The organism is Enterobacter sp. DNB-S2, assembly GCF_019443845.1.
Lineage (GTDB): Bacteria > Pseudomonadota > Gammaproteobacteria > Enterobacterales > Enterobacteriaceae > Enterobacter > Enterobacter asburiae_B.
In genome coordinates this window covers 1547635-1605305 of the sequence record NZ_CP050520.1, presented here as the reverse complement: position 1 = coordinate 1605305, position 57671 = coordinate 1547635, and the positions used below count along the sequence as shown (strand labels likewise).

The following is a 57671-nucleotide window of genomic DNA, read 5'->3' as shown; positions in this document are numbered from 1 at the left end:
AGCGTCGGCTCTTTCGCCTCAGATACAAAGCGGAAGAGATTGAATTTGTCCCAGTCGGCGCGGTACTCATGCGGCACGTCAAAGTCCGCATAGGCCACAGCGTGCTCCGGGCACTCGATCTGAATGTAGCCTCCGGCGCGGAACGGGACATGCTCGCCTTCCGGCACCCGCAGCTTCAGCTCTTTTATAAAGGTGGCTTTGTTATCATTAGAGATAACCTCGCACTCCCATTTTTTGACGCCGAAGATCTCTTCCGGCAGCTCAATCTTCATGTTCTGACGTACCGCGACCTGGCAGGCCAGACGACAGCCCTCTTTTGCCTCACGCTTTGTGATATGCGCCAGTTCGGTTGGCAGAATATCGCCACCGCCCTCTTTTACCGTCACGCGGCACTGTCCGCAGGAACCGCCGCCGCCGCAGGCTGAGGAGACAAAAATGCCGTTACCGGAGAGCGTGTTGAGCAGCTTGTCTCCGGCCGGCGTGCGGATCTGATTCTGCGGCTCGTCGTTAATATCAATGACCACGTCGCCGGAATTCACCAGCTTCGCGCGCGCCGCCAGAATAAGCCCTGACAGCACCAGTACAATCAGCGTGAACATCACCACGCCAAGGATAATTTCCATCTGTTTGCCCTTATAGCTGCACACCGGAGAAGGACATAAAGCCCAGCGCCATCAGCCCGGTGGTGATAAAGGTGATCCCCAGGCCACGCAGACCCGCAGGCACGTTGGCATATTTCATTTTCTCGCGGATCCCCGCCATGGTGACAATCGCCAGCATCCAGCCGATGCCGGAACCAAAACCGTACACCACGGATTCGCTGAAGTTGTAATCACGCTGCACCATAAACGAGACGCCACCAAAGATGGCGCAGTTCACCGCGATCAGCGGCAGGAAGATCCCCAGCGCGTTGTAGAGCGACGGGAAATACTTATCGAGGATCATCTCGAGGATTTGCACCAGCGCCGCGATCACCCCGATAAAGGTGATGAAGTTCAGGAAGCTGAGATCAACCCCTTCCACCAGCGCGCCGTCCCGCAGCACAAAGTTGTACACCAGATTGTTGATCGGTACAGATAAGCCGAGCACCACGGTGACCGCGATACCGAGACCAAATGCCGTCGACACTTTTTTGGAAACCGCAAGGAACGTACACATGCCGAGGAAAAACGCGAGCGCCATGTTTTCAACAAACACTGCCCGCACAAACAAACTCAGGTAATGAGCCATCGTCGGTTACTCCTTTTCCTGCTGTTCTGGCTTCAGCGTACGAATCAGCCAGATCAACAAACCGATAATGAAAAATGCGCTAGGGGCCAGCAGGAACAGGCCGTTTGGCAGATACCAGCCGCCGTTCTGCACCGTGTCCAGCACCGTGATGCCAAACAGCTTGCCGCTGCCAATCAGCTCGCGCAGGAACCCCACGGTCAGCAGGATCACGCCGTAGCCCAGGCCGTTGCCGATGCCGTCCATAAAGCTCGCCAGCGGCGGCATTTTCATGGCGTAGGCTTCCGCACGCCCCATGACGATACAGTTGGTGATAATCAGCCCGACAAACACCGAGAGCTGTTTGGAGGTTTCATAGGCGAAGGCGCGCAGCAGCTGATCGACCACGATCACCAGCGAGGCGATGATCGCCATCTGTACGATGATCCTCACGCTGTTGGGGATATGGTGGCGGATCATCGAGATAAACATGCTGGAGAACGCCGTGACCAGCGTGACCGCCAGCGTCATCACAACCGCCGTTTCCAGCTTGGTCGTCACAGCCAGAGCCGAACAGACACCCAGCACCTGGAGCGTGATCGGGTTATTGGCTAACAGTGGGCCAACGAGCACCTTTTTAACTTCTTTCAGTTCACCGGTATCAGCCATTGTTCAGCGCTCCTTCACGTACGTTTTTCAGGAAAGGACCAAAGCCCAGCTCGCCCATCCAGAAATCAAAACTGTGCTGCACGCCTTTTGAGGTGAGCGTAGCGCCGGAAAGCCCGTCAACGGCGTAGTCGTCACCGGGACGTGCCGCCCCTTTCATCACCTTCAGCGCAGGCAGGCCGTTATCGTCGAGCACTTTTTTGCCGACAAACTGTGCCCGCCAGTTAGGGTTTTCAACTTCGCCACCCAGCCCCGGCGTTTCGCCCTGGTCGTAATACGTAATGCCTTTGACCGTGCGCCCATCGGTATCAAGGGCCACAAACGCGTACATCATTGACCACAGACCGTTACCGTAAACAGGCAGTACCACTTCCTGAATGCGTTTTTGGGGATCGCGAACCAGATAGATTTCGGCCAGGTTGCTGCGACGCTTAATCCCGGCGGGATCTTGCGATGCCTCCAGCGTCAGGCTCATCTGCGGATCTTTAAGCGCCAGCGCCTGGTTGAATTTTGCCGGGTCTTTATCCAGCAGTTCACCCGTTTTTAAATCCACCAGACGCGCCGAAATACGTTCAGCAAAGACGGCCGAAACGTCGTCCGCGCTCATTCCTTCCTGCATCAGCCCGGCGACGGCCAGGATGTTGCGCTGTTTATCCAGCGCACGTTGCTCCTGCTGCAGGGGTTTTAACCCCACGGCAGAGCCGGCCACGACAATAGAACAGACCAGACAGAGCACCAGCACCACCAGCAGCGTTTTGCTGATGCTGTCGTTATTTTTAACCTCAGCCACGCGCCTTCCTCCGCTTAATGTTGGCCCGCACCACCAGGTAATCGAAGAGCGGTGCAAACAGGTTGGCAAACAGAATGGCCAACATCATCCCTTCCGGATACGCCGGGTTGACCACGCGGATCAGAACGCACATCGCGCCAATGAGCACGCCATAGCTCCATTTACCTTTGTCTGTAAACGAGGCAGAGACGGGGTCCGTCGCCATGAACATCATGCCGAACGCGAAGCCACCCAGCACCAGATGCCAGTACCACGGCATGGAGAACATCGGATTGGTGGTCGAACCGATAACGTTGAACAGGGTGGCGGTCAGCACCATGCCGATCATCACGCCCGCAACGATCCGCCAGGAGGCCACGCGACCAAAAAGAATGATCGCGCCGCCAAGCAAAATCATCAGCGTAGAGACTTCTCCGATGGAGCCCGGAATGTTGCCAATAAAGGCATCAAACCAGGTGACTGGCTGACCCGTCGCGTTGTTAACCAGCGTTTCGCCGCCGTGTGCCGCCCACTGTGAAAGCGGCGTCGCGCCGGAAAAACCGTCTGCCGCCGTCCACACGAGGTCGCCCGAGATTTGCGCCGGATAAGCAAAGAACAGAAACGCGCGTCCCGCCAGCGCCGGGTTGAGGAAGTTCCGCCCGGTGCCGCCGAAGATCTCTTTGGCAATCACCACGCCGAAGCTGATGCCAAGCGCCGCCTGCCAGAGCGGTAGCGTCGGGGGAACAATCAGGGCAAACAGAATAGAGGTCACGAAGAAGCCTTCGTTGATCTCATGTTTACGGATGATGGCAAACAGCACTTCCCAGAAGCCGCCCACGACAAATACCGTGATGTAAATCGGCAGGAAGAACACCGCGCCCAGCGTCATCATGCTCAGCCAGCCCGCGTCTGCGGTGAAGCTTACCCCTAACGACTGGGCCAGACGGTAGTGCCAGTCGGACTGGATCACCTGCGCCAGCTGCTGTGCATCGTACATGTGGTGCAGTGCCGGAATGGTCTGGAGGCCGACGTTGTACATTCCCCAGAACATCGCGGGGAAGACCGCAAACCACACCAGGATCATCATGCGCTTCAGGTCGATAGCATCGCGAACATGCGCCGCCCCTTTCGTCACCAGGCCCGGCGTGTAGAAAATGGTCGTCGTTGCTTCATACAGCGGGTAGTACTTTTTGAGCTTTCCTTCGGTAAAGTGCGGCTCAATTTTTTCAAAGAGGTGTTTTAAGCCCATCGGTTATCCTTCCTGCTCAATGCGGGTTAACACCTCGCGCAATACCGGTCCATATTCATATTTGCCCGGACAGACATAGGTACAGAGCGCCAGATCTTCTTCGTCAAGCTCCAGACAGCCCAGCGCCTGCGCGCCGTCGGTATCACCGGCAAGGAGATCGCGCAGCAGCACGGTGGGCAGAATATCCAGCGGCATGACGCGCTCGTAGTTGCCAATCGGGACCATGGCGCGCTCGCCGCCGTGCGTGCTGGTTGAGAAGCTAAACAGCTTATTACGCAGGAAGTGGCCCAGCGTGGTTCGGGTGACGGAGTATTTTTCCGCGCCTGGCAGAACCCAGCCAAACAGCTCTTTCTCACGCCCTTCCTGCACAATGCTGACCTGCAAATGGAAGCGTCCCAGGTACGCGTGCGCATTGGCCGCATGGCGGCCGCTGAGGACCGAGCCGGAAATCAGGCGGTTTTCGCCCTCTTTCGTTTCCCCCACCAGCAGTTCGTTGATGTCAGCACCCAGCAGCGTCTTCACCAGGCGCGGATTTGCAGCCTGCGGTCCGCCGATGGCGATTATCCGTTCAGCGCAGAGTTCACCCGTAGTAAAGAGCTTACCGATGGCGATGACGTCCTGATAGTTAAGGTGCCAGACCTGTTTCGCCAGGCTGACTGGCTCAAGGAAATGGATGTGCGTCCCGACCAGCCCCGCCGGATGCGGGCCAGAAAATTCATTAAACGTGACCTGCCCCAGCGGATGCCCGCCAGGCTTGCCGCCGCCGGCCTGGCAAACGTGCACTTTTCCGGATGTGAGGCGGGTTAAAACGGTTAGACCAGCATCAAAAGCTTTTCGCTGCGCCAGGATAATCGGTTCCGGGTCCACGCTGAGCGGGTTGGTGTCGATGGCCGTGACGAAAATCGCGGCAGGCTCCGTGCCCGGAACAGGGGTTTTGCTGAAGGGACGCGTACGAAGCGCGGTCCATAAACCGGATGCCAGGAGCTGATCCTGAACGGCGTCACGGTTCAGCGACGCGAGTTCTGCGGTGTCGTAATGGGCAAACTCACGCTTTTCATCGCCCTCAATGCGGATAACCACCGACTGCAGAACGCGCCGTTCGCCACGGTTGATGGCCACAACGGTGCCGCTCGCGGGGGCTGTGAACATCACGCCGGGATTTTTTTTGTCCTCAAAGAGCGTCTGTCCTTTGATAACGCGATCGCCCTCCTGTACCAGCATTGAAGGACGCATACCCAGGTAGTCTTCGCCCAAAATGGCGACATGACGGACACTTGCGCCTGTCGAAACGTGCTGCGCTGGCACGCCTGCAATCGGCAGATCAAGTCCTTTTTTAATTTTAAACATGTGGTTAGCAGGTTTCCATGAACAACAATCCAGTGGGCGCGAAGTGTAGCATTTTCCCCTTCACGCGGGCAGGGAATCCGCCGTCGCGCGCGCCAAATTGCGAGCTAATGCGCAAAGTTCCTGGAGCCATCGCAATTTTGATGGTTTATAAAGTAAAACTAATTTGTAAACTCACCGCCCGGCTCTTGCGAAAATCTATAGCGGTGCTAATGTGAGCGCTCCTAACAGAATAATCTGATTTCGGGTCTCTTTTGCCGTCCTGGCAAGTTGGTCATGGTTTTATCAAGGAACTAGTAGTATGCGTAAAATCGCATTGTTCATTGCGATGCTTCTGATGCCGTGCATGTCGTTTGCCGGACTGCTCAGCAGTAATAGCTCAACGACGCCGGTCAGCAAGGAATATAAACAGCAGTTAATGGGATCGCCGGTTTATATTCAGATCTTCAAGGAAGAGCGCACTCTCGATCTGTTTGTCAAAATGGGCGAGACATATCAGCTGCTTGATAGTTACAAAATTTGTAACTACTCCGGCGGACTGGGGCCAAAACAGCGTCAGGGCGACTTCAAAAGTCCGGAAGGGTTCTACAACGTTCAGCGCAGCCAGCTCAAGCCTGACAGCCGCTTCTATAAAGCCATTAACATCGGCTTCCCGAATGCCTATGACCGTGCACACGGTTATGAAGGTAAATATCTGATGATCCACGGTGCCTGCGTGTCTATCGGCTGTTATGCGATGACCGACTCCGGCATTGATGAGATTTTCCAGTTCGTGACGGGCGCGCTGGTCTTTGGGCAGCCTAACGTACAGGTCAGCATCTATCCGTTCCGCATGACGGACGCCAACATGGCGCGTCACAAGTACTCATACTACGCGGATTTCTGGAAACAGCTGAAGCCGGGTTACGACTACTTTGAGCAGACCCACAAGCCACCCGTGGTCTCTATCGTCGATGGCCGTTACGTGGTCAGCAAACCGCTGAGCCACGAAGTCGTCCATCCACAGCTGGCGTCAAATTACACGGTCCCCGAGACAAAATAGCACCCACTCGCCTGGCATAATCTTTTGCCAGGTTTCGTTGCCCGTCAGCGGCTGCGTTGCGATAACAGTGACTACATCGTTCGGTGTGGTCTCCTTCTGAAAGTCTATCTCCACATCCTGATCGAGCAGCGTCGCAACGCCAAACGGCGCACGGCGGGTGATCCAGAACAGATTCGTCGAGCAGAACGCCATCACATAGCGGCCATCAGAGAGCAGCATGTTGAACACGCCTTTTTCACGCAGTTCAGATGCCAGCGTCGCGATGTATTTGAACACGGCAGTCATGTTGCCGGGCGTGCGGGGATAGCGCTCCGTCAGCTTGTGCAGCAGCCAGCAGAAGGCTTTTTCGCTGTCCGTCTCGCCGACCGGGCGGAAATTGCCCGTCTCCAGCGACTTATAGCCCGTGAGCTGCCCGTTGTGTGCATAGGTCCAGTTACGGCCCCACAGCTCGCGGGTAAACGGATGGGTATTTTCCAGCGCCACTTCGCCACGGTTGGCCTGACGGATGTGGGCGATTACCGAGCGGGACTTGATCGGGTAGTCCTGAACCAGTTTGGCAATCGGTGAGTTAAAGCTGGGCTGTGGATCTTTGAACGTGCGACATCCTTTGCCTTCGTAGAAGGTGATGCCCCAGCCGTCTTTATGCGGCCCGGTTCCTCCACCGCGCTGAACCAGCCCGGTGAAGCTAAAGCAGATATCGGTTGGCACATTGGCGCTCATCCCGAGCAGTTCGCACATACAACACCTCCACAACAGCGGGGGGCACCGGAGCCCCCCAGCGAAGTCTTACTTAACCATCTCTTTTTCGATCAGCTGGATCAGGATGTGGATCACTTTGATGTGAATTTCCTGAATACGGTCAGCATAACCGAAGTGCGGAACGCGAATTTCGACATCCGCCGTACCGTCCATCTTACCGCCATCTTTACCGGTCAGGGTGATGACCTTCATCCCTTTTTCACGCGCGGCGGCGATCGCTTTGATCACGTTACCGGAGTTACCAGAGGTAGAGATCCCTAGCAGCACGTCGCCTTCACGGCCTACCGCTTCAACGTAGCGGGAGAAGATGTGGTCGTAACCGAAGTCGTTGCCTACGCAGGAGATGTGGCTCACGTCTGAAATCGCAATCGCCGGGTAGCCCGGGCGGTTTTCGCGATAGCGTCCGGTCAGCTCTTCTGCGAAGTGCATAGCGTCACAGTGGGAGCCGCCGTTACCGCAGGAAAGCACTTTGCCACCGGCTTTGAAGCTGTCGGCCAGCAGGACCGCTGCGCGCTGAATAGCGTGAATATTGGCATCATCTTTCAGAAAGTTCGCCAGCGTTTCCGCCGCTTCGTTCAGTTCGTTACGAATAAGATCCTGGTACATGAGGATAATCCTTCAGTATTGATGAAATAACACAGTGGAGTGTACCGGATAGCGGGAAAAGCGAGAAGCTAAAGCCATGCGAATCGTCCGGCGTTTTGATTTTTTGTGCCGGCTAAAATGCGAACAATGTGAACCAGGTTGTAATTATTTTGTAAACACATTGCTAAAGGAAATAACATCAACTACAACCATATCATCACAAGTGGTCAGACCTCCTACAAGCAAGGGAGCTTTTCTTTATGATGATTTTGAGCATTCTCGCAACCGTTGTTCTGCTCGGTGTGTTGTTCTATCACCGCGTAAGTTTATTCCTGAGCAGCCTGATTCTTCTGGCCTGGACGGCTGCGCTTGGCGTCGCAGGTCTCTGGAATATCTGGCTTTTAGTCCCTCTTGCCATCATCCTTCTGCCGTTTAACCTGGCCCCGATGCGTAAATCAATGATCTCTGCGCCGGTGTTCAAGGGCTTTCGCAAAGTGATGCCGCCCATGTCGCGTACTGAAAAAGAAGCGATTGACGCGGGCACCACCTGGTGGGAAGGCGATCTGTTCCAGGGCAACCCGGACTGGAAAAAGCTGCATAACTATCCGCAGCCGCGTCTGACCGCTGAAGAGCAGGCCTTTATTGACGGCCCGGTGGAAGAAGCGTGCCGCATGGCAAACGACTTTGCCATCACCCACGAAATGGCCGACCTGCCGCCAGAGCTGTGGGCGTATCTGAAAGAACATCGCTTCTTCGCGATGATCATCAAGAAAGAGTACGGCGGTCTGGAGTTCTCCGCTTACGCTCAGGCTCGCGTTCTGCAAAAGCTGGCGGGCGTTTCCGGGATCCTGGCGATTACCGTTGGCGTGCCTAACTCCTTAGGCCCGGGCGAACTGCTGCAGCATTACGGTACGGAAGAGCAGAAAGATCACTACCTGCCGCGTCTGGCACGCGGTCAGGAAATCCCTTGCTTCGCGCTGACCAGCCCGGAAGCGGGTTCCGATGCAGGCGCGATCCCGGATACCGGCGTGGTCTGCATGGGTGAGTGGCAGGGCGAGCAGGTGCTGGGCATGCGCCTGACCTGGAACAAGCGTTATATCACCCTGGCGCCAATCGCCACCGTGCTGGGTCTGGCCTTTAAGCTCTCTGACCCGGAAAAACTGCTGGGCGGCGAAGAAGATCTGGGCATTACCTGTGCGCTGATCCCAACCTCTACCCCAGGCGTTGAAATTGGTCGCCGTCACTTCCCGCTGAACGTGCCGTTCCAGAACGGTCCGACCCGCGGTCAGGACATCTTTGTGCCGATTGACTACATCATCGGCGGTCCGAAAATGGCCGGTCAGGGCTGGCGCATGCTGGTGGAATGTCTGTCTGTGGGCCGCGGCATTACCCTGCCGTCGAACTCAACCGGCGGTCTGAAGTCGGTCGCGATGGGGATTGGCGCTTACGCCCACATCCGCCGTCAGTTCAAAATCTCCATCGGCAAGATGGAAGGTATCGAAGAGCCGCTGGCGCGTATCGCGGGCAACGCCTACGTAATGGATGCCGCGGCTTCTCTGATTACCTACGGCATTATGCTGGGCGAAAAACCGGCCGTGCTGTCCGCGATTGTGAAGTACCACTGTACCCACCGCGCGCAGCAGTCGATCATTGACGCGATGGATATCGCGGGCGGTAAAGGCATTATGCTCGGCGAAGGCAACTTCCTGGCGCGCGGCTATCAGGGCGCACCGATTGCCATCACCGTGGAAGGGGCAAACATCCTGACCCGCAGCATGATGATCTTCGGTCAGGGCGCAATCCGCTGCCATCCGTACGTGCTGGAAGAGATGGCTGCCGCGCAGAACAACGACGTGGATGCCTTCGATAAGCTGCTGTTCAAACATATCGGTCACGTGGGCAGCAACAAGGTGCGCAGCTTCTGGCTGGGCCTGACGCGCGGTCTTACCAGCGCGACGCCGACCGGCGATGCGACCAAACGTTACTACCAGCATCTGAACCGTCTGAGCGCCAACCTGGCTTTGCTGTCTGACGTCTCCATGGCGGTGCTGGGCGGCAGCCTGAAGCGTCGCGAGCGTATCTCTGCTCGTCTGGGGGATGTGCTGAGCCAGATCTTCCTGGCCTCTGCGGTCCTGAAGCGTTACGACGACGAAGGCCGTCAGGAAGCGGATCTGCCGCTGGTGCACTGGGGCGTTCAGGATGCGATGTATCAGGCTGAACAGGCGATTGACGACCTGCTGGCGAACTTCCCGAACCGCTTCGTGGCGGGAGCCCTGCGCGCGGTGATCTTCCCGACCGGACGTCACCACCTTGCGCCGTCCGACAAGCTGGACCACAAGGTAGCGAAGATCCTGCAGGTACCGAGCGCAACCCGCTCCCGTATCGGTCGTGGTCAGTATCTGACGCCGACGCCGCATAACCCGGTGGGTCTGCTGGAAGAGGCGCTGCTGGACGTGATGGCTGCCGATCCGATTCACCAGAAGATCTGTAAACAGCTGGGCAAAAACCTGCCGTTTACCCGTCTGGACGAACTGGCAAAACAGGCGCTGGCCGGCGGCATTATCAATAAAGATGAAGCCGCTCTGCTGGTGAAAGCCGAAGAGAGCCGTCTGCGCAGCATTAACGTGGATGATTTCGAGCCGGACGAGCTGGCGACGCAGCCGGTAAAGCTCCCGGAGAAGCACCGCAAACCTGAAGCGGCGTAACGCGTTTCGCTTATACAAACCCCGCCTCGCGCGGGGTTTTTTATTGCCACATTTTCTCGTAATGACGTGCTACAGTGTCAAAAAGCGGTCTTTTGAGGAGTCTGTATCGTGCCTGGTTTGAAGATTTCTATTTTGCAGCAACCTTTAGTGTGGATGGATGGCCCCGCCAACCTGCGCCACTTTGATCGTCAACTGGAAGAGATTACCGGGCGTGATGTGATTGTCCTGCCGGAAATGTTCACCACCGGATTCGCCATGGAAGCGGCACAACAGTCAATGCCTCAGGATGAGGTTGTCGCCTGGATGCATGCCAAAGCGCAGCAGACCAACGCGCTGATCGCCGGGAGCGCTGCCCTGCAAACGGATCGCGGGCCGGTGAACCGCTTCCTGCTGGTGGAGCCGGAAGGGAAAGTGCATTTTTACGATAAACGCCACCTGTTCCGCATGGCGGATGAGCATCATCACTATGAAGCGGGTCACGAGCGCGTGGTGTTCGAGTGGCGCGGCTGGCGTATTTTGCCGCTGGTCTGCTACGACCTGCGCTTCCCGGTGTGGTCGCGCAACCGCAACGATTACGACCTGGCGCTGTATGTTGCCAACTGGCCTGCACCGCGCTCCCTGCACTGGCAGTCGCTGCTGGTAGCGCGCGCGATTGAGAACCAGGCGTACGTGGTGGGCTGTAACCGCGTGGGAACCGACGGCAACGGGCATCACTACCGCGGCGACAGCCGGGTGGTGAATCCGCAGGGCGAGATCATTGCCACCGCCGAGCCGCATCAGGCGACGCGCATTGATGCCGAGCTGTCGTTGACGGCGCTGCAGGAGTATCGCGAGAAGTTTCCGGCCTGGCAGGATGCGGATCCGTTTAGCATTGGCTGAAATTTTCCCCTCACCCCGCCCCTCTCCCAACGGGAGAGGGAGGATAAAACATTAACTCACCAGCGCCTGCCCGTCTTTGCGGCTTTCCGTCGCGGCCACGTAGTGTCCTTCCGGCAGGCGATAAATCACCTGCGCCCCGCCGAAGTTGTAATCCTGAAGCGGATCTTCCACCACGATCTGATGACCCCGCTCGCGCAGCGCGGCGATGGTATTGCGATCGAAGGTCGATTCAACGATCACCTCCCTGCCCTGCACCACGCGCCAGCGCGGGGCATCGATTGCCGCCTGTGGGTTTTGCCCGTGCAGCATAATGCGCAGCGCCATCTGCATGTGCCCCTGCGCCTGCATCGACCCACCCATCACGCCGAAAGACATCAGCGGCTGGCCGCTGCCGTCCATCGCAAAGCCCGGAATGATGGTGTGGAACGGTCGCTTGCTGCCCGCCAGCGCGTTCGGGTGATTGGGATCCAGCACAAACCCGCAGCCCCGGTTTTGCAGGCTGATCCCCGTATCCGGCACCACAATGCCTGAACCAAAGCCCATGTAGTTGGACTGAATAAACGAAACCATCATCCCGCTGGCGTCGGCGGTGCTGATGTAGACCGTGCCGCTCTGCGTCGGGGAACCGTAAACGAAATCAGAGGCGTGCTCGTGATTGATAAGCGCCGCGCGCGACCTCAGATAATGGTCGCTCAGCAGCTCTTTCGCCGCGAACGCCATATGGTCTTCATCCGCCACGTAGCGGTCGAGATCCGCCAGCGCCAGCTTCATCGCCTCAATGGACAGGTGCAGGGACTGCACGGAATCCGGGTGATATTTCTCAATGCCGCACTGCTCCAGAATGCCGAGCGCAATCAGCGTGGCGATCCCCTGGCCGTTTGGCGGCAATTCCTGCACCGAACCGCCCGCGAAGTCGCGCGACAGCAGCTCTACCCAGTCCACGCGGTGGTTTGCCAGATCTTCAGCCGTCAGGTGCGCGCCGTGTTCTTTGGCGAAAGCGGCAATTTTCTGCGCCAGCTCGCCGCGGTAAAAGGCTTCACCGTTGGTGCGGGCAATCAGCTCCAGCGAGTTCGCCTGCGCCGGGTTACGGAAGATTTCCCCCACGCGCGGGGCGCGGCCTTCCGGCGCGAAGCAGGCGCTGAAGCCCGGCTGATCTTTCAGCTTGCTATAGCCGCGCTGCCAGAGATGGCCAATCAGCGGGGAGACAGGGAAACCGTTGCGCGCGTAGTCAATGGCTGGCTGCGCCAGGGTGGTCAGCGGCAGCGTGCCGAAGCGTTCCGCCAGCTCGACCCAGCCGGATACCGCGCCCGGCACGGTCACCGCGTCCCAGCCAATTTCCGGCACCGCGGTTTTACCGGCAAACAGATCCGCATGCCAGCTTGCAGGCGAACGACCGGACGCGTTCAGGCCGTGCAGCTTTTCACCGTCCCAGACGATGGCAAAGGCGTCGCTGCCGATCCCGTTGCCGGTCGGCTCAACCACCGTCAGCGCCATCGCGGTGGCAATCGCCGCATCCACGGCGTTGCCGCCCAGCAGCAGCATTTTCATTCCCGCCTGCGCCGCCAGCGGTTGCGACGTGGCGACGGCGTTACGGCCCATCATTGGCGGGCGGCGTGAAGCGTAACCGGATGTAAAATCAAGCGCTTTGGTCATCATGACTCCTTAGTCGTGGCGCGGATCGAGCGCATCGCGCAGCCCGTCACCGAGTAAATTAAAGCCCTGCACGGCAAGGAAAATCGCCACGCCGGGGAAAACGGACATCCACGGCGCCTGCTCCAGAAACCCTTTCGCGGTGTTGAGCATGGAGCCCCAGGACGGATTGGGCGGCTGCTGCCCCAGCCCCAAAAACGACAGGCTGGCTTCGGCGATAATCGCCGAGGCAATCGCCAGCGTGGCCTGCACCAGGATCGGCGACATCACGTTCGGCAGGACGTATTTGATGATGATCCAGCGGTCCGGCAGGCCAATCGCCCGCGCGCCGTCGATGTACTCTTCGTTGCGAATGGCGATCACCTGCCCGCGCGTCAGGCGGGCGAAGATCGGCATCGCCGAAAGACCGATGGCGATCATCGCGTTGGTCAGGCTCGGCCCCAAAAACGCCCCCAGCGCGATCGCCATGATCAGGAACGGACAGGCCAGCAGCGCCTCGATAAACCGCGAGATCACGCCGTCCCACATCTTCTGGAAGTAACCCGCCACCAGCCCCAGCGGCACGCCGATGACCACGGCAATCACCACAGACATACAGCCTGCCATCAGCGAGGTGCGAGCCCCCCAGATAATGCGGGATAAAATGTCGCGCCCCAGCTCGTCGGTGCCGAACCAGTACATCGCGGACGGCGCTTTGCGCACCGCCAGGAAGTTGGCTTTGACCGGGTCGAACGGGGCAATCCACGGCGCCAGCAGCGCCACCAGCACAAAGAATCCCACCACCACCGCGCCAATCACCGCACTTTTGTTGGCAAGGAATTTCTTCAGCACCCGGTTCTGCGCGCGCGGCAGCGCGGGCGTAACGGTTTGCGTCGTCAGTTCCGCCATGGTTAACCTCGCATTTTCGGGTTGATAAGGACGTAGAGCACGTCGGCCAGCAGGTTGAGCATCAGGAAGCCGATCGCCACGATCAGCACCACGCCCTGCACCACCGCGTAGTCACGGTTAAATACCGAGTCGACGATCATCTTGCCGAAGCCCGGAATGGTGAAGACCTGCTCGGTCAGCACCGCGCCGCCCAGCAGCTCGCCGAACAGCAGCGTGGTGAGGGTGATGACCGGTACCAGCGCGTTGCGAAACGCATGCTTCAGGATCACCGCCTTTGGCAGCAGCCCCTTAGCGCGCGCGGTGCGGATGTAATCCGCCTTCAGGACCGCAATCATCGAAGCGCGGGTATGGCGCATCAGCGTCGCCGCGAGGCCCGTTCCGAGCACGGACGCGGGCAGCAGCAGCGTGCGCAGGTTCTGGAGCGGATCTTCACTGAACGGCACGTAGCCGGACGCGGGCAGCCACTGCAGGTTCACCGAAAAGACCAGAATCAGCAAGATCCCCAGCCAGAAGTGCGGGATCGAGATCCCCGAGATCGCCACGAAGTTCGCCCCGTGATCGACCCAGCTATTTTTATTCACCGCCGCGAGGATCCCCATGCTGATGCCAAACACCAGCGCGATAATCATCGCCAGCAGAGACAGCTCCAGCGTGACCGGCAGCTTGCTGGCGATCAGCTGCGTCACCGGTTCGTGCGTGCGTAAGGAGACGCCCAGATCGCCCTGCAGCGCGCGCGTCAGCCAGTGGAAATACTGCACGGGGATTGGCGCATCGAGGTTCAGTTCCGCACGCAGCTGGGCGATGACCGCCGGGTCGCGCTCCTCCCCGGCCATGGCGATCAGCGGGTCGCCGGGCAGCAGCTTTTGCAGCCCGAACACCATCATGCTCACCAGTAGCAGGGTTGGTATAGCCAGCAGCAGACGTTTGCAAATCAGTTCCAGCATGGGTTCTCCTCGGGACCTTTATTTCGCCAGCGTCAAACCCGCCAGACGCACGATGCCGTCCGGGTACGGCTTAAAGCCCTGCACGCTTTTGTTCAGACCGAAAATGCGCGGCTCGAAGTAGAGGTAGGCAATCGGCATGTCGGTTTGCAGCTGCTTCACCACCTTGTCGTACAGCGGCTGACGTGCGGCCTGGTCGGTGCTCTGGCGCGCCTGGGTCAGCCACTCATCGACCTGCGCGTTGCTGTAGCGGCCGTCGTTGAGCGTGCCTTTGCTGTTGAGAAAGCCGTAGATGCTGCCGTCCGGATCCGGGCGTCCCGACCAGCCGGAGAAGCTCAGCTGATAGTCGCCGCTCTGCTGGCGGTCGAGCAGCGTGGCGAATTCGGTCATCTGCAGGTTCAGGTTAAATCCGGCCTCGGCGACCATCGCCTGCAGCACCTGGCCCACCTGCTGCGAGGTTGGGTTGTTCGGCACCAGCAGGTTGACGGTCAGCGGCGCGGTGACGCCTGCCGCCTTCAGCAGCGCTTTGGCTTTGTCAACGTCACGCGGCGGGACCGGCAGGTTAACGTGATACGGGCTGACCGGGGAAAACGCCTGGTTTGCCGGGGTGTAAAGCCCTTCGAAGACCACCTGGTTTAACGCATCGCGGTCGATGGCCTGAGAAAACGCCTCGCGCACGCGGGCGTCCTTGAACGGATCGTTGGCCGGCACCTTGCCGTTGTTGATGTTGAAGGTAATGCCCTGATAGCCGAGACCGGTTACCTTCGCCAGCGCCAGCTTGCTGTCGGCTTCGACCGTTTTAACGTCGCTGGCGGCGATGCCTTCGGTCAGGTCAAGATCGCCCGCGCGCAGGTTCGCGAGGCGCACGGAGGCGTCCGGGATCGGCAGATAGATAATTTTGTCGAAGTGGTAAGCGTCTTTGTTCCAGTAGTTGTCGAAGCGGGTCAGAACGATGCGGTCCTGGGACACGCGGCTGTCGAATTTATACGGGCCGGAGCAGACCGGGTGGGCGGCAAAGTCAGGCTTTTTCGCCGCCTCGGGGGCCATCATCGCGCCCGCACGGTCGGTGAGCTGCATCAGCAGCGCCGCATCGGGGGTCTTCAGGTGCAGCGTAATCTGCATCGGGCCGGTGACCTCGACCGATTCAACGGAGGAGATCTCGCTCTTACGCAGGGATCCTTTCAGGGTCAGGGCGCGGTCGAGGTTGTATTTTGCCGCGGCGGCATCAAATTTCTCACCGTCGTGGAAGGTGACGCCTTCGCGCAGATTAAGCGTCAGGGTTTTACCGTCGTCACTCCACGCCCAGTCTTTAGCCAGGCCGGGGACGACCTTCAGGTTTTCATCCACGTCCACCAGCCTGTCGCACAGGGAGGCAAACACGAAGCGGCCATAGTAGGTGCGCGCCAGATGCGGGTCGAGCATGTCCGGGTCAGCGCCCAGACCGATCCGCAGCACGCTTTCAGAATGGGCGGGCAGCGCCGCGCCAAGCAACATAACACTTCCCAGTACGGTCAAAAGAGAATTACGCATTGTCATTATCATGAGTTCCTTGAAGGAAGGGACGAGTGAGTGGCCGCGTGTTCAAACAGCGCGCGGCGGCGCAGAAAGGCGGCGGATGGCGGTGCGATCTGAATAACGCTGCGATCGCGGTTGATCTCCTGCCAGCGATGACAGGCAACCTGACGTCCGCCATCGAGCACCTGATTGATCGGCTCAACCTGGCGGCATTCATCGGTGACGTACGGGCAGCGGGTGTGGAAACGGCAGCCGGACGGCGGGCTGGCCGGGTTGGGCAGATCCCCCTGCAGCAGCAGCGCGTCGCGCTCAACGCCCGGCTGCATCTGCGGTGCCGAGGCGATCAGCGCCTGAGTATAGGGATGCAGCGGCGCGTCAAAAATCTCGTCGACGTTGGCAAGCTCGACGATTTGCCCGAGATACATGACCGCCACGCGGTCGCTCATATGGCGGATCACCGCCAGGCCGTGGGCAACAATCACCATCGTCAGCCCAAGCTGGTGCTTCAGGCTTTCCAGCAGGTTGACCACCTGCGCCTGAACGGACACATCCAGCGCGGATACCGGCTCGTCCCCCAGCAGCAGCTTCGGTCCCGAGGCCAGCGCGCGCGCAATGCCGATACGCTGGCGCTGCCCGCCGGAAAACTCGTGCGGATAGCGCCCGGCCCAGGCGGCAGGCAGGCCCACGGTTTTAAGCAGCTCGGCAACGCGGTACTGGCGATCCGCTTTTTTCATGTTCTGATGCAGCCACAGCGGCTCCCCGACGATTTGCTCCACCGTCATGCGCGGGTTGAGCGAGGCGAAGGGATCCTGAAAGATGATTTGCAGCTCGCGCCGGAGCTGGTTCAGGCGGGCACCGGAGGCGTCGGTGATCTCCCCCCCCTGATAAAACACGCGCCCTTCGCTGGCGGCCAGCAGGCGCAGCAGCAGACGACCGAGCGTAGATTTCCCGGAGCCGGACTCGCCGACAATCGCCAGCGTTTCGCCCGGCATCACGGCAAGCGAAACGCGATCGACCGCCGTGACAAAGCGTGCCGGAGTAAAGAGTTTTTTGGGGCCGGGGAAAAGCTTGCTGAGGTCACGGGCTTCAAGAATGGGCGTGGTCATGCGGTCTCTCCCAGGGCAATGTGGTGTTCGAGCGGCACGCGGAAGCAGGCGACCTGATGGCCCGCGCCGAGCGCGGTGAGCTGCGGTTTTTCATCATGGCAGCGCGACTGCGCAAACGGGCAGCGGGTGGCAAAACGGCAGCCTTTCGGCATGGATTCCGGGAGCGGGACCGCGCCGGGAATTGTGGAGAGCTGGCCCTTGCGTGCGCCCAGCGAGGGGATCGACCCCATCAGGCCGATGGTGTACGGGTGCTGCGGGTCGGCGAATATTGCCTCCACGCTCCCCTGCTCCACCACCTGTCCGGCATACATCACGGCGACCTGCTGGGCGACTTCTGCCACCACGCCTAAATCGTGGGTGATCATCAGCACCGCCGTGCCGGTTTCCTCTTTTAAGGCGTTGAGCAAGGCGAGGATTTGCGCCTGGATGGTGACGTCGAGCGCGGTGGTTGGCTCGTCGGCAATCAGCAGTTTAGGGTGGTTAATCAGCGCAATGGCAATCATCACGCGCTGGCGCATGCCGCCGGAAAGCTGGTGGGGATATGCTTTCAGGCGCATCTCTGCCGCCGGGATCTGCACCTTCTCGAGGATCTGCAGCGCGACCTTCATCGCCTCTGCGCGCGAGACGTTCTGGTGTCGCATAACCGCCTCGCTCAGCTGATCCCCCAGCGTGAACGCCGGATTGAGCGAGGTCATCGGCTCCTGAAAAATCATCGCCAGCTCGCTGCCGCGCAGATCGGCATACTCCCGCGGTGAGAGCTTTCGCAGATTGTGGCGGCGAAACTGCATCTCACCGCTGACAATCTGCGCGCTGGCGGGCAGTAATCCCATCAGCGCCAGGGAGGTGATACTTTTCCCGCAGCCGGACTCCCCCACCAGCGCCAGCGTTTCTCCCGCCCTGACGGTCAGCGAGATACCATCAAGCACGCTAACCGGCGAGCCAGCAAACGTAACGTTGAGGTTTTGCACCCGCAATACGGGTGTGGCGTCCTTAAAGGGTATTGTCGTCATGGCGTGAAGTCGTCCTCAAGGTGGATCGCCTGAATCAGGGCGGTTTGCAGGCTGAGCAAGTGTTCGCGCATGGCGGCCGCGGCTTCATTAGGCTGGCGATGGATAATCGCAGACATGATCTTATGGTGGTGGTCGTTATAGCTGTCGACACGTTCGGGGGTGCGTGCCAGCTCGCGCAGATGCTGCCAGCCCGGTTCGCGCCGAACGGCATCAATGGCATCAAACAGGCCGAGCATCAGACGGTTGCCCGCCGCCTCGGCAATCGCCCGGTGAAAGGCGCTGTCCCAGAGTTCGTTGAGATCGCGGTCGTCCGGGCTGACCTTGTCGATGCGTTCCAGCATGCGCTGCATGAGCGCGAGGTTTTCCCTGGTGGCACGCAGTGCCGCAAGCCGGGCTAAGCCGGGTTCGAGCTGCAGACGAGCTTCCATCACTTCCAGAAGGTTGGTTTGCTGAACCAATCCCTGAAGGGCCAGCGGTTCAACAGGTGCCGCCGGGCCAATAAAGGTCCCTTTGCCCTGCTTACGCCAGATGCGCCCCTCTTCTTCCAGCACGTCCAGCGCACGACGTACTTCACGTCGTCCTACGCCGAGAGTGTCCGACAGCTCACGTTCCGTGGGCAGCGGTATGCCTGGTGTTGACTCATGCTGGTTGATAAGCCCGCGCAACTGCTCAAGCGCGGTGCTGGAATTGGCCAGAAACCGTGACGGTTTTTCCATATTGGTTCGCTCGCTTTCATCATGACTTTATTTTTATTAACGATAAGTTATTGATATGGAATGAAGCTTATCGTGCTAATGATTAAGCAATAACCAAACCAATACGAAATTGGTTCGGTATATTTTTGGAAAGCAGGAGATAACCAGATGATTCTGCGTGAATTATTTTTACAGAAAGAAACATTCTGAATGAGGTGCGAAGAGAGGAGTGATGGAGAAATGCACAATTACAGTGCAAATAATGCACCATATCCGTGCAATTGTTAATAAATTGCACTATGAGTATTAACTTTTTGTTAACGATAAGGGGGAGAATGAGATTACTGAAGGCTGAAACGACGAAAGCCTGAATCATTTCTGATTCAGGCTTTCTGAATAGTGGCGGAACGGACGGGACTCGAACCCGCGACCCCCCGCGTGACAGGCAGGTATTCTAACCGACTGAACTACCGCTCCACTGTTCCCGTTTGGGGAACGAGGCGCATATTACGGTGCGCCTCCGATCTCGTCAACGCTTTTTCTCACGTTTTGAATCGTTTGCTGCAAAAATCGCCCAAACGATGATTTTACAGGCATTAAGGCGTTTTTTCAGGCGCGCCACAAACAGCTGCCGCCCTTCTTCTGGACCAGATCAAGCCGGGATTCGTGGTTAAGAAGCTCTTCGTCACTGGCTAAAATAACCCGCAACCGACTGGCCTGACGGACAACACGCTGAATGCCCGCTTCGCCTTGCGTCTGCTGGGATTCATTTTCCATACTGAACTTCATTGACGTCTGCCCGCCGGTCATCGTCAGATAGACATCGGCCAGGATCTGGGCATCGAGCAACGCCCCGTGGAGCGTTCGCTTGGTATTGTCTATCTCGTAGCGCGAGCAGAGTGCATCCAGGCTGTTACGCTTGCCGGGGAACATCTTCCTTGCCAGCGCCAGGCTGTCCGTCACCTTACAGAAGGTGTTCGTCTTCGGAATATCACGATTAAGTTTGCTGAATTCATAATCCATAAAGCCGATATCGAACGATGCGTTATGGATGACAAGCTCGGCGCCCTTGATGTATTCCAGGAACTCGTCAGCGACATCCGCAAAAGTCGGCTTATCCAGCAAGAACTCATCGGCAATACCGTGAACGCCGAACGCTTCCGGATCCACCAGCCGATCGGGTTTGAGGTAGACGTGGAAGTTGTTCCCCGTAAGACGACGGTTCACCACTTCAACGGCACCGATCTCGATGATCTTATGCCCTTCGTAGTGCGCGCCGATCTGGTTCATACCGGTGGTTTCGGTATCGAGGACAATCTGGCGAGTAATTGCAGTGCTCATAGCGGTCATTTATGTCAGACTTATCGTTTAACTGAACGTTTCGAATACAGGAAGTCTACCAGAGATGCGTAAACAGGTAGAAATTTTCACCGATGGATCTTGTCTCGGTAACCCAGGACCCGGCGGCTACGGCGCGATTATGCGCTATCGCCAGCACGAAAAAACCTTTAGCGAAGGCTATTTTCTGACCACCAACAACCGGATGGAGTTGATGGCGGCCATCGTGGCGCTGGAGGCGTTAAAAGAACATTGTGACGTGGTGCTAAGCACCGACAGTCAGTACGTGCGTCAGGGGATCACCCACTGGATCCATAACTGGAAAAAACGCGGCTGGAAAACCGCCGATAAGAAGCCGGTCAAGAACGTCGATCTCTGGAAACGTCTTGATGCTGCGCTGGGCCAGCACCAGATTAAGTGGGAGTGGGTTAAAGGCCACGCAGGCCACCCGGAAAACGAACGCTGCGACGAACTGGCGCGTGCTGCGGCATCCAATCCCGCACATGAAGATGCGGGCTATCAGCCCGACGCCTAATCGGTTTTTTTGTACTGCCGCGTGGCGCCCACGGTCTGGCGGATGGGCGTTTTCGACTTGCTCTGCTTCATGGGGTTAAGCGTAAGGGGAATGGTTCGCTTACGCGCAACGATAAACTGCAAACAGCCCAACGCGGGGAGATGGGTGCTCAGTACCACGCCCCCCTGCCGCGCCCAGGGCAGCACCTGAAAACCTCCGTAGCAAAGCACTTCAAAGTTCAGCAGTGAAAGCCAGTCGAGCTGGCGCATCATGGTGAACATCCGGCTGTTGTAAGGTGGAGTCCGGCGTAGCACCGGTACCAGCTTACGCAGGCCCATCAGGCTTAGCGGATTGAATCCGCTAAGTACCAGCCAGCCGTCATCAATCAGCACGCGATCGGCTTCGCGAAGCAGACGATGCGGATCGCTGCACCAGGGTAGCGTATGTGCGAGCAAACACGCATCGACGGATTTTTCCGCAAACGGCAGATGCAACGGGTCTGCTTTCACCTGAACCGGCGATCCGCCGAGAGAGACGTTAACCTGATGCGAGATAGCGCAGCTTTCGGTATTGATTTCCGCGCTGAGATTGCCAATCTTAAGCAGGTGAAAGCCATACATTTTCGCGAGCCAGGGCTTCAGCTGCTGTTCTAACGCTTCGCGATAGTATTCACCCCAGGGCAATTCCGCCCAACGTTCCGGTGCTGCGACAGTCTGAGGTATCCTTGCCGGTTTCATCAAAACACCCGCCACGCTCTAAGAGGTAATGTATGAATCTTATCAGTATTCCAGCGTTTCAGGACAATTACATCTGGGTTTTGGTTGACGACGATCGCCGCTGCGTCATTGTCGATCCCGGAGAATCCGCCCCTTTACTGCACGCCATAAAAGAGAACGGCTGGCAGCCAGAAGCCATTCTGTTGACGCATCATCATAGCGATCACACTGGCGGCGTGCCTGAACTGCGCGCTCATTTTCCGCATCTTGTGGTTTACGGACCGGCAGAGGCACAAGATAAGGGAATCACGCATGTAGTCGAAGAAGGCGAAAATATCCTCATACGCGAGTGGGAGTTTTCCGTATTTGCTACACCGGGTCACACTTTGGGACATCTGTGTTTCTACAGTAAGCCTTATCTTTTTTGCGGCGATACGCTGTTCTCTGGAGGCTGCGGAAGACTATTTGAAGGCACGCCAGCTCAAATGTATCAGTCTTTACAGAAAATTAACGCGCTACCCGATGAGACGCTCATTTGTTGCGCCCATGAGTATACATTAGGAAATATGAAGTTTGCAGTGAGCCTCTTACCCGAGGATCGAGCGATTCAGGATTATTATCACAAAGTGAAGGAGTTACGTGCAAAAAACCAAAAAACACTCCCCGTAATTCTGAAAAATGAGCGGCAAATTAATTTATTTTTACGCACAGATGATGTTGATTTAATTAATAAAATTAACCAAGAAACAAATTTGCAACAACCAGAACAGCGATTTGCATGGTTAAGGTCAAAGAAAGATAACTTCAGATAATTGCGGGTTGCCTTTTCAAAATTTCGCCGTTATCATCGCTCGTCTTTTAAGCAACTATTGACACACACATGAAGGCAAAAGCGATATTACTCGCCTCTGTCCTGCTTGTAGGTTGCCAGTCGCAAAACGGCAGCAACGTACAACAGCACGCACAGAGCCTTTCTGCAGCTGGTCAAGGGGAAGCAGGGAAGTTTGCAAGTTCGGCGCGCTGGATGGACGATGGAACATCTTACGCGCAGGATCAAGACTTGTGGACCTCTATTGGCGACGAGCTAAAGATGGGAATTCCGGAAAATCCCCGGATTCGCGAACAGAAACAGAAGTATTTAAGTAATAAGAGCTATCTCCACGATGTAACGTTACGGGCAGAGCCGTATATGTACTGGATAGCCGGGCAAGTTAAGAAACGTAACATGCCTATGGAGCTGGTACTCCTACCCATAGTGGAGAGCGCTTTTGACCCACACGCGACGTCTGGCGCCAATGCCGCAGGCATTTGGCAGATCATTCCGAGCACCGGGCGAAACTATGGTCTGAAACAGACCCGCAACTATGATGCGCGTCGCGATGTTGTCGCTTCAACGACAGCCGCTCTCGACATGATGCAACGTCTGAACAAGATGTTTGACGGCGACTGGCTGTTAACGGTCGCAGCGTATAATAGTGGCGAAGGTCGTGTACTGAAGGCAATGAAAGCGAATAAAGCACGGGGTAAATCCACCGATTTTTGGTCGCTCTCACTGCCACAGGAAACAAAGATTTACGTACCGAAAATGCTGGCATTGAGCGATATTCTCAAGAACAGCAAGCGTTACGGTGTACAACTGCCAACACCAGACGAAAGTCGTGCACTGGCGCGTGTTCGCCTCAGCAATCCAGTTGATATTCAACAGGTTGCTGATATGACGGGTATGTCGGTAAGTAAATTGAAAACCTTTAATGCTGGCGTTAAAGGCTCAACCCGGGGGGCAAGTGGCCCGCAGTATGTAATGGTTCCGCAGAAACATGCCGAGCAGTTACGTGAGTCTTTAGCTTCTGGTGAAATCGCCGCCGTTCAGTCAACGCTGATCGCGGATGCATCATCAGTTAACAGCCGCAGCTATAAGGTTCGTTCAGGTGATACGCTTTCGGGCATCGCGTCACGTCTTGGCGTGAATGCGAAAGATCTGCAGCAGTGGAATAATCTGCGCAGTTCCGGCCTGAAAGTGGGTCAGACTCTGACGGTAGGTGCAGGTAGCAGCGCACAGCGTCTTGCCAGCAACAGCGATAGCATTACCTATCGCGTACGCAAGGGCGATTCACTGTCCAGTATCGCAAAACGGCACGGCGTGAACATCAAGGATGTGATGCGCTGGAACAATGATACTGACAATCTGAAACCTGGCGACCAGCTGACGCTGTTTGTGAAGAACAGCGCGACGCCAGATTCCTGATAACACGATCGAAAGATAAAAAGGCACCGATTCCCCTCGGTGCCTTTTTTGTTTATTCCGCTTTTTGCGCTTCAGCCATGATGGTATCGCTGGTAAACGAGCCATCGTCCTGCAGTTCAAAGTACGCCTTTACCTCAGCGGACGCACTCTCCTGATACAGTCTGATCGCCTGGCTCAATGCTTCCGGGGTGCGCATACGCGCGATCCAGGAGCTGAACTCCAGCGGTAAACGATCGGTAATCAACGCGCGCGCGATCAGCCCCGCTTCAGTGATAAGCGACAACCACTCTCCGCTGGCGTAATTTTGCACGTGCGAGGTATCGCGCAGCGCTTCTACCGTCTGCAGCCAGATATTGCGCACCGGGTGTCCGGGAGACATCACATCCATAATGATGAAGGTGCCGCCCGGCTTCAGAACACGTTTGACCTCGCGTAATGCCTGGCCGACATCGTGCCAGTGGTGCGCGGAATAACGGCTGATCACCACCTCAAACGACGCATCATCGAACGGTAAGGATTCGGCATAGCCCTGTTGCGTATCGATGTTGTCCAGTCCCTTCGCTTTTGCCGCCCCGGCAACGACGTCCAGCATCTGGCTGGATAAGTCATACGCGGTAACGTGCGCGACCTGCTGCGCAGCCGTATAGCTGGCATGCCCTGCCCCGCAGCCTAAATCCAGCACGTGCGCCTGCGGGAACGCCGCCAGACGTTCACCGAGACGCACCAGATCGCGGCCAGAAGCATGCACGGCACTGCTCAGATAGGCACTTGCCTGAGAACCAAACTGTTTTTCTACGTTGTCATGATGGGAGCGTGTTGTTGTCATCGTACTGTCCTTTGTGAGTGAAAAATAAAGGGCAGCACCCGCACAGGCCTGCCCCACGGCAGACCTGACACACCATTATTTATCAGGTTTGCCGGGACTGAATTCGACTAGTAGAGGGTTATGATCCGAGGCGCGCGTCACCAGAACCGAGGCGTCGTGCACGCTCAAACCACGATAGAAGACAAAATCGAGAGGACGACCAAAGGCTTTTTTGCGCTGGTCATCGCTAAAACGAACTTCACGCAGCGACATTTCGCGCGCAAAGCGATACAGCGCATTCATGCGCGGACGACTCCAGGCATTGAAATCGCCGGCCATAATGATGGGCCCGCTGTGATGGGCAATCTGATCGCCGATCGGAAGTAACTGCTTACTGTAGACATCCACGCCCAGACTGAAATTTACCGCATGGATATTCACGACCATCAGCATTCGGGTATCCGGCAGCGGATAGACCGTCACCAGCGCCGATTTTGCCAGACGCAGGATAGGTTCACGTTCGCGCAGTGGACAACAATAGACCGGATGTGCTGCTGAAAGCGTCATCACACCTGAGGGGTGTTGTGGCAGGACAAACGCAGGCACCTGGTCGGCGGCAAGATAGTTCGTGGTGGCAAAGCGTACCAGTTCAGGGGTGGTTTGTGCCTCCTGGAGCAGAACCAGGTGGGCATCTTTTCCAAAATTCTTGAGTACCGATAACCATTCGGCACGCTGCTGCTTAAAGATATTCCACACCAGTACACGGATTTTCTCATCGCTGCTTAACGGTGTGCCGGCGGGTAATGCCTGGCTTATGCTCGCAAATGACCCCCGAGGCAAGATCATCTCCGCGGGCATTCCGGCAACATAACGCATGGCATAGGTATTTTTTCGCACTTTTGGAAACAGCCTCTGTAACATGAACCAGCCCGGAAAACGGACTGGTTCTAATGTTATAGGGACTTTAGGTCATACTTTCAACGCAATTTCTGAGAAACCGCTTTCCAGTTTTGTAAGCAAGCACTTACTGATGTTAACCCAGCGCGTCCCTGGCTGGCTTATCGAGACGTCCACTCAGTCCAATCAGCAGGAAGGCGACCAGGACAATCACCGCGCCAATCCACGGGGTCTGGGCTAATCCAACATGCGCTACGGTTTGCCCGCCAATGATGGAGCCCAGCGCAATGCCGATATTAAATGCGGCAATGTTCAGACCGGACGCCACATCCACGGCATTTGGCGTATAGAGCTCGGCTTTCTGGACAACGTAAACCTGAAGCCCGGGGACATTACCAAAGGCAAAGATCCCCATGACCAGCACAGTGACCAGCGCGGCGTAGTGTACCGAAGCCGTGAACTGGAAAATCATCAGCAGAACCACCAGGGCGGCGAAGATGAATTTCAGCGCCGGTACCGCACCATGCTTATCTGCAAGCTTGCCGCCCCAGATATTGCCAATGGCAACGGAAATACCGTATCCCAGCAAAATCCAGCTCACGGCATTGGGTGAAAAGCCTGCCAGATCCTGCATCATCGGCGCCAGGAAGGTGAAAGCCGTGAATACGCCGCCATAGCCCAATGCAGTTACCGCGTAGATAATCAGCAAACGCGGATGCGTGAGCACTTTCAGCTGATCGCGCAGGCTGGCGCTCGCCCGGCCTGGGATATTCGACGGTACCAGCAGCAGGCTGGTCACCAGGGCGATGGCACCCAGTAAGGAGACGGCCAGGAACGTTTCACGCCAGCCGAAGTGTTGTCCGATAAACGTTCCCAGCGGTACGCCCGTAACGAGTGCGACGGTCAGTCCACCAAACATGATCGCAATCGCTGAAGCCGCTTTCTCTTTGGGCACCAGGCTGGTTGCAATGGTGGAACCAATCGAGAAGAACACGCCGTGTGCAAGGCCGGTTAACAGACGGGCAATCACCAACGTGGTGTAGTCCGGCGCCTGCCAGGCCAGAACGTTGCCGGCGGTGAACAGCACCATCAGCGCGACTAACAGCTGCTTACGCGGAAAACGTCCCGTCAGGGCCGTCAGCACTGGCGCACCGACGGCGACGCCCAGGGCGTAGATTGATACCAGCAACCCCGCAGAGGGCAACGAGATCGCAAGCTGGTTAGCAATAGTGGGAACCAGACCCACGATAACAAATTCGGTCGTGCCAATTGCGAAGGCACTGATCGTCAGGGCAAGTAGCGCCAGTGGCATAAAATACTCCATATCATCAGGATTAAGATGACAGGCAGTATGCGCCAGTGCTTAAATAACAAAAATGGTCAAAATATCAATAGAATTTTGCAGGTGGTGCAAAAATGAAAGCAACATCGGAAGAGCTGACAATCTTTGTCGCCGTCGTTGAAAGCGGCAGCTTTAGCCGCGCGGCCGAACAGCTGGGTCAGGCTAACTCAGCCATCAGCCGTTCGGTGAAAAAACTGGAGATGAAGCTTGGAGTGAGTCTACTCAACCGAACGACGCGGCAGCTGAGCCTGACGGAAGAAGGTGAACGTTACTTCCGCCGCGTGCAGTCGGTACTGCAGGAGATGGCCGCAGCGGAGACGGAGATTATGGAGACCCGCAGCACGCCGCGTGGGTTGCTGCGCATTGATGCAGCCACGCCGGTGGTACTTCACTTTCTGATGCCGCTGATCAAACCTTTCCGCGAACGCTATCCGGAGATGACGCTTTCTCTGGTCTCCTCAGAGACGTTTATCAACCTCATCGAGCGTAAAGTGGATGTGGCGATCCGGGCGGGAACCCTGACAGATTCAAGCTTGCGTGCCCGCCCTCTGTTTGCCAGCTACCGCAAAATTATCACATCGCCAGAGTATATTGCCGAACATGGTAAACCGGAGACGGTTGAAGAACTGAAGCAGCATCTGTGCCTTGGCTTTACGGAGCCGGTGTCGCTGAACACCTGGCCTGTTGCCTGCCATGATGGTCAACTTTATGAAATTACCTGCGGATTATCGTCTAACAGCGGAGAGACGCTGAAACAGCTGTGCCTGGAAGGGAACGGGATCGCCTGTTTATCAGACTATATGATTGATAAGGAGTTAGCGCGGGGTGAACTGGTGGAGCTGATGGCCGACAAACGTCTGCCGGTCGAAATGCCTTTTAGCGCGGTGTATTACAGTGACAGAGCGGTGAGTACGCGCATTCGTGCCTTTATTGACTTCCTGAGTGAACATATAAAAACAGCCCCCGGAGGAGCTGTGTGAGGGTTCAGGTTACAGAGGGTGGGTCAAACTTAATCCCAGTCAGGAGCTAAGCCTTCCGGGCTTACCAGGCGATCGTTGCACTCCAGCGCTGCGATCGCTTTTTTATCGTCTGCATCCAGATGAAGATCCGTTGCTAACAGGTTGCTGGTCAGGTTTTCACGCTTAGTTGATGATGGGATCACGGCATAACCTTCACCCATTGCCCATGCCAGAATGACCTGCGCAGCAGTCGCGTTATGTTTCTCTGCGATACGCGTAATCACTTCATCTTTCAGCGCCTTACCGTAGGCCAGCGTCATGTATGAGGTGATGTGGATCCCGTGCTGTTTTGCCCATTCCACGACTTTGCGGTTTTGCAGGTATGGCGACAGCTCAATCTGGTTGGTTGCAATATTTTCTGCACCAACAGCAGCAATGGCTTTTTCCATCAGCGGAATGGTGAAGTTGGAGATCCCGATTTCGCGGGTTAAGCCCTGCTTTTTCGCTTCCAGCAATGCCTGCATGAATTCTTCTACTGAGACGGTATCATTCGGTGATGGCCAGTGGATCAGCGTCAGATCTACGTAGTCAGTACGCAGTTTTTTCAGGCTCTCTTTCAGGCTTGGGATCAGCTTATCTTTGCTGAGATTCTCAATCCAGATTTTCGTGGTGATAAACAGTTCATTACGCGGTACACCACTCTCTTCGAGAGCTTGTCCAACGGCAGCTTCGTTTTCATAGATCTGTGCCGTATCAACTGCACGATAGCCCAGTTCGAGTGCGGTTTTAACCGATGCGATAACAACGTCGTCTTTCAGGCGGAAAGTGCCCAGACCAAATGCAGGGAGAGTCATACTATTCCTCAATCATTATGTTCGTAAACTGAGGAAGATTATCGCTGGCGTTGTTATAGAGAAAAAGATCGCAAAACGCAGAGGATTTTTGCTAATTTCGCAATAATTAAACGTCAGATAAGAAAAAAGCCCTGAGCGTGAGCTCAGGGCTTTTAATAAGTGGCGGAACGGACGGGACTCGAACCCGCGACCCCCTGCGTGACAGGCAGGTATTCTAACCGACTGAACTACCGCTCCACCGAAGACTGCTGTAACCACCGGATTTATGCACCGGCTTACTACTTAATTTGATGCCTGGCAGTTCCCTACTCTCACATGGGGAGACCCCACACTACCATCGGCGCTACGGCGTTTCACTTCTGAGTTCGGCATGGGGTCAGGTGGGACCACCGCGCTAAAGCCGCCAGGCAAATTCTGTTAATCTGTATCAGAGCTGAAAATCGATTGTCTCATCCGCCGAAACAGCTTCGGCGTTGTAAGGTTAAGCCTCACGGTTCATTAGTATCGGTTAGCTCAACGCATCGCTGCGCTTACACACCCGACCTATCAACGTCGTAGTCTTCAACGTTCCTTCAGGACCCTTAAAGGGTCAGGGAGAACTCATCTCGGGGCAAGTTTCGTGCTTAGATGCTTTCAGCACTTATCTTTTCCGCATTTAGCTACCGGGCAGTGCCATTGGCATGACAACCCGAACACCAGTGATGCGTCCACTCCGGTCCTCTCGTACTAGGAGCAGCCCCCTCAATTCTCCAGCGCCCACGGCAGATAGGGACCGAACTGTCTCACGACGTTCTAAACCCAGCTCGCGTACCACTTTAAATGGCGAACAGCCATACCCTTGGGACCTACTTCAGCCCCAGGATGTGATGAGCCGACATCGAGGTGCCAAACACCGCCGTCGATATGAACTCTTGGGCGGTATCAGCCTGTTATCCCCGGAGTACCTTTTATCCGTTGAGCGATGGCCCTTCCATTCAGAACCACCGGATCACTATGACCTGCTTTCGCACCTGCTCGAGCCGTCACTCTCGCAGTCAAGCTAGCTTATGCCATTGCACTAACCTCCTGATGTCCGACCAGGATTAGCTAACCTTCGTGCTCCTCCGTTACTCTTTGGGAGGAGACCGCCCCAGTCAAACTACCCACCAGACACTGTCCGCAACCCGGATTACGGGTCTACGTTAGAACACCAGCCATTAAAGGGTGGTATTTCAAGGATGGCTCCACGCAGACTGGCGTCCACGCTTCAAAGCCTCCCACCTATCCTACACATCAAGGACCAGTGTTCAGTGTCAAGCTATAGTAAAGGTTCACGGGGTCTTTCCGTCTTGCCGCGGGTACACTGCATCTTCACAGCGAGTTCAATTTCACTGAGTCTCGGGTGGAGACAGCCTGGCCATCATTACGCCATTCGTGCAGGTCGGAACTTACCCGACAAGGAATTTCGCTACCTTAGGACCGTTATAGTTACGGCCGCCGTTTACCGGGGCTTCGATCAAGAGCTTCGCGTTGCCGCTAACCCCATCAATTAACCTTCCGGCACCGGGCAGGCGTCACACCGTATACGTCCACTTTCGTGTTTGCACAGTGCTGTGTTTTTAATAAACAGTTGCAGCCAGCTGGTATCTTCGACTGATTTCAGCTCCACCCGCAGGGGCTTCACCTACATATCAGCGTGCCTTCTCCCGAAGTTACGGCACCATTTTGCCTAGTTCCTTCACCCGAGTTCTCTCAAGCGCCTTGGTATTCTCTACCTGACCACCTGTGTCGGTTTGGGGTACGATTTGATGTTACCTGATGCTTAGAGGCTTTTCCTGGAAGCAGGGCATTTGTTACTTCAGCACCGTAGTGCCTCGTCATCACACCTCAGCGTTAATAAACGACCGGATTTACCTAATCGTTCCGCCTACATGCTTAAACCGGGACAACCGTCGCCCGGCTAACATAGCCTTCTCCGTCCCCCTTCGCAGTAACACCAAGTACAGGAATATTAACCTGTTTCCCATCGACTACGCCTTTCGGCCTCGCCTTAGGGGTCGACTCACCCTGCCCCGATTAACGTTGGACAGGAACCCTTGGTCTTCCGGCGAGCGGGCTTTTCACCCGCTTTATCGTTACTTATGTCAGCATTCGCACTTCTGATACCTCCAGCATGCCTCACAGCACACCTTCAACGGCTTACAGAACGCTCCCCTACCCAACAACGCCTAAGCGTCGCTGCCGCAGCTTCGGTGCATGGTTTAGCCCCGTTACATCTTCCGCGCAGGCCGACTCGACCAGTGAGCTATTACGCTTTCTTTAAATGATGGCTGCTTCTAAGCCAACATCCTGGCTGTCTGTGCCTTCCCACATCGTTTCCCACTTAACCATGACTTTGGGACCTTAGCTGGCGGTCTGGGTTGTTTCCCTCTTCACGACGGACGTTAGCACCCGCCGTGTGTCTCCCGTGATAACATTCTTCGGTATTCGTAGTTTGCATCGGGTTGGTAAGCCGGGATGGCCCCCTAGCCGAAACAGTGCTCTACCCCCGAAGATGAGTTCACGAGGCGCTACCTAAATAGCTTTCGGGGAGAACCAGCTATCTCCCGGTTTGATTGGCCTTTCACCCCCAGCCACAAGTCATCCGCTAATTTTTCAACATTAGTCGGTTCGGTCCTCCAGTTAGTGTTACCCAACCTTCAACCTGCCCATGGCTAGATCACCGGGTTTCGGGTCTATACCCTGCAACTTAACGCCCAGTTAAGACTCGGTTTCCCTTCGGCTCCCCTATACGGTTAACCTTGCTACAGAATATAAGTCGCTGACCCATTATACAAAAGGTACGCAGTCACACCACAAGGGTGCTCCCACTGCTTGTACGTACACGGTTTCAGGTTCTTTTTCACTCCCCTCGCCGGGGTTCTTTTCGCCTTTCCCTCACGGTACTGGTTCACTATCGGTCAGTCAGGAGTATTTAGCCTTGGAGGATGGTCCCCCATATTCAGACAGGATACCACGTGTCCCGCCCTACTCTTCGAGTTCACAGCCTGTGTGCTTTCGTGTACGGGACTGTCACCCTGTACCGTGCGACTTTCCAGACGCTTCCACTAACACACAAGCTGATTCAGACTCTGGGCTGCTCCCCGTTCGCTCGCCGCTACTGGGGGAATCTCGGTTGATTTCTTTTCCTCGGGGTACTTAGATGTTTCAGTTCCCCCGGTTCGCCTCGTTAACCTATGTATTCAGTTAACGATAGTGTGACGAATCACACTGGGTTTCCCCATTCGGACATCGCCGGGTCAAAGGTTCATATCACCTCGCCGGCGCTTTTCGCAGATTAGCACGTCCTTCATCGCCTCTGACTGCCAGGGCATCCACCGTGTACGCTTAGTCGCTTAACCTCACAACCCGAAGATGTTTCTTTCGATTCACCATCGACTTGCGAAAATTTGAGAGACTCGAACACACCATTAAGATGTGTCGTTTCAATTTTCAGCTTGATCCAGATTTTTAAAGAGCAAAACTTCGCAGTGCACCTTTTCAGGTTCACTCTGAAGTTTTCTTGTGTTCGCAGTAAAAGATGGTGGAGCTATGCGGGATCGAACCGCAGACCTCCTGCGTGCAAAGCAGGCGCTCTCCCAGCTGAGCTATAGCCCCATCGTTTGCAATCTCTGTACCGCTCATCCTTTAAAAGGAGTTTGGTAGGCCTGAGTGGACTTGAACCACCGACCTCACCCTTATCAGGGGTGCGCTCTAACCACCTGAGCTACAAGCCTGCAGAGATTTTTACTGCTGTTTTTCATCAGACAATCTGTGTGAGCACTACAAAGGCAGGTTCTTTAAGGTAAGGAGGTGATCCAACCGCAGGTTCCCCTACGGTTACCTTGTTACGACTTCACCCCAGTCATGAATCACAAAGTGGTAAGCGCCCTCCCGAAGGTTAAGCTACCTACTTCTTTTGCAACCCACTCCCATGGTGTGACGGGCGGTGTGTACAAGGCCCGGGAACGTATTCACCGTAGCATTCTGATCTACGATTACTAGCGATTCCGACTTCATGGAGTCGAGTTGCAGACTCCAATCCGGACTACGACGCACTTTATGAGGTCCGCTTGCTCTCGCGAGGTCGCTTCTCTTTGTATGCGCCATTGTAGCACGTGTGTAGCCCTACTCGTAAGGGCCATGATGACTTGACGTCATCCCCACCTTCCTCCAGTTTATCACTGGCAGTCTCCTTTGAGTTCCCGGCCTAACCGCTGGCAACAAAGGATAAGGGTTGCGCTCGTTGCGGGACTTAACCCAACATTTCACAACACGAGCTGACGACAGCCATGCAGCACCTGTCTCAGAGTTCCCGAAGGCACCAAAGCATCTCTGCTAAGTTCTCTGGATGTCAAGAGTAGGTAAGGTTCTTCGCGTTGCATCGAATTAAACCACATGCTCCACCGCTTGTGCGGGCCCCCGTCAATTCATTTGAGTTTTAACCTTGCGGCCGTACTCCCCAGGCGGTCGACTTAACGCGTTAGCTCCGGAAGCCACGCCTCAAGGGCACAACCTCCAAGTCGACATCGTTTACGGCGTGGACTACCAGGGTATCTAATCCTGTTTGCTCCCCACGCTTTCGCACCTGAGCGTCAGTCTTTGTCCAGGGGGCCGCCTTCGCCACCGGTATTCCTCCAGATCTCTACGCATTTCACCGCTACACCTGGAATTCTACCCCCTCTACAAGACTCTAGCCTGCCAGTTTCGAATGCAGTTCCCAGGTTGAGCCCGGGGATTTCACATCCGACTTGACAGACCGCCTGCGTGCGCTTTACGCCCAGTAATTCCGATTAACGCTTGCACCCTCCGTATTACCGCGGCTGCTGGCACGGAGTTAGCCGGTGCTTCTTCTGCGGGTAACGTCAATTGCTGAGGTTATTAGCCTCAACACCTTCCTCCCCGCTGAAAGTACTTTACAACCCGAAGGCCTTCTTCATACACGCGGCATGGCTGCATCAGGCTTGCGCCCATTGTGCAATATTCCCCACTGCTGCCTCCCGTAGGAGTCTGGACCGTGTCTCAGTTCCAGTGTGGCTGGTCATCCTCTCAGACCAGCTAGGGATCGTCGCCTAGGTGAGCCGTTACCCCACCTACTAGCTAATCCCATCTGGGCACATCTGATGGCAAGAGGCCCGAAGGTCCCCCTCTTTGGTCTTGCGACATTATGCGGTATTAGCTACCGTTTCCAGTAGTTATCCCCCTCCATCAGGCAGTTTCCCAGACATTACTCACCCGTCCGCCGCTCGCCGGCAAAGTAGCAAGCTACTTTCCGCTGCCGCTCGACTTGCATGTGTTAGGCCTGCCGCCAGCGTTCAATCTGAGCCATGATCAAACTCTTCAATTTAAGTTTGATGCTCGTGAATTAAACTTCGTAATGAATTACGTATGTTCACTCAGAGACTTGGTATTCATTTTTCGTCTTGCGACGTTAAGAATCCATGTCACTTTGAGTGCCCACACAGATTGTCTGATAAATTGTTAAAGAGCAGTGCAACGCGGCTTTCGCTCACCGTTGCGAGGTGGCGTATATTACGCTTTCCTCTTTCAGAGTCAACCCGTTATTTCAGAATTTTTCTCTTCAACCGACCGCGTTGTCTGTGAAGTGATTCACATCCGCCGTGTCGATGGAGGCGCATTATAGGGGGCCGCCGAGGAATGACAAGCGGAAAAATGCATTTTTATTTCAACCGCTCACCTTTTCACCAAAAAGGCTATTTTTGGTGCTTTTTAATCTCTTTTGGCAGGTCGGCCAGACTATTAATCACCCAATCCGCTGCATTTTCTGCTTCTGGCGTCACTGGCTTACCGGTGCGAACTAATATTTTGGTTCCTACACCCGCTGCCGCTGCCGCCTGCATATCTTCCAGTTTATCGCCCACCATATAAGAAGCAGACATATCAATGTGCAGGAACTCCTGTGCAGAGATGAACATCCCCGGATGCGGCTTACGGCAGTCACAGGTCTGGCGATACGCATCAACGGTTCCCTGCGGGTGGTGCGGACAATAGTAGATGCCGTCGAGATCCACACCGCGGTCGGCCAGCGACCAGTCCATCCATTCCGTCAGCGTCTCGAACTGCGCCTCGGTGAATTTACCGCGTGCAATACCGGACTGGTTCGTCACAACCACCAGCGCATAACCCATCTCTTTCAGCTGGCGCATGGCATCTATTACGCCCTCGATAAACTCGAACTCATCAATCTCATGAACATAACCGTGATCCACATTAATAGTGCCATCACGATCGAGAAAAATTGCGGGTACTGATTTTGCCACCGGTTTGCTCCTGAAAAAGGCATGTTCGACTAGTATCTCATGAATCGCAGCGCAATAAAGTGCTCATCGTACAGAGTTGGATTGATTTAGACGTCTGGATGCCTTAACATCCGTTTTGTTTACGGTCATCACCCGTATCTGGCAGAAGAAAATGCCACGGCTAACTTACATACGATAAAAATAATCTAATGATTAAACTTTCCAATATCACCAAAGTGTTCCAGCAGGGGAACCGAACCATTCAGGCGCTGAACAACGTCAGCCTGCATGTTCCTGCTGGTCAAATTTATGGCGTCATTGGCGCATCGGGTGCAGGTAAAAGCACGCTGATTCGTTGTGTTAACCTGCTTGAGCGCCCAACCCAGGGCAGCGTAGAAGTTGGCGGCCAGGAACTTACCGCCCTCTCAGAGAAAGAACTCACCAAAGCGCGTCGTCAGATTGGCATGATCTTCCAGCACTTTAACCTGCTGGCTTCCCGCACCGTATTCGGCAACGTTGCCCTGCCGCTTGAGCTGGATAACACGCCAAAAGAAGAAGTGAATCGTCGCGTCACCGAACTGCTCGATCTCGTGGGTCTGGGCGACAAGCATGATAGCTACCCGGCAAATCTGTCCGGTGGGCAAAAGCAGCGTGTGGCCATTGCCCGCGCGCTGGCAAGCAATCCTAAGGTACTGCTGTGTGATGAAGCCACCAGCGCACTGGATCCGGCAACCACGCGTTCGATTCTGGAACTGCTGAAAGACATTAACCGTCGCCTGGGCCTGACGATCCTCCTTATTACACATGAGATGGACGTGGTGAAACGCATCTGCGACTGCGTGGCGGTCATCAGCAACGGTGAACTGATCGAGCAGGACACGGTAAGTGAAGTGTTCTCGCATCCGAAGACGCCGCTGGCACAGCAGTTCATCCAGTCCACGCTGCATCTGGATATTCCGGAAGATTATCTGGAGCGTTTGAAAACCGAACCCGCAGCAGACAGCGTCCCGATGCTGCGCATGGAGTTCACCGGTCAGTCCGTTGACGCTCCCCTGCTTTCCGAAACCGCGCGTCGCTTTAACGTGAACAACAACATTATCAGCGCGCAGATGGATTACGCCGGTGGCGTGAAGTTCGGCATCATGCTGACAGAAATGCACGGCACACAAGAAGAAACCCAGGCCGCGATTGCCTGGCTGCAAGAACACCACGTAAAAGTAGAGGTACTGGGTTATGTCTGAGCCGATGATGTGGCTGCTGGTTCGCGGCGTTTGGGAAACGCTGGCAATGACCTTTGTCTCTGGCTTCTTTGGTTTTGTGATTGGCCTGCCGGTCGGCGTACTGCTGTACGTGACGCGTCCGGGTCAAATCATTGAGAACGCGAAACTGTACCGTACGCTCTCAGCGCTGGTGAACATCTTCCGTTCTATTCCCTTCATTATTCTGCTGGTGTGGATGATTCCATTTACCCGCGTGATCGTCGGAACGTCTATCGGTCTGCAGGCGGCCATTGTTCCGCTGACCGTGGGGGCTGCGCCGTTTATCGCCCGTATGGTGGAAAACGCCCTGCTGGAGATCCCAACCGGTTTGATCGAAGCCTCACGCGCGATGGGCGCAACGCCGATGCAGATCGTCCGCAAAGTCCTGCTCCCGGAAGCACTGCCAGGCCTGGTGAACGCGGCAACCATCACGCTCATCACGCTGGTCGGTTATTCCGCAATGGGTGGCGCAGTTGGCGCTGGCGGTTTAGGCCAGATTGGTTACCAGTACGGCTATATTGGATATAACGCTACCGTGATGAATACCGTTCTGGTATTGCTGGTTGTTCTGGTTTATTTAATCCAGTTCTCCGGCGATCGCATCGTCCGGACCGTTACTCACAAATAACGTTACACACAACACAAACTCTACGAGTTAAGGATAAAACATGGCGTTTAAATTAAAGACCTTTGCAGCAGTAGGCGCGCTGATCGGCTCTCTGGCACTGGTGGGTTGCGGTCAGGACGAAAAAGATCCAAACCACATCAAAGTGGGCGTTATCGTGGGTGCAGAACAACAGGTTGCTGAAGTTGCTCAGAAAGTGGCGAAAGAGAAATATGGCCTGGACGTTGAGCTCGTGACCTTCAACGATTACGTTCTGCCGAACGAAGCGCTGAGCAAAGGCGATATCGACGCTAACGCCTTCCAGCATAAGCCATACCTGGATCAGCAGATCAAAGATCGTGGCTATAAACTGGTGGGTGTTGGTAACACCTTCGTTTATCCAATTGCCGGTTACTCTAAGAAAATTAAATCGCTGGACGAGCTGCAGCCGGGTTCTCAGGTTGCCGTGCCTAACGACCCAACCAACCTTGGCCGTTCCCTGCTGCTGCTGCAGAAAGTGGGCCTGATCAAACTGAAAGACGGTGTTGGCCTGCTGCCAACCGTTCTGGATGTCACCGAGAACCCGAAAAATCTGAAAATTGTTGAACTGGAAGCACCGCAGCTGCCACGTTCTTTGGACGATGCGCAGATTGCCCTGGCCGTGATCAACACCACCTATGCCAGCCAGATTGGCCTGACGCCAGCTAAAGACGGTATCTTCGTTGAAGATAAAGACTCCCCGTACGTTAACCTGATCGTGACTCGCGAAGACAACAAGGACGCGGAAAACGTGAAGAAATTCGTTCAGGCTTATCAGTCTGATGAAGTTTACCAGGAAGCCAACAAAGTGTTTAACGGCGGCGCTGTTAAAGGCTGGTAATCTCACCTCAGTGTAATATCATCAGGACGGGCTTATGCCCGTCTTGTCATTTGTGCAGTCAACTGATTCAATATCTGACGTTTTGATTATCCATTGAGGAACTATTATGCGTGCTTTACCGATCTGTCTTTTAGCACTCATGCTGAGCGGCTGTTCTATGCTAAGCAGATCTCCCGTTGAACCTGTTCAAAGCACGGCAACCCCGCCAAAAACCGAGCCTGCAAAACCGAAAGTGGTTCGCCCTGCGCCGGTTCGCATTATCACGAAAGCAGACGAACTCGTCGGTAAACCGTTCCGTGAGCTGGGCGAAGTGAGCGGCGAATCCTGTCAGGCAACCAATCAGGACTCACCACCGAATATTCCGACAGCGCGTAAACGTATGCAGATTAATGCCGCAAAAATGAAAGCCAACGCGGTTCTGCTGCACAGCTGCGAAGTCACCAGCGGCACGCCGGGCTGCTACCGTCAGGCGGTTTGCATCGGTTCAGCGCTGAACATCACGGCGAAATGAGTGCATTTCAGTTCGAGCAGATAGGCGTTATCCACTCTCCTTATAAAGAGAAGTTCGCCGTCCCCCGCCAGCCCGGTCTGGTCACCAGCGGAAGCGGTGAGCTTCACCTGATTGCGCCTTACAATCAGGCCGATGCGGTACGCGGGCTCGAGGCTTTCAGCCATTTATGGGTGGTGTTCGTGTTTCACCAGACGATGGAAGGCGGCTGGCGGCCTACCGTGCGGCCTCCTCGTCTTGGCGGAAATGCGAGAATGGGCGTGTTTGCGACCCGCTCGACCTTCCGCCCAAACCCGATTGGAATGTCGCTGGTTGAACTGAAAGGCATACGCTGCCAGAAAGATCGGGTGATACTGGAGTTAGGTAGCCTGGACCTGGTGGACGGCACGCCGGTAATCGACATCAAACCCTATTTGCCCTTCGCCGAAGCGCTCCCGGACGCGCGTGCAAGTTATGCTCAGGACGCGCCGCAGGCGGACATGCCTGTTTATTTTACGCCAGAGATAACCGCGCAGATCGGTCAGCTGGAGAAACGCTATCCTCGCTTACGGGATTTCATCACTGAAGTTCTGGCACAGGACCCTCGTCCGGCCTACCGTAAAGAAGAGGAAGAAGGAAAAACGTACGCCGTCTGGCTGCTTGATTTCAACGTTCGCTGGCGCGTCACCGGAGCAGGTTTTGAAGTGTTTGCCCTTGAACCCAGGTAATTTTGTTCTCCTCTCTTTTGGCATCTTTGCCACACTGGTAAACTAAACCACTTTTTTTGTGTCAGGCTGGTGTTTCAGCCTGTTCCAATCGTCGAAATGGAACCGTAACAACATGCGTACTAGCCAATATCTGCTCTCCACTCTGAAGGAGACGCCTGCCGACGCCGAAGTGATCAGCCATCAGCTGATGCTGCGCGCCGGGATGATCCGCAAGCTGGCCTCCGGGTTATATACCTGGCTGCCGACCGGCGTGCGCGTCCTGAAAAAAGTCGAAAACATCGTGCGTGAAGAGATGAACAACGCCGGTGCTATCGAGGTGTCCATGCCTGTGGTTCAGCCCGCTGACCTGTGGCAGGAGAGCGGCCGTTGGGAGCAATATGGTCCTGAACTGCTGCGCTTTGTCGATCGCGGCGAGCGTCCGTTCGTTCTCGGCCCAACGCATGAAGAAGTCATTACCGACCTGATTCGTAATGAGCTGAGCTCTTACAAACAGCTGCCGCTGAACTTCTTCCAGATCCAGACCAAGTTCCGTGACGAAGTTCGCCCGCGTTTCGGCGTTATGCGCTCTCGCGAATTCCTGATGAAAGATGCTTACTCTTTCCATACCTCTCAGGAATCACTGCAAGAGACCTACGACGCAATGTACGCGGCGTACAGCAAAATCTTCTCCCGCATGGGTCTGGATTTCCGTGCTGTGCAGGCCGATACCGGCTCCATCGGCGGTAGCGCCTCCCATGAGTTCCAGGTTCTGGCGCAGAGCGGTGAAGACGATGTGATCTTCTCTGACTCTTCAGATTACGCGGCGAATATCGAATTTGCGGAAGCGCTGGCGCCAAAAGAGCCGCGCGGCGCGGCAACGCAAGAGATGACGCTGGTTGATACGCCAAACGCGAAAACCATCGCCGAGCTGGTTGAGCAGTTCAATCTGCCTGTCGAAAAAACCGTGAAAACGCTGCTGGTGAAATCCACCGAAGGCAGCGCTTATCCGCTGGTTGCCCTGCTGGTGCGTGGCGATCACGAGCTGAACGAAGTGAAAGCCGAGAAGCTGCCGCAGGTAGCCAGCCCGCTGACCTTCGCAACGGAAGCGGAAATCCGCGCCGTGGTGAATGCGGGTCCAGGTTCACTGGGTCCAGTCAATCTACCGGTGCCTGTTGTCATTGACCGCACGGTTGCGGCAATGAGCGACTTCTCCGCAGGTGCGAACATCGACGGTAAACATTACTTCGGCATCAACTGGGATCGCGACCTGGCGACGCCGGAAGTGGCTGACATCCGTAACGTGGTTGCAGGCGATCCAAGCCCGGACGGCCAGGGTACCCTGATGATTAAGCGCGGCATCGAAGTGGGTCATATCTTCCAGCTGGGTGATAAATACTCTCGCGCGCTGAACGCGGCTGTTCAGGGTGAAGATGGCCGTAACCAGATCCTGACCATGGGTTGCTACGGTATCGGGGTGACGCGCGTGGTGGCTGCGGCGATTGAGCAGAACTACGACGAACGCGGCATCGTCTGGCCGGACAATATTGCGCCGTTCCAGGTGGCCATTCTGCCAATGAACATGCACAAGTCTTACCGCGTGCAGGAGCTGGCCGAGAAGCTGTATGCCGAGCTGCGCGCTCAGGGTATCGAAGTGCTGATGGATGACCGTAAAGAGCGTCCGGGCGTGATGTTTGCCGATATGGAACTGATCGGTATCCCGCACACCGTCGTCATCGGCGACCGTAACCTCGACAGCGATGAGATTGAATACAAATACCGTCGCAGCGGCGAGAAACAGATGATCAAGACCGGCGACATTCTTGATTACCTGGTGAAAGCCATCAAAGGCTAAACAAAAAACCCCGCTCAGGCGGGGTTTTTTAATGGCTCAGCGTCGGCTTATTTACTGTTACAGTCTTTACCCGCAACAAACTTCGCGTCTTTATCTGCCACCAGCGTTTTCACCATCTCCCCGCTATCCGGGTTTGGCTCCAGCGTAAAGTGACCGTCAACCGTCAGCAGTACCGGCTTACTGTCATTGCCGCGTGCCACAGCGTAATCACGTTCAAGCTGCGCATTGTTTGCCACGCTGACCTTCCTGCCGGTTGCGCAGTCGGTAAAGATCGCCGCATCCGCCATATAGAAGTACATCCCCCGCATTGCCATCGGCGTGGCAGGCAGAGCCGCTTTTACCGGCGCCAGCGTGTAGTTGAGCTGGGATTCAATCGGGTTGCCTTCGCGGTCGAGCATCTCCATCCCCTCGCCTTTGGCGCGGAAAAAGGTTTTCTCACCGGAGGTATCCGTCAGGACCAGCTTCTCTGCCGTACGCGCCCAGGTTCCATAAGTGGCAAAAGAAGAAGGCTCTTTAGCGCCCTGATAGCGCTGATTCATCACCCAGGTGCCATCTTTTTGCAGGAACAGAGACGTTTCAATGCCTTCACAGTCCGCGCAAGGCAATACGCCGCGCCAGCTTTGCTGCATCGGTTTTAATTCTTCCGTTTGCGTGGGTTGTAAAACCTGCGTTTCGGAGCGGTTGTTACACCCAAAAAGCGCAAACAGCGTACTCACTGCCAGCGCTGACCATAATGCTTTTTTCACAATGAATTCCTTATGAAAAGTGTGTTCCCTTTCGTCACTCTGTCGGGCGACGAACTTTACCGCGTAGTGCTTTCACTGTGGATTTTTGGGCCTTCGAGGACAACCGACGCTCTTTCGATGCGCGGGTCGGCCGCGTTGCCCGGCGGCTTTTTTGTACTGCCGTTAGCTCTTTGATGACCGCCACCAGCCTGGCTACCGCCGCTTCCCGGTTGAGCTCCTGGCTGCGGTACTCCTGGGCTTTGATCACAATCACGCCATCGCTGGTGATCAGGTGATGGCTGGCGGCAAGCAGGCTTTCTTTATAATACTCTGGCAGGCTTGAGGCCCGAATGTCAAAACGCAAATGGATAGCCGTCGACGCCTTGTTGACGTGCTGCCCGCCTGCTCCCTGCGCACGGATGGCGGTGATCTCCAGCTCGCTGTCAGGAATGCTGACGTTTCGGGACAAGACGATCATGACGCGGGTTGCCACGCTGCTAAATGAATTTCCAGATTATTCTGAGAATCAGAGAGCCAGATGGCGCCATCCTGAATCGTCGCCTGCAAAACCATGGTCCGGCCGGCGAACTCGCTCAACTGCGCCAGCTGCTCATCATCCAGATACCAGACCGTGAGATTTTTAAACTGTCCGCACTTGCTCTTGTTTTGCTGCCACCAGATCTCCGCCGCGCGCTGATTATACGCGAATAAGGCCACTTCAGCGGACTGGGTGCAGGCCTTCTTAATTCTGCGCTCGTCAGGCAGGCCGAGTTCGATCCACAAATCGATACCCAGATGATCGTTGCGCAGCCAGGCTTCAGGCTCGTCTTCTGCGCTTAACCCACGGGAAAACTGCAGACGCTCGTCGGCATACTTAATCCACGCCAGCAGGCGCAGCATCATGCGCTCCTGGGTTTCGGAGGGGTGGCGTGCCAGCGTAAGCGACGCATCGAGGAACTGGTTGCGATCCAGATCGGCCACATTGACCACTGCTTTATAAATTGTCGCTTTCAGCGCCATGAGAGAACTCCATTCGAATCAGGCGCACATTGTAGCGAAAACCGCGGCAAAAGGCTGTTACAGGGTGTTAAATACACCGCTATCAAGGCTCTGATATTGCTTAAATGAGTATGGTATAGTCACCTTGCTAAACCGAGTTTATCTTCGTAGGCTTAATGATATCTCACAGTAAGTCAGTGCGCTGGCGGGAGGGGATGTGAATAATTATTGTGAGTTAATTCGCAAACGGTATGCGGAAATCGCCAGCGGAGATCTGGGGTATATCCCGGACGCGTTGGGCTGTGTATTGAAGGTGCTTAATGAAGTGGCCTCTGATGAGAGCCTTTCAGAGTCGGTCAGGGAAAAAGCAGCGTATGCTGCGGCGAATTTACTGGTGAGCGATTATGTCGATGAATGATACTTATCAACCCATCAATTGTGATGACTATGACAACCTCGAACTCGCCTGCCAGCATCATTTATTACTGACGCTGGAGCTAAAAGATGGCGAAGTGTTGAAGGCGAAAGCCAGCGATCTGGTTTCACGAAAGAATGTGGAATACCTGATAGTGGAAGACGCCGGTGCGACGCGTGAGCTGCGTCTGGACAAAATAGCCAGCTTCAGCCACCCGCAAATCGGCACCGTCGTGGTGAGCGAATCCTGATGACACTAACGGGCAGCCTGGCTGCCCGTTACGCTTTCTGCCACTCAAAACGAACGCCCTCTTCTGACCACCCCTCTTCCGTAATGAACACCCCTGCCGCAGCGATCAGCGTTTCACCGTAGAACAGTAGCGGCGTGGTGTCGCGCAGCCACGGCGGCACGTTGCACTCCTGCCATATTTTCTTCAGCTTTCGTCCCCCGTTGCGCCCGACGATATGCAGCAGGCCGCCAGCCTTAAAGCGCACGGTGACCGGTTCACCGGGCTTCGGCAGCCGCACATGACCAGACGACAGAAGAGAAACGCGTCCTGCCTCACAGGGCAATATCAGGGGCGCGTCAGGAGAAAGCCAGTCGAGCACCACATCGGTCAGCGAGGGCATGGATTTTATCCACCAGAGCTCCCCTTTATAACGTCTAACCTCAAAACCGTTCAGGTGGACGCACGGAGAAGCATCATCCCGCGCCAGTGCGACTTCGTCCCAGATACGGCTCAGCATTGTCCTCGACGGCATCGCGGCGCGATGAAAGGCCAGCCAGCGCCGTAACAGCGCGGCGCGACGTACCGGGCTCATCGCTTTCATCGGTGCGATCGCCAACGCCCCGTCGGCAGAAATGAGTGCAGCCAGCTCGTCGCTCAACAGTTCATCCAGCAACGATTCCTGTTCGGCGCACAGCATGGCGCTTCTTGCCGTCGCGTCGGCGAAATGCGGCCAGCGTTCGCCTAAAAGCGGGAGGACGCGCAGACGCAGGAAGTTACGGTCATAGCCGTCATCCTGGTTACTCTCATCTTCGATCCAGTTCAGCTGATGTTCTCGCGCCCAGGCTTCCAGTGAGGCACGCGTCTCGCCAAGCAGCGGACGCAGTAACGTTGTGCCGGCAAATTCAGAACGCGTCGGCATGGCAGAAAGTCCCGCCGGGCCGCTGCCCCGCTTAAGGGCTAGCAGAAAGGTTTCACACTGATCGTCCAGATGCTGGGCCGTGACCAGCGCTTCTCCAGGACGTAATGCCCCGGCAAATGCGGCATAGCGGGCTTTCCGCGCCTGCGCCTCGATGCCCAGCCCTTCCTTCGCAAGCGTCACTCGCTCAGCGATGAGCGGGATCGCCCAGGCCGCACACAAGGCTTCGCAGTGCGCCACCCACGCCTCTGCATGAGGACTTAACCCGTGGTGAATATGCATCGCCCGAAGCTGGACGTTAGGCTCCCGGTCGCGCCAAAGCTTAAGACGATGGAGCAGAACGGTGGAATCCAGGCCACCGCTAAACCCCACCAGCAGCTGGCGGTACGGTGAAACGGCTTGTGCGATAGCGGGTAAGGTCATAGGAGATTACACATAAAAAATGCCCGAACTGAGCGGGCATTATCACACAGGACAACCATTACTGCTGATAAAGCTCCAGCGGCAGGCCGTCCGGATCGTTGAAAAAAGTAAAGCGCTTGTCGGTGAACGGATCGACGCGTATCGCTTCGCACGTCACGCCGTGCGCTTCCAGATGCTTAACTGCGCTATCCAGGTCATCGACGCTGAAGGCAAGATGACGCAGGCCGCAGGCTTCCGGGCGGGACGGACGTGCAGGCGGAAAAGGAAAAGAGAAGAGCTCAATCACATATTGCCCGTTTAACGCCAGGTCGCCCTTCCAGGAGTCGCGCTCCTCGCGGTAGGCCTCGCTCATGAGCGTAAAGCCCAGGATGTCGCAGTAGAAGGCCTTACTTTTCGCGTAATCGGTCGCAATGATCGCAATATGATGAACAGCTTTTAAACCCAGCATAGCTTCTCCTTTTTATGATGCCTGAACGTTACAACCGAAAACCCGCGCCTGGCAAGCGGTCACCCTTATTTTAGGACTCGCACCCAGTAAACGCCGCTCTCGTCGCGCTTCGCACCGTGGATATCCGTCTCAAAACCGGGATAGTGGCGCCCGACAGAGCAGAGCATTAGCAGGAAATCGAGCACGGCCCGACTCTCTTCGGTAATCATCTCTCCCGGCATCAGGAGCGGAACGCCCGGTGGGTAAGGCAGGATCATGTTAGCCGATACGCGCCCGACCAGGTTTTCCAGCTCGACGGTTTCGACCTCCCCTTTCACCTGGCGCTGCCATGCCTTGTGCGGGGTAAACTTCATCTCCGGTAAGACATCGAACGCCTGAAGCATCAGACGCGGCAGATCGTGCTGACGGATCAGCCTGTGGATCCCCTGGGCCAGATCCTGAATGCGCATATTTCGATAGAAGTCAGGATCCTCAGCGTAGAGATCCGGCAGCATGTTCTTCACCCGCAGGTTAAGATCGTAGGCGCGCTTAAACTCCATGAGGCCGCGCAACAACCCCATCGCGCGGGTTTTGTCGATCCCGATGCTGAACAGGAACAGCAGGTTATAGGGGCCGGTTTTCTCTACCACCACGCCACGTTCATCAAGGAATTTCGCGACCAGCGCGGCCGGAATACCTTCATCGCTCATCTTGCCCTGTTCATCCATGCCCGGCGTCAGGATCGTCACTTTTACCGGGTCGAGGAACATATGGTCGCTATCGGCATCCCGGAAGCCATGCCAGTCTTCGCCGGGCGAGACGGGCCAGCATTCGGCTTCATCAATCTCTTCCGGCTGCCAGATATCAAAGAACCAGCCGTCGGCTTCATCTTTAAGCCGCTGAACCTCTTTGCGGAAATGCAGCGCGCGTTCCACCGAACGATTGATGAGACGCTTACCGGGATTGCCGCGCAGCATCGCCGCGGCCGTTTCAATAGAGGCCACCAGCGGGTAGCTCGGCGAGGTGGTGGTGTGCATCATAAAGGCTTCGTTGAACGTGTCTTCGTCGTACTCGCCTTTGATGTGAATAAGCGAAGCCTGGGAAAACGCCGCCAGCATTTTATGCGTCGACTGCGTTTCGAAGAACACTTTCCCCGGCACCCGTTCACCGCTCATGCCGCTTTTGCCTGCGTAAATCGGATGGAAATTAGTGTAAGGCACCCATGCGGAATCGAAGTGGATCGACGGCACGTCCAGCGTCTGTTTGATCCAGTTTGTGTTGTACAGCAAACCGTCGTAGGTGGAGTTGGTGATGACCGCATGGACAGGCCAGCTTGCGCCAGGAATTGCCGCGACCTTACTTTCGATGGCTTCGTGGGTGAACTCCCGGCGCGGAATGCCGCCAAGAATACCGAGCGCGTTACGCGTGGGCGACAGCCAGAGCGGTACGACGTCGCTCATCATCAGCAGGTGTGCCAGCGATTTATGGCAGTTACGGTCAATCAGCAAGGTGCTGCCAGCAGGCGCAGCGTACATCCCGACAATTTTGTTCGAGGTCGACGTGCCGTTGGTCACCATATAGCTCTGCTCGGCGCCAAAGGTGCGGGCGATATACTCTTCGGCTTCAAGATGCGGGCCGGTGTGATCCAGCAGAGAGCCTAGTTCGGTGACTGAAATAGACACGTCCGCTTTCAGCGTGTTGCCACCGAAGAAATCATAGAACAGGCAGCCCACCGGGCTTTTTTGATAGGCCGTTCCCGCCATATGACCAGGCGTACAGAAGGTATATTTGCCCTCCTTCACGTAGGTGAAGAGCGCGCGGGTAAAGGGGGGTGTGATGTTATCGAGATATTCATTCGTGTATTGCTGAATGCGGGTCGCAATATCTTCCGCCACACCGAGCGAATATTCAAAGAACCACAGCGCCATACGCATATCATTGGCGCTGACGTCCATGGTTGAGTGAGTATTAATAAACGCGTACAGCGGGAGGTATTCGTTCAGCTTGTTGATATCGCTGCACAGTTCGAGATCGTATTCGTCCCAGTCGAAGATCACGCCGCAGATACGCGGGTTATGCTCGATGAACTTCAGCAGATCGGCGCTGTTGTGCGGCCAGATTAGCTGATACCCGCGCGACTGCAGGGCTTGCTCAAGCTCCTTGATGGGCTCGTCTTTATAGAAGACGCCGTGTGGCCCCATAATGGCAATGATATTCATGGGCTTCCTCCTTAAAAAACATTAGCTAAGCATAGTCCGGCTAAACCGCAGGTATAAAAAAAGCCGCAACATTGTGCGGCTTTTCAGATAATTGTGAAGCTTACGCGTAACCGTAGGTCATCAGACGCTGGTAGCGGCGGTTGAGCAGATCGTCTTTGCTCAGCACGTCCAGATCTGCCAGGTCAGCCAGCAGCTGCGCTTTCAGAGAAGCCGCCATTACTTCCGGCTTACGATGCGCACCACCCAGCGGTTCCGGGATGATGGAGTCGATCAGCTTCAGCTCTTTCAGGCGTGGCGCAATGATGCCCATTGCTTCTGCAGCCAGCGGCGCTTTGTCGGCGCTTTTCCACAGAATGGACGCACAGCCTTCCGGGGAGATAACGGAATAGGTGCTGTACTGCAGCATATTCACTTTATCGCCCACGCCAATCGCCAGCGCACCGCCGGAACCACCCTCACCGATAACGGTACAGATGACCGGCACCTTCAGACGAGACATCTCGCGCAGGTTGCGCGCGATAGCTTCAGACTGACCGCGCTCTTCCGCGCCCACGCCAGGGTATGCACCTGGGGTGTCGATGAAGGTGATGATTGGCATGTTGAAACGCTCAGCCATCTCCATCAGACGCAGGGCTTTACGGTAGCCTTCTGGTGCTGGCATACCGAAGTTACGACGGATTTTCTCTTTGGTTTCACGACCTTTCTGATGACCAATAATCATCACCGGGCGTCCGTCCAGACGCGCGATACCACCAACGATAGCTTTATCGTCAGCGTATGCGCGATCGCCTGCCAGTTCGTCAAATTCGTCAAACGCCAGGCGGACATAATCCAGGGTGTACGGACGCTGTGGATGGCGAGCCAGCTGGGCCACCTGCCATGCGCCGAGATCGGCAAAGATTTTGCGCGTCAGCTCTACGCTTTTCTCGCGCAGACGATGCACTTCTTCGTCGATGTTAATATCCAGTTTTTCATCCTGACGGCTTACCGCTGTCAGAGAATCGATTTTCGCTTCCAGCTCAGCAATCGGCTGTTCGAAATCAAGGAAATTCAGACTCATAGTATTCCTGTATTAGTCAAACTCCAGTTCCACCTGCTCCGAACCAATGAGGCCACGGAGATCGTTCAGTAAACGATCGCTCGGAGAGACACGCCACGTTGCACCAAAGCGCAACCGCGCACGTGCATCCGCCCTCTGATAGTAGAGATGTACTGGAATTGTCCCCGAGCGGTGGGGTTCCAGAGACTGACGGAGTCGGTTTAAAAGCTGGTCATCAATTTGCCTGTCCGTCAGCGAGATAGCAAGCCCGCGAGCATATTTTTCCCGGGCTTCGTCAATGTCCATCACTTCGCGGGCGGTCATTTTAAGCCCCCCACTGAAGTCATCAAAGCTGACCTGTCCGCTGACGATAAGTATGCGGTCTTTTTCCAGCAATTGCTGGTATTTATCCAGCGCGTCGGTGAACAACATCACCTCCAGACGCCCGGAACGGTCATCCAACGTACAGATGCCGATACGATTACCGCGCTTGGTGACCATAACCCTTGCGGCAATCACGAGCCCCGCAGCCGTGGTGATTTTACCACGTTCTGTCGGATGCATGTCTTTAAGCCTGTGGCCGCCGACATAGCGCTCAATTTCTTTGATGTACTGGTTGATCGGGTGCCCCGTCAGGTACAAGCCTAACGTCTCACGCTCCCCATCCAGTACCACCTGTTCTGGCCACGGCTGGCAGTTGGAATAAGATTGCTCGATCTGCTCTGGCTCTTCCGCCAGCACGCCGAACATATCCGCCTGACCAATGGCTTCCGCTTTTGCGTGCTGATCCGCCGCTTTCAGGGCGTCGCCGAGGGAATTCATCAGCGCGGCGCGGTGCGGCCCCAGCCTGTCAAACGCGCCGGACATGATCAGTTTTTCCAGCACGCGACGGTTCAGTTTTTTGGTATCGGTACGGGCGCAAAGATCGAACAGCTCGCGGAAATACCCGCCGTTGTTACGCGCTTCGATGATCGCCTCGATCGGACCTTCGCCCACGCCTTTGATCGCGCCGATCCCGTAAACGATCTCTCCGTCGTCGTTAACGTGGAAGTGGTAGAGCCCTGAGTTAATATCCGGCGGCAGGATCTTAAGCCCCATGCGCCAGCACTCATCCACCAGGCCAACCACCTTCTCGGTGTTATCCATATCGGCCGTCATTACCGCCGCCATAAATTCAGCAGGATAGTGCGCTTTCAGCCACAGCGTTTGATACGACACCAAAGCATAGGCGGCGGAGTGGGATTTGTTAAATCCGTACCCGGCGAATTTCTCCACCAGGTCGAAGATTTTCATCGCCAGCTCGCCGTCAACGCCGTTTTTCTTCGCCCCGTCTTCAAAGATGGAGCGCTGCTTGGCCATCTCTTCCGGCTTTTTCTTACCCATCGCACGACGCAGCATGTCCGCGCCGCCGAGCGTATAGCCGGAAAGCACCTGAGCAATCTGCATGACCTGTTCCTGATACAGGATAATGCCGTAGGTTGGCTCCAGCACCGGCTTCAGGCTTTCATGCTGCCACTGAACGTCCGGGTAAGAAATCTCTTCGCGACCGTGCTTACGGTCGATAAAGTTATCTACCATCCCTGACTGCAGTGGGCCCGGACGGAACAGGGCGACCAGTGCGATCATATCTTCGAAGCAGTCGGGCTGCAGGCGTTTAATCAGATCTTTCATGCCGCGGGATTCAAGCTGGAAGACGGCTGTCGTCTCCGAACGCTGCAGCATGTCGAAACTTTTCTTGTCATCCAGCGGGATGGCGGCAATGTCTATCGGCTCAAGGCCCTGCTTTTCCCGGCGCGGGTTGATCATCTTCAGCGCCCAGTCGATGATCGTCAGCGTACGCAGGCCGAGGAAGTCAAACTTCACCAGCCCGGCGTATTCTACGTCGTTCTTATCAAACTGAGTAACCGGGTGCTCACCCGCTTCATCGCAGTAGAGCGGCGCGAAGTCGGTAATTTTGGTCGGGGCGATAACCACGCCCCCCGCATGCTTACCGGCGTTACGCGTGACGCCTTCCAGCTTGCGCGCCATGTCAATCAGCGCTTTCACTTCTTCGTCAGCTTCGTAGATTTCCGGCAGCTGAGGTTCGGCTTCAAACGCTTTTGCCAGCGTCATGCCCGGATCGGGCGGCACCAGCTTCGAAATACGATCGACAAACCCGTACGGGTGACCCAGCACGCGGCCGACGTCGCGGATAACCGCCTTCGCCGCCATCGTACCGAACGTAATGATCTGCGAAACCGCGTCACGGCCGTACATATCGGCGACGTGCTCGATCACCTGGTCACGTTTCTCCATGCAAAAGTCGACGTCAAAGTCGGGCATGGAGACACGTTCCGGGTTAAGGAAACGTTCGAACAGCAGGTCGAATTCCAGCGGATCGAGGTCGGTAATTTTAAGCGCATAGGCCACAAGCGATCCTGCACCGGAGCCACGCCCCGGTCCGACCGGAACGCCGTTATCCTTCGACCACTGGATAAACTCCATTACGATCAGGAAGTAGCCCGGGAAGCCCATCTGGTTGATGACCTGGAGTTCAATATCCAGGCGCTCATCGTACGGCGGCCGCTTCTCTTTGCGAACGGCCTCATCCGGGAACAGGAATTCCAGACGCTCTTCCAGACCTTCCTTTGATTTCACGACCAGGAAATCTTCCGTGGTCATGTCACCCGTCGGGAACTGCGGCAGGAAGTATTCACCGAGGCGGACGGTAACGTTACAGCGCCTGGCGATCTCTACGCTGTTTTCCAGCGCTTCGGGGATATCGGAGAAGAGTTCACACATCTCCTCCTCGCTGCGCATGTACTGTTGAGCGGAGTAATTACGCGGCCGTTTCGGATCGTCGAGCGTGAAGCCATCGTGGATCGCCACGCGAATTTCGTGAGCGTCAAAATCTCCCGGCTCGAGGAAGCGTACATCGTTTGTCGCGACGACGGGCAGCCCGCGTTCTTCCGCAAGTGCGACCGCCGCATGGAGATAGCTCTCTTCGTCCAGGCGACCGGTGCGGATCAACTCCAGATAATAACGATCCGGGAAATACTCCTCATAGAACGAGACGCATTGATCCACCAGCGCGCTATTGCCGCGCAGCAGGCATTTACCGACATCGCCCATACGGCCGCCAGAGATCAGCAGCAGCCCTTCGTTCAGCTCAGCCAGCCAGTCCCTGTCGATCCACGGGCCCAGCGCACCATATCCGCGCTGATAGGCTTTTGAGATAAGCAGAGTGAGGTTTTGATAGCCCGTGTTGTTCATCGCCAGCACGGAGATTTGCGTCATTTCATCGCCGACAAGATCGCTCTGGACATGAAAATCTGCGCCGACGATAGGCTTCATCCCCGCGCCGTGCGCCGTTCCGTAGAACTTCACCAGGCCACACAGGTTGGTAAAATCGGTGATCGCCAGCGCGGGCATGCCAAGGGAGGCCGCCTTTTTTACCAGCGGCCCGGTCTTCGCCAGCCCATCGATCATGGAGTAGTCGCTATGCACCCGCAGGTGTACGAAACGTGGTTCAGCCATCTTCAGATTCCGCGTTACTTAATTGCTTGCGTATTGATTCAGGACACCCGTCCCAGCGCGCGTTTCACCGGGCCAAAACTGCGCCGGTGATGTTCGGTTGCGCCATGTTCAGCCAGCCTTTCCAGATGGAAAGGTGTGGGATAACCCTTATGCTGGGCGAAACCATACTGAGGATAAGTGAGGTCCAGCGCGGCCATTTCGGCGTCGCGCGTCACTTTGGCAATGATAGAAGCTGCGCTAATTTCTGCGACCCGACTATCGCCTTTGACGACCGCCATTGAAGGCATGGGCAATGCCGGACAGCGGTTGCCGTCAATCAGGACATATTCCGGGGAAATTTTCAGACCTGCTACCGCACGCTGCATCGCCAGCATCGTGGCATGCAAAATATTCAGCTCGTCTATTTCATGCGGTTCAGCGCGCCCCAGGCTCCAGGCCAGCGCCTTCTCCTGAATCTCACTGAACAGCGCCAGACGGCGTTTTTCAGACAATTTTTTTGAGTCGTTCAGCCCGATAATCGGGCGAGCCGGATCGAGGATCACCGCGGCAGTCACCACAGCCCCGACCAACGGGCCACGACCCACTTCGTCCACGCCCGCCACAAGGCGAGTGTGAGGATAAACAAATTCCATCATTTTGCTAACTCCAGCACCGCATCAGCCGCTTGCTCATCAGCATTACAGCGGATCAGTTGATGCAGTTCGCGGAAGGTATCGTGCATCTGGTGGCTGGTCTTGCCGTTCGCGAGCAGCGGCAGTAGTGCATCGGCAAGCGCCTGCGGCTGGCACTCATCCTGCAGCAGCTCTTTCACCAGCTCGCGCCCGGCAAGCAGGTTTGGCAGGGAGACATAATCCGTTTTAACCAGACGTTTTGCCAGCCAGAAAGTGAACGGCTTCATGCGATAACCGACCACCATCGGGCATTTCGCCAGCATGCATTCCAGCGCCGCCGTGCCGGAGGCCAGCAGCGCGGCATCGCTCGCATACATCGCTTCCCGCCCTTTCCCGTCCAGAAGACGGACGTGAAGATCCGGGGCGACTTCCGCTTTGATGCGCTCAAACTGCTCGCGGCGTTTCGCATTTACCAGCGGAACAACCACTTCAAGATCCGGATAGGTCTGGCGAAGAATTTGCGCAGTTTTGAGGAAATCGGCGCTCAGCATCTCAACTTCTGCGCCACGGCTGCCCGGTAGCAGTGCCAGACAGTGCACATCGTGCGGGATGCCCAGCGCGTCGCGCGCCGCGTTTTTATCCGGATCCAATGGCATCGCATCCGCCATGGTATGACCGATAAAACGGCACGGAACATTAAATCTGTCGTAAAACGCTTTTTCGAAAGGCAGGAAAGCCAGCACCAGGTTGGTGGACCGTCCGATTTTGAAAACGCGTTTCTGTCGCCACGCCCAGACGGACGGACTGACGTAGTGAATTGTTTTGATACCCTGCTTTTTCAGATTCCCTTCGAGGGTAATGTTGAAATCAGGCGCATCGATACCGACAAACACATCGGGTTTGAGTTCGGTAAAACGGCGGGTGAGATCGGCGCGGATGTGCAGCAAACGGCGTAGCCGTCCCAGCACCTCAACGATGCCCATCACGGCGAGTTCTTCCATTTCATACCAGGCTTCACAGCCTTCGGCCTGCATCAGCGGGCCAGCAACGCCGACAAAGCGAGCATTGGGTACACGCGCCTTAAGCGCGCGGATGAGACCGGCACCAAGAATATCGCCGGAGGTTTCTCCGGCGACCAGGGCTATCGTAAGCGGACGACTGTCGACCATTAACGAATCAGACCCCTTGTTGAACGGTCAAAGAATTCCATGAACGCGTTCACTTCCGGGTGCTTATTCGCCAGCTCGGCAATTTCCGGCTTCGCCTCTTCCAGCGTTTTACCGCTACGGTACAGCAGTTTGTACGCGTTGCGGATGGCAGTAATCGCTTCGCGACTAAAACCACGACGCTTGAGGCCTTCGATGTTCACGCCAAACGGCGTGGCATGGTTGCCCTGCGCAATCACATACGGTGGGACGTCCTGCGCCACACCGGAGCATCCGCCAACCATCACGTGCGCACCAATGATGCAGAACTGATGGACTGCGGTCATGCCGCCAATAATTGCGAAGTCATCAACCGATACGTGTCCTGCCAGCGTTGCGTTGTTGGCAAGAATACAGCGGTCACCCACGGTACAGTCGTGCGCGATGTGCGCATTAACCATAAACAGGTTATCGCTGCCCACCTTCGTCAACCCACCACCCTGTACTGTTCCACGATGAATAGTGACGCTTTCGCGAATACGGTTACGATCGCCAATTTCCAGACGGGTCGACTCACCAGCATATTTCAGATCCTGGTTAACTTCGCCGATGGAAGCGAACTGATAGATCTCGTTATTGCAGCCAATGGTCGTGTGACCATTCACGACAACGTGAGATTTCAGTACTGTACCCTCACCAATTTCGACATGGGGTCCAACAATACAAAATGGGCCAATGTGGACGTTAGCGCCAATGATGGCACCGGTTTCCACAATAGCGGTAGGATGAATAAAGGCGGATTTATCAATCACGTATCAGGACTCCCGGCTACGAGCACACATCATCGTCGCTTCGCAAACAACTTTGCCGTCAACCAGCGCTACGCCTTTGAAGCGAGTCAGGCCACGACGCGTTTTTTCAAAAGTGACTTCCATGATCATCTGATCACCAGGCACGACAGGGCGCTTAAAGCGCGCTTCATCAATACCCGCGAAGTAATACAGCTCACCTGGCTCCAGTTTGCCAACGCTTTTAAACGCCAGAATACCGGTAGCCTGAGCCATCGCTTCCAGAATCAACACACCCGGGAAGATAGGCTTACCAGGGAAGTGTCCCTGGAAAAACGGCTCGTTCACGGAAACATTTTTCACTGCGCGCAGAAAACGACCTTCTTCAAAATCCAGCACACGGTCTACCAGCAGAAACGGGTAGCGGTGCGGCAGAAGTTCTAAAATCTCTTCAATATGCAGAGTATGAGTGTCAGTAGTCAAAATACTCTTCCTGTCAAAATGTACTGATAACAATAATAACACGGCCTGCCGGTTTATTAGAAAGCCGACAGGCCGGGAAAAATAGCGTTCAACGGATGACGCTTAATCTTGTTGATCGATCTTACGCTCAAGAGACTTGAGGCGCTTGCTCATATCATCAATGTTCATCACCAGAGCTGCTGTTTTACGCCATACCTTGTTGGGTTGTAGCGGAATACCTGAGGAATAGACGCCAGGTTCAGTGATAGGACGCATTACCATGCCCATTCCCGTCACAGTCACCTTGTCGCATATTTCCATATGGCCATTAATCACGCTCGCGCCGCCAATCATGCAATAACGGCCAATTTTCAGGCTGCCTGCCATGATGACGCCACCCGCAACCGCGGTATTGTCGCCAATCACAACGTTATGCGCAATCTGGCACTGGTTATCGATGATAACACCATTGCCAATGATCGTGTCGTCAAGCGCGCCACGGTCAATGGTGGTACAGGCGCCGATCTCTACGCGATCGCCAATAATAACGCGACCAAGCTGCGGGATCTTAACCCAGTTACCACGATCGTTAGCGTAACCAAAGCCATCAGAACCAATAACGGTGCTGGACTGGACGAGGCAATTTTCGCCAATTTCAACATCATGATAAACGGACACATTGGCCCATAAACGGGTTCCGGCGCCGATTTTCGTATTTTTCCCAACGAAGCAGCCCGGGCCAATGACGACGTTATCGCCCAGCACAACGCCGGATTCGATAACTGCATTCGCGCCAACGGCGACGTTGTTACCAAGCCTGGCCGTCGCATCAATCGCTGCACTGGCCGCAATGTTCTGGGCCGGCTGCGGCGTGGTATCAAGAATTTGAGCCATGCGTGCATACGTCAGGTAGGGGTTTTTCACTACCAGCGCGCTTACAGTGGCAAATGGAAGATCGTCCTGCGTCAGTACAACAGCTGACGCCTGGCATTGAGCCAGTTGCTCACGGTACTTAGGGCTTACCATGAAGGTAATCGTGCCAGCTTTAGCAGATTGCATGGACGCAACAGCGGTGATGACGATATCGCCATCACCGTGTAATTCTGCATCCAACTGCTGAGCTAAATCAGCCAGTCGAATTGAAGGCATTACTTATTTAACCTGTTTCAGAACATCAGCAGTGATGTCTTTAACATCTTTGCTGTTATAAGCAACGGCGTTCGCATCTACAACCAGATCGATACTCTGATCGGCAGCCACTGCTTTAACAGCAGTCTGAATGCGAGTTACCAGCTTGCCGCGTTCTTCGTTAGAACGACGCTGACGATCCTGCTCGAAAGCCTGCGCTTTCTGGGAGAACGTCTGGCGCTGAGCCATTACGTCTTTTTCCAGCTTGCTACGGTCGCTTGCTTTCATGGTAGAACCATCACGCTGCAGACGCTGCATTTTGGACTGAAGATCGTTTTCCATACCCTGCAGTTCGCTTGCACGGCCTTTGAATTCGTTTTCCAGAGTCGCAGAAACACCCGTTTTCTGTGCAACCTGCTGGAACAAATTACCCATGTTGACGATTGCAATTTTGTCTGCTGCCTGAGCAGAAGTTGCCATCGCTAAACCGAGACCTGCAGCTAATAACCACTTTTTCACAATTAACTCCTTACCATCCCATTGGCACCAGAAGGTACCGTTCTTTGCGTGGCAAGGCGACCGTGTAACCGATCGCCAGTTGTCAGCGCTACACTGCCAACGCATTCCTTTGCAGCGGATTATTACCAGGTTTTACCAATGTTAAACTGGAATTGCTCCGCTTTGTCTCCATCATATTTCTTAAACGGCTGGGCGTAGGAGAAGACCAACGGCCCCAGCGGTGACATCCATTGTAATGCGATACCGGCAGACATGCGAATATTGCTCGGATCGCTGTAGTCAGGAATGCCTTCTGCGCGCATCTGGGCAGTATTCTGCCAGTTGGTATCCCACACGGTACCGGCATCCCAGAAGAAGGACGTACGGACCGAGTTCGCGTATTTATCACTGATAAACGGCGTTGGCGTGATGAACTCCAGGCTGGCAACGGCCATGGCGTTACCGCCCACCGCGTCATTGGAGCTACAGACTTCTGACGAGGAAGACTTATCACAGTTATCTTTGTCGTTTCCGCCGTAGTAAACCGCTTTCGGACCAATGTTATTGGACTGGAAACCACGAACGGTGCTAGAGCCACCCGCATAGAAGTTTTCATAGAACGGCAGTTCTTTGCTACCCAGACCATCGCCATAGCCCCAACGGGTACGACCCAGAACCACCCACTTATGATCGTCATCGATCGGGAAGTAGGACGCGGTATCCAGCGTGACCTTATAGAACTCGTTATCGGAACCCGGCACGGTAACTTTACCGTTCAGGTTGACGCGAGAACCTTCCGTTGGGAAGTAACCACGGTCGAGACGGTTATAGGTCCAGCCGTAGTTAAAGGTGAAGTCATCCGCCGCGAAGCCATTGTCATTACCATTTTTACTGGTTGACTGGCCGATAGAGTCCAGATAACGCCACATCGCCACCTGCGGTTGCATGTTGGACAGGTCGTTATGCACGTAACCCAAGCCCGCACGCAGGGTGTTGTATTCGTTAACCGGGAAGCCAAGCGTACCGTCGACACCGTAACTCTTGTTGGTGTATGAAGACAGGTCCGCGTCATCTGCTTTAAAGTCGTTATAGAAGATACGACCGCCCAGGCTCACACCGTCTACGGTGAAGTATGGGTTAGTCACAGAGAACTCAGAGTAGGTCTGGTAGTCGTTTTTGGTGCCGTTAATACCGACAGAGTAACCCGTACCCAGCCAGTTATCCTGCTGCACGCCGACCTGGAAGCTGACGCCGCTTTCAGTACCGTAGCCCACACCGAAGTTGAAGCTACCGGTGTTGCGCTCTTTCACTTTATATACGACATCAACCTGATCCGGGCTGCCCGGTACGCGCTGGGTATCGGTATCCACCGTTTCAAAATAGCC

The 57671-nt window shown here is 55.6% G+C and carries 52 protein-coding genes, 4 tRNA genes and 3 rRNA genes (2 of these 59 only partly in view); 15 read left to right on the top strand and 44 right to left on the bottom strand.

Features of this window, described 5'->3' with window-relative positions:
- The 6 genes in view from nqrF to HB664_RS07510 are tightly spaced (at most 10 nt apart) and all read right to left on the bottom strand, a layout consistent with a single transcriptional unit that may run on beyond the window.
- Window positions 1-623: the 5' portion of an NADH:ubiquinone reductase (Na(+)-transporting) subunit F gene (gene nqrF / locus HB664_RS07535; RefSeq protein ID WP_219940554.1), read on the bottom strand. 601 nt of this gene lie to the left of the window's left edge; the window shows 623 of its 1224 coding nt (coding positions 1-623); its start codon is at window positions 621-623; the stop codon falls past the left edge of the window.
- A gap of 10 nt (window positions 624-633) precedes the next feature.
- Window positions 634-1230 (bottom strand): NADH:ubiquinone reductase (Na(+)-transporting) subunit E, encoded by a 597-nt coding sequence (nqrE, locus tag HB664_RS07530; protein ID WP_008500255.1) that lies wholly within the window; start codon window positions 1228-1230, stop codon window positions 634-636.
- A gap of 6 nt (window positions 1231-1236) precedes the next feature.
- A complete protein-coding gene (locus HB664_RS07525; protein ID WP_033144701.1) occupies window positions 1237-1875 on the bottom strand; it encodes an NADH:ubiquinone reductase (Na(+)-transporting) subunit D in 639 nt (212 codons plus the stop codon).
- Window positions 1868-2662, bottom strand: coding sequence for a Na(+)-translocating NADH-quinone reductase subunit C (locus HB664_RS07520; RefSeq protein ID WP_033144700.1), 795 nt, complete (start codon window positions 2660-2662; stop codon window positions 1868-1870). Before HB664_RS07520 ends, HB664_RS07525 begins: the two co-directional genes overlap by 8 nt.
- Window positions 2655-3890: an NADH:ubiquinone reductase (Na(+)-transporting) subunit B gene (locus HB664_RS07515; protein ID WP_213787657.1), complete on the bottom strand. Its 1236-nt coding sequence runs from the start codon at window positions 3888-3890 to the stop codon at window positions 2655-2657. The genes HB664_RS07520 and HB664_RS07515 overlap by 8 nt, the downstream gene beginning before the upstream one ends.
- Before the next feature lie 3 nt (window positions 3891-3893).
- Window positions 3894-5237: a Na(+)-translocating NADH-quinone reductase subunit A gene (locus tag HB664_RS07510; protein WP_219940553.1), complete on the bottom strand. Its 1344-nt coding sequence runs from the start codon at window positions 5235-5237 to the stop codon at window positions 3894-3896.
- 298 nt (window positions 5238-5535) lie between these two features.
- On the opposite strand from HB664_RS07510, the gene dpaA reads away from it, so the two are divergent.
- Window positions 5536-6276 carry a peptidoglycan meso-diaminopimelic acid protein amidase gene (gene dpaA, locus HB664_RS07505; RefSeq protein ID WP_023310497.1) on the top strand — a complete coding sequence of 247 codons (741 nt, stop codon included), beginning with the start codon at window positions 5536-5538 and terminating at the stop codon, window positions 6274-6276.
- Here the strand turns inward: dpaA and HB664_RS07500 are convergent.
- On the bottom strand, window positions 6247-7014 hold the full coding sequence (locus HB664_RS07500) for a class II glutamine amidotransferase (protein WP_023310496.1): 768 nt from the start codon (window positions 7012-7014) through the stop codon (window positions 6247-6249). The two genes, dpaA and HB664_RS07500, sit on opposite strands and share 30 nt — an antisense overlap.
- Before the next feature lie 48 nt (window positions 7015-7062).
- Window positions 7063-7641 (bottom strand): D-sedoheptulose 7-phosphate isomerase, encoded by a 579-nt coding sequence (lpcA, locus tag HB664_RS07495; protein ID WP_010427884.1) that lies wholly within the window; start codon window positions 7639-7641, stop codon window positions 7063-7065.
- A gap of 239 nt (window positions 7642-7880) precedes the next feature.
- Between lpcA and fadE the strand changes: the two genes are divergently transcribed.
- Both fadE and HB664_RS07485 read left to right on the top strand, forming a co-directional pair.
- Window positions 7881-10325, top strand: a complete 2445-nt coding sequence (fadE, locus tag HB664_RS07490) for an acyl-CoA dehydrogenase FadE (RefSeq protein ID WP_029739697.1) — start codon at window positions 7881-7883, stop codon at window positions 10323-10325.
- Between the two features lie 108 nt (window positions 10326-10433).
- Window positions 10434-11204, top strand: coding sequence for an amidohydrolase (locus tag HB664_RS07485; RefSeq protein WP_039263863.1), 771 nt, complete (start codon window positions 10434-10436; stop codon window positions 11202-11204).
- A gap of 51 nt (window positions 11205-11255) precedes the next feature.
- Here HB664_RS07485 and HB664_RS07480 read toward each other — a convergent pair whose 3' ends face one another.
- From HB664_RS07480 to dnaQ, 9 genes are all read right to left on the bottom strand, one after another.
- Window positions 11256-12857: a gamma-glutamyltransferase family protein gene (locus HB664_RS07480; protein WP_219940814.1), complete on the bottom strand. Its 1602-nt coding sequence runs from the start codon at window positions 12855-12857 to the stop codon at window positions 11256-11258.
- Window positions 12858-12866: 9 nt separating this feature from the next.
- Window positions 12867-13742 carry an ABC transporter permease gene (locus HB664_RS07475; RefSeq protein ID WP_029739694.1) on the bottom strand — a complete coding sequence of 292 codons (876 nt, stop codon included), beginning with the start codon at window positions 13740-13742 and terminating at the stop codon, window positions 12867-12869.
- A 2-nt stretch (window positions 13743-13744) separates the two neighbouring features.
- Window positions 13745-14686 (bottom strand): ABC transporter permease, encoded by a 942-nt coding sequence (locus HB664_RS07470; RefSeq protein ID WP_023310491.1) that lies wholly within the window; start codon window positions 14684-14686, stop codon window positions 13745-13747.
- 18 nt (window positions 14687-14704) lie between these two features.
- Window positions 14705-16219: an ABC transporter substrate-binding protein gene (locus HB664_RS07465; RefSeq protein WP_219940552.1), complete on the bottom strand. Its 1515-nt coding sequence runs from the start codon at window positions 16217-16219 to the stop codon at window positions 14705-14707.
- 2 nt (window positions 16220-16221) lie between these two features.
- Window positions 16222-17304: an ABC transporter ATP-binding protein gene (locus HB664_RS07460; RefSeq protein ID WP_219940551.1), complete on the bottom strand. Its 1083-nt coding sequence runs from the start codon at window positions 17302-17304 to the stop codon at window positions 16222-16224.
- Complete coding sequence (locus tag HB664_RS07455; RefSeq protein WP_219940550.1) at window positions 17301-18314, bottom strand: ABC transporter ATP-binding protein; 1014 nt, start codon at window positions 18312-18314, stop codon at window positions 17301-17303. Before HB664_RS07455 ends, HB664_RS07460 begins: the two co-directional genes overlap by 4 nt.
- The gene (locus tag HB664_RS07450; protein ID WP_023334601.1) at window positions 18311-19030 is read right to left on the bottom strand and encodes a FadR/GntR family transcriptional regulator; all 720 of its coding nucleotides are present in this window, start codon (window positions 19028-19030) and stop codon (window positions 18311-18313) included. The genes HB664_RS07455 and HB664_RS07450 overlap by 4 nt, the downstream gene beginning before the upstream one ends.
- A 379-nt stretch (window positions 19031-19409) precedes the next feature.
- Window positions 19410-19486 (bottom strand) — tRNA-Asp (locus tag HB664_RS07445).
- A gap of 132 nt (window positions 19487-19618) precedes the next feature.
- Window positions 19619-20350 carry a DNA polymerase III subunit epsilon gene (gene dnaQ, locus HB664_RS07440; protein WP_055703371.1) on the bottom strand — a complete coding sequence of 244 codons (732 nt, stop codon included), beginning with the start codon at window positions 20348-20350 and terminating at the stop codon, window positions 19619-19621.
- Window positions 20351-20414: 64 nt separating this feature from the next.
- Between dnaQ and rnhA the strand changes: the two genes are divergently transcribed.
- Window positions 20415-20882 carry a ribonuclease HI gene (rnhA, locus tag HB664_RS07435; protein ID WP_219940549.1) on the top strand — a complete coding sequence of 156 codons (468 nt, stop codon included), beginning with the start codon at window positions 20415-20417 and terminating at the stop codon, window positions 20880-20882.
- On the opposite strand, the gene HB664_RS07430 is transcribed toward rnhA, so the two are convergent.
- Entirely contained in the window at window positions 20879-21598 is a 720-nt protein-coding gene (locus HB664_RS07430) for a class I SAM-dependent methyltransferase (RefSeq protein ID WP_023310484.1), read from the bottom strand. The genes rnhA and HB664_RS07430 overlap by 4 nt on opposite strands.
- Window positions 21599-21630: 32 nt before the next feature.
- On the opposite strand from HB664_RS07430, the gene gloB reads away from it, so the two are divergent.
- Together gloB and mltD are read left to right on the top strand one after the other, a co-directional pair.
- Window positions 21631-22389 carry a hydroxyacylglutathione hydrolase gene (gene gloB, locus HB664_RS07425; protein WP_143347500.1) on the top strand — a complete coding sequence of 253 codons (759 nt, stop codon included), beginning with the start codon at window positions 21631-21633 and terminating at the stop codon, window positions 22387-22389.
- A 68-nt stretch (window positions 22390-22457) separates the two neighbouring features.
- Window positions 22458-23822, top strand: coding sequence for a murein transglycosylase D (gene mltD / locus HB664_RS07420; protein WP_219940548.1), 1365 nt, complete (start codon window positions 22458-22460; stop codon window positions 23820-23822).
- Window positions 23823-23874: 52 nt separating this feature from the next.
- Here mltD and HB664_RS07415 read toward each other — a convergent pair whose 3' ends face one another.
- The 3 genes from HB664_RS07415 to HB664_RS07405 all read right to left on the bottom strand — a co-directional run bounded on the left by HB664_RS07415 (window position 23875) and on the right by HB664_RS07405 (window position 26836).
- Window positions 23875-24648, bottom strand: a complete 774-nt coding sequence (locus HB664_RS07415; RefSeq protein WP_143347501.1) for a class I SAM-dependent methyltransferase — start codon at window positions 24646-24648, stop codon at window positions 23875-23877.
- A 75-nt stretch (window positions 24649-24723) separates the two neighbouring features.
- Window positions 24724-25524, bottom strand: a complete 801-nt coding sequence (locus HB664_RS07410) for an endonuclease/exonuclease/phosphatase family protein (RefSeq protein WP_219940813.1) — start codon at window positions 25522-25524, stop codon at window positions 24724-24726.
- 136 nt (window positions 25525-25660) lie between these two features.
- Window positions 25661-26836 carry an MFS transporter gene (locus tag HB664_RS07405; RefSeq protein WP_219940547.1) on the bottom strand — a complete coding sequence of 392 codons (1176 nt, stop codon included), beginning with the start codon at window positions 26834-26836 and terminating at the stop codon, window positions 25661-25663.
- 104 nt (window positions 26837-26940) lie between these two features.
- Here HB664_RS07405 and yafC point away from each other — a divergent pair, with 104 nt between their 5' ends.
- A complete protein-coding gene (gene yafC / locus HB664_RS07400) occupies window positions 26941-27846 on the top strand; it encodes a DNA-binding transcriptional regulator YafC (RefSeq protein ID WP_219940546.1) in 906 nt (301 codons plus the stop codon).
- A gap of 29 nt (window positions 27847-27875) precedes the next feature.
- Here yafC and dkgB read toward each other — a convergent pair whose 3' ends face one another.
- From dkgB to gmhB, 8 genes are all read right to left on the bottom strand, one after another.
- Entirely contained in the window at window positions 27876-28679 is an 804-nt protein-coding gene (dkgB, locus tag HB664_RS07395; protein ID WP_219940545.1) for a 2,5-didehydrogluconate reductase DkgB, read from the bottom strand.
- A 160-nt stretch (window positions 28680-28839) separates the two neighbouring features.
- Window positions 28840-28916: transfer RNA gene (locus tag HB664_RS07390), tRNA-Asp, on the bottom strand.
- A gap of 55 nt (window positions 28917-28971) precedes the next feature.
- A 5S ribosomal RNA gene (rrf, locus tag HB664_RS07385) occupies window positions 28972-29087 on the bottom strand.
- A gap of 69 nt (window positions 29088-29156) precedes the next feature.
- Window positions 29157-32059 (bottom strand): 23S ribosomal RNA (locus tag HB664_RS07380).
- Window positions 32060-32239: 180 nt separating this feature from the next.
- Window positions 32240-32315 (bottom strand) — tRNA-Ala (locus HB664_RS07375).
- Between the two features lie 42 nt (window positions 32316-32357).
- Window positions 32358-32434: transfer RNA gene (locus HB664_RS07370), tRNA-Ile, on the bottom strand.
- A 69-nt stretch (window positions 32435-32503) separates the two neighbouring features.
- Window positions 32504-34044, bottom strand: a 16S ribosomal RNA gene (locus tag HB664_RS07365).
- Together the 16S, 23S and 5S rRNA genes with 3 tRNA genes alongside form the textbook arrangement of a ribosomal RNA operon.
- 367 nt (window positions 34045-34411) lie before the next feature.
- Window positions 34412-34978 (bottom strand): D-glycero-beta-D-manno-heptose 1,7-bisphosphate 7-phosphatase, encoded by a 567-nt coding sequence (gene gmhB / locus HB664_RS07360; RefSeq protein ID WP_048974968.1) that lies wholly within the window; start codon window positions 34976-34978, stop codon window positions 34412-34414.
- Between the two features lie 188 nt (window positions 34979-35166).
- Between gmhB and metN the strand changes: the two genes are divergently transcribed.
- The 6 genes from metN to proS all read left to right on the top strand — a co-directional run bounded on the left by metN (window position 35167) and on the right by proS (window position 40746).
- Window positions 35167-36198: a methionine ABC transporter ATP-binding protein MetN gene (metN, locus tag HB664_RS07355; RefSeq protein ID WP_219940544.1), complete on the top strand. Its 1032-nt coding sequence runs from the start codon at window positions 35167-35169 to the stop codon at window positions 36196-36198.
- Entirely contained in the window at window positions 36191-36844 is a 654-nt protein-coding gene (locus HB664_RS07350; RefSeq protein WP_014168730.1) for a methionine ABC transporter permease MetI, read from the top strand. Before metN ends, HB664_RS07350 begins: the two co-directional genes overlap by 8 nt.
- Window positions 36845-36884: 40 nt before the next feature.
- Window positions 36885-37700 carry a methionine ABC transporter substrate-binding lipoprotein MetQ gene (gene metQ, locus HB664_RS07345; protein ID WP_014168729.1) on the top strand — a complete coding sequence of 272 codons (816 nt, stop codon included), beginning with the start codon at window positions 36885-36887 and terminating at the stop codon, window positions 37698-37700.
- A 106-nt stretch (window positions 37701-37806) separates the two neighbouring features.
- The gene (gene rcsF / locus HB664_RS07340; RefSeq protein WP_008501883.1) at window positions 37807-38211 is read left to right on the top strand and encodes an Rcs stress response system protein RcsF; all 405 of its coding nucleotides are present in this window, start codon (window positions 37807-37809) and stop codon (window positions 38209-38211) included.
- Window positions 38208-38915, top strand: a complete 708-nt coding sequence (tsaA, locus tag HB664_RS07335) for a tRNA (N6-threonylcarbamoyladenosine(37)-N6)-methyltransferase TrmO (RefSeq protein WP_033144682.1) — start codon at window positions 38208-38210, stop codon at window positions 38913-38915. Before rcsF ends, tsaA begins: the two co-directional genes overlap by 4 nt.
- 112 nt (window positions 38916-39027) lie before the next feature.
- A complete protein-coding gene (gene proS, locus HB664_RS07330; RefSeq protein ID WP_211438420.1) occupies window positions 39028-40746 on the top strand; it encodes a proline--tRNA ligase in 1719 nt (572 codons plus the stop codon).
- A 47-nt stretch (window positions 40747-40793) separates the two neighbouring features.
- Here proS and nlpE read toward each other — a convergent pair whose 3' ends face one another.
- Genes nlpE through HB664_RS07315 form a run of 3 tightly spaced genes read right to left on the bottom strand, consistent with a single transcriptional unit; the run spans window position 40794 to window position 42491 of the window.
- Complete coding sequence (nlpE, locus tag HB664_RS07325) at window positions 40794-41492, bottom strand: envelope stress response activation lipoprotein NlpE (protein ID WP_039260572.1); 699 nt, start codon at window positions 41490-41492, stop codon at window positions 40794-40796.
- A gap of 34 nt (window positions 41493-41526) precedes the next feature.
- Complete coding sequence (gene arfB, locus HB664_RS07320; RefSeq protein WP_048978981.1) at window positions 41527-41949, bottom strand: alternative ribosome rescue aminoacyl-tRNA hydrolase ArfB; 423 nt, start codon at window positions 41947-41949, stop codon at window positions 41527-41529.
- Window positions 41946-42491, bottom strand: coding sequence for a YaeQ family protein (locus HB664_RS07315; protein WP_048978982.1), 546 nt, complete (start codon window positions 42489-42491; stop codon window positions 41946-41948). Before HB664_RS07315 ends, arfB begins: the two co-directional genes overlap by 4 nt.
- Window positions 42492-42687: 196 nt before the next feature.
- On the opposite strand from HB664_RS07315, the gene HB664_RS07310 reads away from it, so the two are divergent.
- Both HB664_RS07310 and rof read left to right on the top strand, forming a co-directional pair.
- On the top strand, window positions 42688-42888 hold the full coding sequence (locus HB664_RS07310; RefSeq protein ID WP_006173580.1) for a YaeP family protein: 201 nt from the start codon (window positions 42688-42690) through the stop codon (window positions 42886-42888).
- A complete protein-coding gene (gene rof / locus HB664_RS07305) occupies window positions 42875-43135 on the top strand; it encodes a Rho-binding antiterminator (RefSeq protein WP_008501890.1) in 261 nt (86 codons plus the stop codon). Before HB664_RS07310 ends, rof begins: the two co-directional genes overlap by 14 nt.
- A 28-nt stretch (window positions 43136-43163) precedes the next feature.
- Here the strand turns inward: rof and tilS are convergent, their stop codons facing one another.
- From tilS to bamA, 12 genes are all read right to left on the bottom strand, one after another.
- On the bottom strand, window positions 43164-44453 hold the full coding sequence (gene tilS / locus HB664_RS07300) for a tRNA lysidine(34) synthetase TilS (RefSeq protein ID WP_219940543.1): 1290 nt from the start codon (window positions 44451-44453) through the stop codon (window positions 43164-43166).
- A gap of 58 nt (window positions 44454-44511) precedes the next feature.
- Window positions 44512-44901 (bottom strand): VOC family protein, encoded by a 390-nt coding sequence (locus HB664_RS07295; RefSeq protein ID WP_023334583.1) that lies wholly within the window; start codon window positions 44899-44901, stop codon window positions 44512-44514.
- Between the two features lie 65 nt (window positions 44902-44966).
- Window positions 44967-47099, bottom strand: a complete 2133-nt coding sequence (locus HB664_RS07290) for a lysine decarboxylase LdcC (protein WP_211438423.1) — start codon at window positions 47097-47099, stop codon at window positions 44967-44969.
- 100 nt (window positions 47100-47199) lie between these two features.
- The gene (gene accA, locus HB664_RS07285; RefSeq protein WP_023310466.1) at window positions 47200-48159 is read right to left on the bottom strand and encodes an acetyl-CoA carboxylase carboxyl transferase subunit alpha; all 960 of its coding nucleotides are present in this window, start codon (window positions 48157-48159) and stop codon (window positions 47200-47202) included.
- A 12-nt stretch (window positions 48160-48171) separates the two neighbouring features.
- A complete protein-coding gene (gene dnaE / locus HB664_RS07280) occupies window positions 48172-51654 on the bottom strand; it encodes a DNA polymerase III subunit alpha (protein ID WP_219940542.1) in 3483 nt (1160 codons plus the stop codon).
- Window positions 51655-51692: 38 nt separating this feature from the next.
- Complete coding sequence (rnhB, locus tag HB664_RS07275; RefSeq protein ID WP_024907528.1) at window positions 51693-52289, bottom strand: ribonuclease HII; 597 nt, start codon at window positions 52287-52289, stop codon at window positions 51693-51695.
- Entirely contained in the window at window positions 52286-53434 is a 1149-nt protein-coding gene (gene lpxB / locus HB664_RS07270; protein WP_023334578.1) for a lipid-A-disaccharide synthase, read from the bottom strand. Before lpxB ends, rnhB begins: the two co-directional genes overlap by 4 nt.
- Window positions 53434-54222: an acyl-ACP--UDP-N-acetylglucosamine O-acyltransferase gene (lpxA, locus tag HB664_RS07265; protein ID WP_023310462.1), complete on the bottom strand. Its 789-nt coding sequence runs from the start codon at window positions 54220-54222 to the stop codon at window positions 53434-53436. Before lpxA ends, lpxB begins: the two co-directional genes overlap by 1 nt.
- 3 nt (window positions 54223-54225) lie before the next feature.
- Window positions 54226-54681, bottom strand: a complete 456-nt coding sequence (gene fabZ / locus HB664_RS07260; protein WP_010426706.1) for a 3-hydroxyacyl-ACP dehydratase FabZ — start codon at window positions 54679-54681, stop codon at window positions 54226-54228.
- Window positions 54682-54783: 102 nt separating this feature from the next.
- Entirely contained in the window at window positions 54784-55809 is a 1026-nt protein-coding gene (gene lpxD, locus HB664_RS07255; protein ID WP_032644136.1) for a UDP-3-O-(3-hydroxymyristoyl)glucosamine N-acyltransferase, read from the bottom strand.
- Window positions 55810-55812: 3 nt separating this feature from the next.
- Window positions 55813-56307 carry a molecular chaperone Skp gene (skp, locus tag HB664_RS07250; protein WP_032644135.1) on the bottom strand — a complete coding sequence of 165 codons (495 nt, stop codon included), beginning with the start codon at window positions 56305-56307 and terminating at the stop codon, window positions 55813-55815.
- A gap of 122 nt (window positions 56308-56429) precedes the next feature.
- Window positions 56430-57671: the 3' portion of an outer membrane protein assembly factor BamA gene (gene bamA / locus HB664_RS07245; RefSeq protein WP_033144673.1), read on the bottom strand. The gene runs 1176 nt beyond the window's last position; the window shows 1242 of its 2418 coding nt (coding positions 1177-2418); its start codon lies off the right edge, out of view — the gene reads right to left on this strand; it ends in the stop codon at window positions 56430-56432.

Coding starts and splice junctions, on each gene's coding strand:
- nqrE (WP_008500255.1), bottom strand. CDS start 1,230: ATGGCTCATTACCTGAGTTTGTTTGTGCGGGCAGTGTTTGTTGAAAAC.
- HB664_RS07525 (WP_033144701.1), bottom strand. CDS start 1,875: ATGGCTGATACCGGTGAACTGAAAGAAGTTAAAAAGGTGCTCGTTGGC.
- HB664_RS07515 (WP_213787657.1), bottom strand. CDS start 3,890: ATGGGCTTAAAACACCTCTTTGAAAAAATTGAGCCGCACTTTACCGAA.
- HB664_RS07510 (WP_219940553.1), bottom strand. CDS start 5,237: ATGTTTAAAATTAAAAAAGGACTTGATCTGCCGATTGCAGGCGTGCCA.
- dpaA (WP_023310497.1), top strand. CDS start 5,536: ATGCGTAAAATCGCATTGTTCATTGCGATGCTTCTGATGCCGTGCATG.
- HB664_RS07500 (WP_023310496.1), bottom strand. CDS start 7,014: ATGTGCGAACTGCTCGGGATGAGCGCCAATGTGCCAACCGATATCTGC.
- lpcA (WP_010427884.1), bottom strand. CDS start 7,641: ATGTACCAGGATCTTATTCGTAACGAACTGAACGAAGCGGCGGAAACG.
- fadE (WP_029739697.1), top strand. CDS start 7,881: ATGATGATTTTGAGCATTCTCGCAACCGTTGTTCTGCTCGGTGTGTTG.
- HB664_RS07480 (WP_219940814.1), bottom strand. CDS start 12,857: ATGACCAAAGCGCTTGATTTTACATCCGGTTACGCTTCACGCCGCCCG.
- HB664_RS07475 (WP_029739694.1), bottom strand. CDS start 13,742: ATGGCGGAACTGACGACGCAAACCGTTACGCCCGCGCTGCCGCGCGCG.
- HB664_RS07470 (WP_023310491.1), bottom strand. CDS start 14,686: ATGCTGGAACTGATTTGCAAACGTCTGCTGCTGGCTATACCAACCCTG.
- HB664_RS07465 (WP_219940552.1), bottom strand. CDS start 16,219: ATGACAATGCGTAATTCTCTTTTGACCGTACTGGGAAGTGTTATGTTG.
- HB664_RS07460 (WP_219940551.1), bottom strand. CDS start 17,304: ATGACCACGCCCATTCTTGAAGCCCGTGACCTCAGCAAGCTTTTCCCC.
- HB664_RS07455 (WP_219940550.1), bottom strand. CDS start 18,314: ATGACGACAATACCCTTTAAGGACGCCACACCCGTATTGCGGGTGCAA.
- HB664_RS07450 (WP_023334601.1), bottom strand. CDS start 19,030: ATGGAAAAACCGTCACGGTTTCTGGCCAATTCCAGCACCGCGCTTGAG.
- dnaQ (WP_055703371.1), bottom strand. CDS start 20,350: ATGAGCACTGCAATTACTCGCCAGATTGTCCTCGATACCGAAACCACC.
- rnhA (WP_219940549.1), top strand. CDS start 20,415: ATGCGTAAACAGGTAGAAATTTTCACCGATGGATCTTGTCTCGGTAAC.
- HB664_RS07430 (WP_023310484.1), bottom strand. CDS start 21,598: ATGAAACCGGCAAGGATACCTCAGACTGTCGCAGCACCGGAACGTTGG.
- gloB (WP_143347500.1), top strand. CDS start 21,631: ATGAATCTTATCAGTATTCCAGCGTTTCAGGACAATTACATCTGGGTT.
- mltD (WP_219940548.1), top strand. CDS start 22,458: ATGAAGGCAAAAGCGATATTACTCGCCTCTGTCCTGCTTGTAGGTTGC.
- HB664_RS07415 (WP_143347501.1), bottom strand. CDS start 24,648: ATGACAACAACACGCTCCCATCATGACAACGTAGAAAAACAGTTTGGT.
- HB664_RS07405 (WP_219940547.1), bottom strand. CDS start 26,836: ATGCCACTGGCGCTACTTGCCCTGACGATCAGTGCCTTCGCAATTGGC.
- yafC (WP_219940546.1), top strand. CDS start 26,941: ATGAAAGCAACATCGGAAGAGCTGACAATCTTTGTCGCCGTCGTTGAA.
- dkgB (WP_219940545.1), bottom strand. CDS start 28,679: ATGACTCTCCCTGCATTTGGTCTGGGCACTTTCCGCCTGAAAGACGAC.
- metN (WP_219940544.1), top strand. CDS start 35,167: ATGATTAAACTTTCCAATATCACCAAAGTGTTCCAGCAGGGGAACCGA.
- HB664_RS07350 (WP_014168730.1), top strand. CDS start 36,191: ATGTCTGAGCCGATGATGTGGCTGCTGGTTCGCGGCGTTTGGGAAACG.
- metQ (WP_014168729.1), top strand. CDS start 36,885: ATGGCGTTTAAATTAAAGACCTTTGCAGCAGTAGGCGCGCTGATCGGC.
- rcsF (WP_008501883.1), top strand. CDS start 37,807: ATGCGTGCTTTACCGATCTGTCTTTTAGCACTCATGCTGAGCGGCTGT.
- tsaA (WP_033144682.1), top strand. CDS start 38,208: ATGAGTGCATTTCAGTTCGAGCAGATAGGCGTTATCCACTCTCCTTAT.
- proS (WP_211438420.1), top strand. CDS start 39,028: ATGCGTACTAGCCAATATCTGCTCTCCACTCTGAAGGAGACGCCTGCC.
- arfB (WP_048978981.1), bottom strand. CDS start 41,949: ATGATCGTCTTGTCCCGAAACGTCAGCATTCCTGACAGCGAGCTGGAG.
- HB664_RS07315 (WP_048978982.1), bottom strand. CDS start 42,491: ATGGCGCTGAAAGCGACAATTTATAAAGCAGTGGTCAATGTGGCCGAT.
- rof (WP_008501890.1), top strand. CDS start 42,875: ATGTCGATGAATGATACTTATCAACCCATCAATTGTGATGACTATGAC.
- tilS (WP_219940543.1), bottom strand. CDS start 44,453: ATGACCTTACCCGCTATCGCACAAGCCGTTTCACCGTACCGCCAGCTG.
- HB664_RS07295 (WP_023334583.1), bottom strand. CDS start 44,901: ATGCTGGGTTTAAAAGCTGTTCATCATATTGCGATCATTGCGACCGAT.
- HB664_RS07290 (WP_211438423.1), bottom strand. CDS start 47,099: ATGAATATCATTGCCATTATGGGGCCACACGGCGTCTTCTATAAAGAC.
- accA (WP_023310466.1), bottom strand. CDS start 48,159: ATGAGTCTGAATTTCCTTGATTTCGAACAGCCGATTGCTGAGCTGGAA.
- dnaE (WP_219940542.1), bottom strand. CDS start 51,654: ATGGCTGAACCACGTTTCGTACACCTGCGGGTGCATAGCGACTACTCC.
- rnhB (WP_024907528.1), bottom strand. CDS start 52,289: ATGATGGAATTTGTTTATCCTCACACTCGCCTTGTGGCGGGCGTGGAC.
- lpxB (WP_023334578.1), bottom strand. CDS start 53,434: ATGGTCGACAGTCGTCCGCTTACGATAGCCCTGGTCGCCGGAGAAACC.
- lpxD (WP_032644136.1), bottom strand. CDS start 55,809: ATGCCTTCAATTCGACTGGCTGATTTAGCTCAGCAGTTGGATGCAGAA.